General features: G+C 35.7%; 37 protein-coding genes and 1 other annotated feature (1 of these 38 only partly in view). Of the genes, 25 read left to right on the top strand and 12 right to left on the bottom strand.

Annotation, left to right across the window (positions count from 1 at the left end):
- Window positions 1-941 precede the first annotated feature (941 nt).
- Window positions 942-1,700, top strand: coding sequence for a YjbA family protein (locus ACTWP4_RS14955; protein ID WP_443129582.1), 759 nt, complete (start codon window positions 942-944; stop codon window positions 1,698-1,700).
- Between the two features lie 264 nt (window positions 1,701-1,964).
- On the opposite strand, the gene trpS is transcribed toward ACTWP4_RS14955, so the two are convergent.
- A complete protein-coding gene (trpS, locus tag ACTWP4_RS14950; protein WP_443129581.1) occupies window positions 1,965-2,963 on the bottom strand; it encodes a tryptophan--tRNA ligase in 999 nt (332 codons plus the stop codon).
- Window positions 2,964-3,375: 412 nt separating this feature from the next.
- Here trpS and ACTWP4_RS14945 point away from each other — a divergent pair, with 412 nt between their 5' ends.
- On the top strand, window positions 3,376-4,854 hold the full coding sequence (locus ACTWP4_RS14945; protein ID WP_443129580.1) for an aldehyde dehydrogenase family protein: 1,479 nt from the start codon (window positions 3,376-3,378) through the stop codon (window positions 4,852-4,854).
- A gap of 251 nt (window positions 4,855-5,105) precedes the next feature.
- Here the strand turns inward: ACTWP4_RS14945 and ACTWP4_RS14940 are convergent, their stop codons facing one another.
- Window positions 5,106-5,453 carry a DUF3899 domain-containing protein gene (locus ACTWP4_RS14940; protein WP_443129579.1) on the bottom strand — a complete coding sequence of 116 codons (348 nt, stop codon included), beginning with the start codon at window positions 5,451-5,453 and terminating at the stop codon, window positions 5,106-5,108.
- A gap of 270 nt (window positions 5,454-5,723) precedes the next feature.
- Here ACTWP4_RS14940 and ACTWP4_RS14935 point away from each other — a divergent pair, with 270 nt between their 5' ends.
- The 12 genes from ACTWP4_RS14935 to pepF all read left to right on the top strand — a co-directional run bounded on the left by ACTWP4_RS14935 (window position 5,724) and on the right by pepF (window position 20,676).
- Window positions 5,724-7,397: a peptide ABC transporter substrate-binding protein gene (locus ACTWP4_RS14935; RefSeq protein WP_443129578.1), complete on the top strand. Its 1,674-nt coding sequence runs from the start codon at window positions 5,724-5,726 to the stop codon at window positions 7,395-7,397.
- A gap of 143 nt (window positions 7,398-7,540) precedes the next feature.
- On the top strand, window positions 7,541-8,473 hold the full coding sequence (opp3b, locus tag ACTWP4_RS14930) for an oligopeptide ABC transporter permease (protein ID WP_443129577.1): 933 nt from the start codon (window positions 7,541-7,543) through the stop codon (window positions 8,471-8,473).
- A complete protein-coding gene (gene opp3C / locus ACTWP4_RS14925) occupies window positions 8,473-9,621 on the top strand; it encodes an oligopeptide ABC transporter permease (RefSeq protein ID WP_443129576.1) in 1,149 nt (382 codons plus the stop codon). The genes opp3b and opp3C overlap by 1 nt, the downstream gene beginning before the upstream one ends.
- Window positions 9,622-9,632: 11 nt before the next feature.
- Window positions 9,633-10,682, top strand: a complete 1,050-nt coding sequence (locus ACTWP4_RS14920; protein WP_443129575.1) for an ABC transporter ATP-binding protein — start codon at window positions 9,633-9,635, stop codon at window positions 10,680-10,682.
- The gene (locus ACTWP4_RS14915) at window positions 10,679-11,599 is read left to right on the top strand and encodes an ABC transporter ATP-binding protein (protein ID WP_443129574.1); all 921 of its coding nucleotides are present in this window, start codon (window positions 10,679-10,681) and stop codon (window positions 11,597-11,599) included. The genes ACTWP4_RS14920 and ACTWP4_RS14915 overlap by 4 nt, the downstream gene beginning before the upstream one ends.
- Before the next feature lie 250 nt (window positions 11,600-11,849).
- Window positions 11,850-13,070: a putative glycoside hydrolase gene (locus ACTWP4_RS14910; protein ID WP_443129573.1), complete on the top strand. Its 1,221-nt coding sequence runs from the start codon at window positions 11,850-11,852 to the stop codon at window positions 13,068-13,070.
- A gap of 125 nt (window positions 13,071-13,195) precedes the next feature.
- The gene (locus ACTWP4_RS14905) at window positions 13,196-13,801 is read left to right on the top strand and encodes a GNAT family N-acetyltransferase (protein ID WP_443129586.1); all 606 of its coding nucleotides are present in this window, start codon (window positions 13,196-13,198) and stop codon (window positions 13,799-13,801) included.
- A gap of 219 nt (window positions 13,802-14,020) precedes the next feature.
- Entirely contained in the window at window positions 14,021-14,416 is a 396-nt protein-coding gene (spxA, locus tag ACTWP4_RS14900; protein ID WP_443129572.1) for a transcriptional regulator SpxA, read from the top strand.
- A gap of 447 nt (window positions 14,417-14,863) precedes the next feature.
- The gene (mecA, locus tag ACTWP4_RS14895) at window positions 14,864-15,547 is read left to right on the top strand and encodes an adaptor protein MecA (protein WP_443129571.1); all 684 of its coding nucleotides are present in this window, start codon (window positions 14,864-14,866) and stop codon (window positions 15,545-15,547) included.
- 721 nt (window positions 15,548-16,268) lie between these two features.
- On the top strand, window positions 16,269-17,663 hold the full coding sequence (locus tag ACTWP4_RS14890; protein ID WP_443129570.1) for an MDR family MFS transporter: 1,395 nt from the start codon (window positions 16,269-16,271) through the stop codon (window positions 17,661-17,663).
- Window positions 17,664-17,717: 54 nt separating this feature from the next.
- Window positions 17,718-18,803 carry a competence protein CoiA gene (locus ACTWP4_RS14885; protein ID WP_443129569.1) on the top strand — a complete coding sequence of 362 codons (1,086 nt, stop codon included), beginning with the start codon at window positions 17,718-17,720 and terminating at the stop codon, window positions 18,801-18,803.
- A 55-nt stretch (window positions 18,804-18,858) separates the two neighbouring features.
- On the top strand, window positions 18,859-20,676 hold the full coding sequence (gene pepF, locus ACTWP4_RS14880; protein WP_443129568.1) for an oligoendopeptidase F: 1,818 nt from the start codon (window positions 18,859-18,861) through the stop codon (window positions 20,674-20,676).
- 756 nt (window positions 20,677-21,432) lie between these two features.
- Here pepF and ACTWP4_RS14875 read toward each other — a convergent pair.
- The 3 genes from ACTWP4_RS14875 to ACTWP4_RS14865 form a co-directional block, all read right to left on the bottom strand.
- The gene (locus ACTWP4_RS14875; RefSeq protein ID WP_443129567.1) at window positions 21,433-22,326 is read right to left on the bottom strand and encodes a ClpXP adapter SpxH family protein; all 894 of its coding nucleotides are present in this window, start codon (window positions 22,324-22,326) and stop codon (window positions 21,433-21,435) included.
- Complete coding sequence (locus ACTWP4_RS14870) at window positions 22,323-22,724, bottom strand: globin domain-containing protein (RefSeq protein ID WP_443129566.1); 402 nt, start codon at window positions 22,722-22,724, stop codon at window positions 22,323-22,325. The genes ACTWP4_RS14875 and ACTWP4_RS14870 overlap by 4 nt, the downstream gene beginning before the upstream one ends.
- A gap of 185 nt (window positions 22,725-22,909) precedes the next feature.
- On the bottom strand, window positions 22,910-23,491 hold the full coding sequence (locus ACTWP4_RS14865; RefSeq protein ID WP_443129565.1) for a CYTH domain-containing protein: 582 nt from the start codon (window positions 23,489-23,491) through the stop codon (window positions 22,910-22,912).
- 140 nt (window positions 23,492-23,631) lie between these two features.
- Here ACTWP4_RS14865 and ACTWP4_RS14860 point away from each other — a divergent pair, with 140 nt between their 5' ends.
- The 5 genes from ACTWP4_RS14860 to metG all read left to right on the top strand — a co-directional run bounded on the left by ACTWP4_RS14860 (window position 23,632) and on the right by metG (window position 29,381).
- Window positions 23,632-24,258 carry a GTP pyrophosphokinase gene (locus tag ACTWP4_RS14860; protein WP_443129564.1) on the top strand — a complete coding sequence of 209 codons (627 nt, stop codon included), beginning with the start codon at window positions 23,632-23,634 and terminating at the stop codon, window positions 24,256-24,258.
- Window positions 24,259-24,272: 14 nt separating this feature from the next.
- On the top strand, window positions 24,273-25,079 hold the full coding sequence (locus ACTWP4_RS14855) for an NAD kinase (protein ID WP_443129563.1): 807 nt from the start codon (window positions 24,273-24,275) through the stop codon (window positions 25,077-25,079).
- A 19-nt stretch (window positions 25,080-25,098) separates the two neighbouring features.
- Complete coding sequence (locus ACTWP4_RS14850) at window positions 25,099-26,001, top strand: RluA family pseudouridine synthase (RefSeq protein WP_443129562.1); 903 nt, start codon at window positions 25,099-25,101, stop codon at window positions 25,999-26,001.
- A 257-nt stretch (window positions 26,002-26,258) separates the two neighbouring features.
- Window positions 26,259-27,206 carry an LCP family glycopolymer transferase gene (locus ACTWP4_RS14845; protein ID WP_443129561.1) on the top strand — a complete coding sequence of 316 codons (948 nt, stop codon included), beginning with the start codon at window positions 26,259-26,261 and terminating at the stop codon, window positions 27,204-27,206.
- A 143-nt stretch (window positions 27,207-27,349) separates the two neighbouring features.
- Window positions 27,350-27,613 (top strand) — a binding site (T-box leader).
- 130 nt (window positions 27,614-27,743) lie between these two features.
- The gene (metG, locus tag ACTWP4_RS14840) at window positions 27,744-29,381 is read left to right on the top strand and encodes a methionine--tRNA ligase (protein WP_443129560.1); all 1,638 of its coding nucleotides are present in this window, start codon (window positions 27,744-27,746) and stop codon (window positions 29,379-29,381) included.
- A 187-nt stretch (window positions 29,382-29,568) separates the two neighbouring features.
- Here the strand turns inward: metG and prpE are convergent, their stop codons facing one another.
- Window positions 29,569-30,303 carry a bis(5'-nucleosyl)-tetraphosphatase PrpE gene (gene prpE / locus ACTWP4_RS14835; RefSeq protein WP_443129559.1) on the bottom strand — a complete coding sequence of 245 codons (735 nt, stop codon included), beginning with the start codon at window positions 30,301-30,303 and terminating at the stop codon, window positions 29,569-29,571.
- Window positions 30,304-30,682: 379 nt separating this feature from the next.
- The gene (locus tag ACTWP4_RS14830) at window positions 30,683-31,873 is read right to left on the bottom strand and encodes an FtsW/RodA/SpoVE family cell cycle protein (RefSeq protein ID WP_443129558.1); all 1,191 of its coding nucleotides are present in this window, start codon (window positions 31,871-31,873) and stop codon (window positions 30,683-30,685) included.
- A 215-nt stretch (window positions 31,874-32,088) separates the two neighbouring features.
- Here ACTWP4_RS14830 and mgtE point away from each other — a divergent pair, with 215 nt between their 5' ends.
- The 3 genes from mgtE (at window position 32,089) to ACTWP4_RS14815 (ending at window position 35,963) form a co-directional block, all read left to right on the top strand.
- On the top strand, window positions 32,089-33,453 hold the full coding sequence (gene mgtE, locus ACTWP4_RS14825; RefSeq protein ID WP_443129557.1) for a magnesium transporter: 1,365 nt from the start codon (window positions 32,089-32,091) through the stop codon (window positions 33,451-33,453).
- Window positions 33,454-33,474: 21 nt separating this feature from the next.
- Window positions 33,475-35,322, top strand: coding sequence for a monovalent cation:proton antiporter family protein (locus tag ACTWP4_RS14820; protein ID WP_443129556.1), 1,848 nt, complete (start codon window positions 33,475-33,477; stop codon window positions 35,320-35,322).
- A gap of 245 nt (window positions 35,323-35,567) precedes the next feature.
- Window positions 35,568-35,963, top strand: a complete 396-nt coding sequence (locus tag ACTWP4_RS14815; protein ID WP_443129555.1) for a thiol-disulfide oxidoreductase DCC family protein — start codon at window positions 35,568-35,570, stop codon at window positions 35,961-35,963.
- 34 nt (window positions 35,964-35,997) lie between these two features.
- On the opposite strand, the gene ACTWP4_RS14810 is transcribed toward ACTWP4_RS14815, so the two are convergent.
- Both ACTWP4_RS14810 and ACTWP4_RS14805 read right to left on the bottom strand, forming a co-directional pair.
- On the bottom strand, window positions 35,998-37,536 hold the full coding sequence (locus ACTWP4_RS14810) for a glycine betaine uptake BCCT transporter (protein ID WP_443129554.1): 1,539 nt from the start codon (window positions 37,534-37,536) through the stop codon (window positions 35,998-36,000).
- A 200-nt stretch (window positions 37,537-37,736) separates the two neighbouring features.
- Window positions 37,737-38,234 (bottom strand): CotY/CotZ family spore coat protein, encoded by a 498-nt coding sequence (locus ACTWP4_RS14805; RefSeq protein ID WP_443129553.1) that lies wholly within the window; start codon window positions 38,232-38,234, stop codon window positions 37,737-37,739.
- Between the two features lie 176 nt (window positions 38,235-38,410).
- Between ACTWP4_RS14805 and ACTWP4_RS14800 the strand changes: the two genes are divergently transcribed.
- The 3 genes from ACTWP4_RS14800 (at window position 38,411) to ACTWP4_RS14790 (ending at window position 40,070) form a co-directional block, all read left to right on the top strand.
- Entirely contained in the window at window positions 38,411-38,809 is a 399-nt protein-coding gene (locus ACTWP4_RS14800; RefSeq protein ID WP_443129552.1) for a CotO family spore coat protein, read from the top strand.
- 98 nt (window positions 38,810-38,907) lie between these two features.
- On the top strand, window positions 38,908-39,129 hold the full coding sequence (locus tag ACTWP4_RS14795) for a hypothetical protein (protein ID WP_443129551.1): 222 nt from the start codon (window positions 38,908-38,910) through the stop codon (window positions 39,127-39,129).
- Between the two features lie 662 nt (window positions 39,130-39,791).
- Window positions 39,792-40,070 carry a hypothetical protein gene (locus ACTWP4_RS14790; RefSeq protein WP_443129550.1) on the top strand — a complete coding sequence of 93 codons (279 nt, stop codon included), beginning with the start codon at window positions 39,792-39,794 and terminating at the stop codon, window positions 40,068-40,070.
- A 211-nt stretch (window positions 40,071-40,281) separates the two neighbouring features.
- Here the strand turns inward: ACTWP4_RS14790 and ACTWP4_RS14785 are convergent, their stop codons facing one another.
- From ACTWP4_RS14785 to ACTWP4_RS14775, 3 genes are all read right to left on the bottom strand, one after another.
- Complete coding sequence (locus tag ACTWP4_RS14785; RefSeq protein ID WP_443129549.1) at window positions 40,282-40,956, bottom strand: DUF421 domain-containing protein; 675 nt, start codon at window positions 40,954-40,956, stop codon at window positions 40,282-40,284.
- A gap of 105 nt (window positions 40,957-41,061) precedes the next feature.
- A complete protein-coding gene (locus ACTWP4_RS14780) occupies window positions 41,062-41,505 on the bottom strand; it encodes a GNAT family N-acetyltransferase (RefSeq protein WP_443129548.1) in 444 nt (147 codons plus the stop codon).
- Between the two features lie 11 nt (window positions 41,506-41,516).
- Window positions 41,517-41,659, bottom strand: partial view of an alpha/beta hydrolase gene (locus ACTWP4_RS14775; RefSeq protein ID WP_443129547.1) — the 3' end only. 574 nt of this gene lie beyond the right edge of the window; only the last 143 of its 717 coding nucleotides appear in the window; its start codon lies beyond the right edge, outside the window; the stop codon is at window positions 41,517-41,519.

Here is a 41,659-nt window from a genome sequence, read left to right as displayed (position 1 = left end):
TAATCTCTAGTCTACAGCACTATAGAAAGGTGCATGCCTAAATAAGTTGGAACCGCCGTATACGGATCCGTACGTACGGTGGTGTGAGAGGTCGGATAATCAATTAATGATTATCCTCCTACTCGATTTATGGAAAGAAAATAGAACAATTCACAAAAAACTTAAACCGCGACATAATTTTGATGTAGTTTTACTTCCTTCCACATTGCATTTTGTTGAGGGGGACCATACGCTCCGGCAGAATACTACGCTTTCCGCGGGCACGGCTTCAGCTAACTTGGTAAAGAACTTCACTTTACCAAGTGGATCTACAGCTCGCGTGAGTTCCCGCAGGAGTCTCCGTATTCTGCCTCCGCTAATCACATTATTCTATCTTTTTAAAGTACAAGTACTCGGAAACGAATTCCCGTGTATTACCTCTTTTAAAAATCATAACACTTTGCAGAGCGAAGTATCTTGCCGTAGCGTGTGCCTGTACTTTGGTTTGCAGTATTTATTTTGACATCTGATAAATATCATGTAGAGGAGGTTTTGTTTTTATTATATACACAAATTAGTCATGTAACTTGTCCTTTGATCGCTTCTACCTTTTGTCATAGATTAGGGGCTTGTACATATAATGAGTATAAAGTGTTAAGGGGCGGGTTAAGTTGATTTATGTGTTACTTTTTTTGATTGGGTTTGGATTGTCTATCTCAGGTGGAGTATCGATTATTCTTTATTTGAATTTTATACCGGCTGGCTTGTCTTTCCTTGATTACCTTGCCATTGTTCAAGCGAAAATTGAATGTTATTTTTTCCTTCTGGGTCTTATTTTTATGGGAATATCTGTTCAAAAGATGACACTATTTTCTGTTAAATAATAACAAGAAAAGAATAAATTATCTCGTATTGGTTCATACTGTTTGATAAACAGATTAGTCAAAGTGAGGGTTCGTCATATGTTGTATTTACATGATGTATGGGTCAATTGGTTTGAAGGAGAAGAAAACGGCTATAATGTATGTCCCTTCCATGAATGGAGAAAGTCAGATGGTATTGAAATTCTAGATCAGGCTCCGATACTCTTCATCGATGACAACACCTTTCAATACATTGAAAATGATTTGCAAGATATACCTCAATCTATGCTAGATCAAATTTATCAACGTGCCTATACTCGAAAAAATCAGGAACGGCAACAGCTTGATTATGCTTGTGTCATCACGAATGGTTCATCCATACTAGCATTTGATACGATGGGATATCATATTCCGATTCGAAAAAGTAGATTAATCCCCCGTCAGGAGCGGTTAGTATTTGATCTAATTGAGGGACGAACGGCTAAGACATACTCAATACCTGACCATACGGATAAAGAATTTCACATTTTATCCTTACCACCAGAATATATGGTTGGTCTAACGAGAAGAGAACGTCAATTAAAACAATTACTAATGATCGCATTGGATCAATTAGAAGTCGCTCATTGCCAGGAAGAAGTAAGATACTGGTTAACAGAATGGGTACCGGAGCAATATCACTCAATTAAAAAAATGACTTTTAGTGAAGCATGGAAAAAGCTTTACAGAGATTTAGCGAATGGCTGGAGTTCCAAACATGAACATTTTTGCAAACAAATTATTAAAGGACAAGCTTTTTATGAAGATATTTGGGAGCGGGAACACGAACCTTATTCAACTAAATCATTAAGATCGTAAATAAGAAAACCTTGGAGAATTCATTCTGAACTCCAAGGTTTTCTTAAACAAGACAAGAAAGTATAAAATTTGCACGGATGTCTACGGAAGCGCCCAAAAGCTAGGCGACTTCACGAATCGCCATTATGTCCTTGTGCGAAAGTCATCAGCGGTTCGCTTTTCTAAGTGATTCCTTTATCTCAGTTGAATAGCTCCAGTCGCTACGTTTCTATGCGGGCGCTCTGTGCTTTTCTTATAATTTGTGTATCTAAATTTTTCTAAATACTATTTTTTCTTTTTCTTAACTCGGCCAAGTCCCATTGCTTTTTTTGCTTTACGTAACATTTTATTCGCTGCAAAGTTCGCTTTATCAGCACCTAGATCAAGTAAATCATCTAATTCATCTGATTCAATTAATTCATGGTAACGCTGTTGAATCGGACGTAATGCCTCAATTACAGCATTCGCAGTGTCTTGTTTAAATTCGCCATAACCTTTGCCGTCATATTTGTGTACCAATTCTTCAATTGATTCACCTGTACAGCTTGCATAAATAGTTAATAAGTTGCTAATACCTGGCTTATTTTCTTTATCATATTTGACAATACCATCTGAATCCGTAACAGCACTTTTAATTTTTTTTTCAATTTGTTTTTCGGTATCCAGCATAAAAATAGAAGCCTTTTGGTTTTCATCCGATTTACTCATTTTTTTCGTTGGTTCTTGTAAGGACATAATCCGTGCTCCGACTTTTGGAATGCTAATCTCCGGAATGGTGAAAATATCATTAAAACGGTGATTAAACCGCTGTGCTAAATCACGTGTCAGTTCCAAGTGTTGTTTTTGATCCTCACCAACAGGTACAATATCAGTATTATAAAGTAAAATATCAGCAGCCATTAGCGGTGGGTATGTTAGCAAACCAGCTGATACTGCTTCTTTACCTTTTGATTTATCTTTGAATTGGGTCATACGCTCTAATTCACCTATGTAACTCACGGTTTGTAACATCCAACCCAGTTGTGTATGTGCAGCAACTTCTGATTGGATAAATAGCACAGATTTTTCTGGGTCAATTCCTGAAGCTATGTATAATGCTGCCAAAGACTTAATATTTTCGCGTAATTTCAATCTGTCTTGTGGAACCGTAATCGCATGCTCATCTACCACACAAAAATAACACTGATTATCCTCTTGCAATGCCACAAAATGCTTCATCGCACCTAAATAATTTCCTAATGTTAAACTACCACTTGGCTGAATACCTGAAAAAATTGTTTTCATTTTCCTTCACCTCAATAAATCCATCTATATTTTTTTCCATAATTCTTTTTCATGAATACTCATTTAATTATCAATGTATATTACATTTATTTAGGCTTATACTCATTTGATTCTATCACATGTTGTATATAATTTCTCACAATTACTTATCACGGTGCTAATCGTCCGTAAAACCCCCATTGATAGAAGTCTCATTTTATGTCATTTAGCCCTTAGATTCCTACTAAATAAGCATTTACATCATTTTCTTCTATTTATAATAACATTTGTTAGGTAAAGTTGAAAGATTGCTTTCGTTATCATTCGTAAGTTTTGCTTATGAGCTGAATGGTATTAAGCCTTATGATGAATTATCAATTGATGGGTAGGGCATAATGTTAATAGATTTTTTAAAAGAAAGGAAGAAAACCTTATGCCTGAAAACCTTATACATATAGATGCTATCATCAATGGAGAGAAGCTAAAGGCCGACAAACAAGATCCACGCGAAAATCCAGCACATCCGGATGAAATTGTAGGCTATGCACCAGTTAATACGGTTGAAGATACGATCAAGGCGATTGATGTAGCGCACGACACCTTTACTACTTGGAGAGAAACGTCTATTGATGAGCGGATTGAACGAATGAGAAGTGCGATTCAGAAAATTAACGATAACACGCCTGAGATTGCTGAATTGTTATCACGTGAGCATGGAAAACCCCTTTATGATTCGGAAGGTGAAATAGGCGTTTCACTAATGTGGATGGAATATGCATGTGATAATGTAAAGAAAGTTTTGAAAAGTGATATTCAAGAGCATGATAATGGAAAGACCATTATTGCAAAGGATGCCATTGGTGTTGTTTCTGCTATCACACCTTGGAATTATCCTATATCACTTTCCACTATAAAGATAGCTCCTGCATTGTTAGCAGGAAACACGATGGTGTTGAAACCAAGTCCGTTGGCCCCGCTTGCTGTTAGTAAAGTCATAGAAATAATTGCCAATGAATTTCCACCAGGAGTATTAAACATGGTACATGGAAAAGCAGAGGTTGGTGTGGAGTTAACATCGAACCCTAAAATAGCAAAGATTGCCTTTACAGGTGGGACGGAAACAGCGAAACATATTATGAAGGCTGCGGCTGATACAATCAAACATATGACATTGGAATTAGGGGGAAATGACGCAGCGATTATCTTAAGTGATTTTGATGTCAATGATGAAAGAGCAATGAGACGTCTAGTTATTTCTAATTTTCTTACCGCTGGCCAAATATGTATGATTGCAAAAAGAATTTATGTTGATCAATCCATTTACGATCGATTTGTTGAAAAGTATATCGAGGCAGCAAACAAGTGGATTAGGGTGGGAGATCCTTTTGATAAAAACGTTACAGTTGGTCCTGTTAATAATCAAAAGCAAGCAACATATGTACAAAGTTTAGTTGATGATGCTGAAAGTAAAGGTGCTAAGGTAGTTAAATTAGGTAAGATTCTTGACCAAAATTTATTTGAAGAAGGTTATTTCATGCAGCCAACAGTTGTTTTAGGTGCTGACCAGCAAGACCCGATCGTTGTAGAAGAACAATTTGGACCAACAGTTCCCATTTTACCGTTTGAGAATGACCAGCACGCGATTGAGCTAGCCAATGACAGTATTTTTGGTTTGACAAGTTCTGTCTGGGGAGAAGAAGAACATGCCTTAAAGATTGCAAAGCATATACAAGCTGGAACGACAATGATTAATACAGCAGCGGTTCAAGGGCTAGATGTGCGTTTCCCATTCGGTGGTGTGAAACAATCTGGGATGGGGCGTGAATATGGTAAGGAAGGGATCCTAGCTTACGCAGATACCCATGTTATTAATGTTCCTGAAAATTTAGATTTGCCTTATATTCCTGAATAATTTGGGAAAATAAAAAAATGGAGGATGCCGCATTTGCCTTCGTGGATTTGCATATTAGAGACAAATATAGGGTCTTAAGAAGAATAGATTAAAACTATCAGGATGTTGTTCATAAATATAACAAAGCCTTGGGATCCCAAGGCTTTGTTTATACTAGAATGAAAAACTCTTCTAACTAGTATTTATTCTGTTTTATCATTTCCATATATAATTATTACTAAATTACATAAAATTTATCATTTTTTAAAAGTTTAGTAATATAATAGTAATAATATAAGCATTACCCCTAACAAAGCTCCTCCTTGGATAAAAAAGAAATGAACCCAATTAGTATTTACTCTATTAGACGGTAATTCATACTCATCAAAGCTATTTTGCCATTTAGTAAACACTTTTCGGAAGCTGAAAGCAGTAATATCAAAGAATTTTTTCGATATTACGTAGAGTAAAAGTCCTGCTATTAAATATAAGGCTCCCATATAAAAAGTAGTATTGATGTATGCGAGTAATGAAACATTTTTAGTAAATAATATGATTAATAGTAGACATACTAAGCAATGTACGACTATTAGTATAAAATGATTAGTCCCTTTTCTCATGAATATCTTGTCTCCTTTTTTATTTATTATGAAATAATCTAGCAATAATATCAATTATCTGAATAATTAAAATAAACTGAAAAAACTAATAATTCAGACTAATTTAGAGAATTCGGGACTATAATACCATTTTATCGTTTGCAATCATTGAATTTAAACGATTTTGTTGAAAAATGACGAAAAATATAGTGAATTGTTTGAAAATTATATGTATAATATCTATTGTAAGTTTTGTCTTTATAAACTAAAAAAATAGGGGGTATTATTTTAATGAGACATAACAAATGGTGGTTGTTAGTATTAGCGCTTGTTCTTGGTTTAGTACTTACTGCATGCTCAGGTGCAAGCGATAGCACAGAAGACGACAATGCTGGGGAAAATGAAAGCGCTGAAGAAAAAGTATTACGTATTTCTTCTCCATCTGACATTCCGACAATGGATCCTATCCTAGCAGAGGACAATGTATCAATTCAATACACAGATACAGTGTATGAAGGTTTATATCGCTTAGCTCCAGAAGGTGAAATTGTTTCCGGGATTGCAAAGAAAGATGAAACAGAAGTAAGTGAAGATGGTTTAACATATACTTTCCATTTACGTGAAGACGCAAAGTGGGAAAACGGTGACCCTGTAACAGCACAAGATTTTGTTTATGGTTGGCAACGAGCAATTAATCCGGATAACAAGTCTTTCTACGCAAATTATTTAATGAGTGGCAAAATTAAAAATGCTGCTGAAATCTATGCAGGAGATTTAGAGCCATCTGAGTTAGGAGTAAGTGCTCCTGATGATTATACTTTTGTAGTTGAATTAGAGAAGCCAGTACCATATTTTGAATCCTATGCTGCTTTTCCAACTTTCTTACCAATGAATAAAGAATTTATAGAGGAACAAGGTGATGATTTCGCCTTAAAACCTGAGAATATGTTATCTAATGGTCCATTCAAAATGACCGAATGGAATGCAGAAGCAGGATGGAAATTAGAAAAAAATGAAACATACTGGGATGCTGAAAATGTAGCATTAGACGGTATCAATGTTAAAGTAATTAAAGAACCAGATACAGCACTTTCTAACTATGAAGTGGGCGAATTAGACCGCGTTACATTATATGGTTCACAAGTAAATGATAATCAAACAAGTCCAGAATACAACTCACTTGCTGAAACAAGTGTATTTTGGATGAAATTTAACCAAGAATCAAAAACTGCTAGCAAGTACATGCAAAATGAAAACTTCAGAAAAGCATTAGCAAAAGCATTTAACAAGCAAGCATATATTGACGTTGTTTATGGAAATGACTCTACTCCAGTTAATTATTTTGTACCAAAAGGTTTTGTGAAACACCCTGAAACAGAAGAAGATTTCCAACAAGGTAGTGATGTTCTAGCATATGACGTTGAGGCTGCTCAAGAGTTATGGGCAACAGCAAAACAAGAACTAGGATTTGAAGAAGTAACATTAACCTTCTTAAGTGGTGATAGTGATGTTGCTAAAAGTATTAGTGAGTTCATGAAGGGAGAACTTGAGAGCAATTTAGAAGGTTTAACCATTGAACCTAACAATGTTCCATGGTCACAACAATTAGAAATTATGCGTAATAAAGAATATGAATTAGCAGTTTCTGGTTGGGGACCTGACTATAAAGATGCGATTTCTTTCGTAGATCTTTGGGTAACAGGTGGAGAAAACAACGATATTGCCTATTCTAACAAAGAATATGATGCACTAGTTAATGCCGCAAAAGGTGAGCTGGCAACAAAACCTGTAGAACGTTTCGAAGCAATGCAAGAAGCAGAAAAAATTGCATTGGAAGATGCAGCAATTGCACCAATTATGCAGCGTAAAACATCTGTACTTGCAAAAGACTATGTAAAAGGAATGGATTCACTAAATCCATTTGGTAATGACTATAGCTTTAAATATGTAGATATTGTTAAGTAGTTACAATGAATATCTAATCTTATAGAATGGCAAAGAGAGTATAGCATAGATTGGATAGCTATACTCTCTTTCAACTGTTTTCAGAATTGTTAGAATTATTAACAAAAATCAAGGTGAATTTTACTATATAGGAGGTGGAAGCAATGGCCAAATATATTTTGCAACGACTCGTGTATATGATCATTACATTGTTTATTATTGCAACAGCGACGTTCTTTCTGATGAAATTACTTCCGGGTTCTCCGTTTAACGAACTAGGGGGCAAGATGACAGAAGAACAGGAACAGATTTTGTTAGAAGAATATGGTTTGAATGAACCTGTACCTGTACAATATGCCAAATACATGGTAGGTATGGTACAAGGTGATTTAGGCGTGTCGTTTCAATATAATAATCGATCGGTAACAGACATAATACTGAATCGACTTGGTCCATCTGCACAACTAGGGGCACAAGCTTTAATTATTGGCTCTATTTTAGGAATTGTTTTAGGGATGATTGCAGCTATAAGACATAACACTTGGTTAGATTACTCTTCCAATGTTTTAGCGGTTATTGGGATATCCATACCGTCATTTGTATTCGCAGGTTTGCTTCAATATTACTTTGCGGTTCAATGGAGAATTTTCCCGCCTTCGTTTTGGGAAGGACCGATTTATACCGTATTACCAACAATAGCTTTGATGATATTTCCGATGGCCATTTGTGCTCGTTTTATGAGAACCGAAATGTTAGAAGTATTAGGGTCTGATTATATTGAATTGGCACGAGCAAAAGGTGTTTCAAATAGTAGTATTATGTTTAAACACGCACTACGAAATGCATTGATTCCTGTTATTACTGTCTTAGGTCCAATGACTGTTAGCTTAATGACTGGTACATTAGTTATTGAACAAATTTTCGCAGTTCCAGGGATTGGTGAACAATTCGTTAGATCAATCAGTGTTAATGATTATCCGGTTATTATGGGGACAACCATGTTGTTCTCTGTATTATTTGTCGTGATAATCTTAGTAGTTGATTTATTATATGGAATTATAGATCCAAGAATTCGAATTACAGGAGGGAAGGACTAATGGACAAGGACACAAAGAAATATAACACGGAAAAGTTCAAACGTGTCCATTTACACGATGATGCCAGTGAAGAGCTGAATCGTCCTCAACTCTCCTATTGGAAAGATGCTTGGATACGACTTGGAAAAAATAAAGGAGCTATTTCTGGATTAATAGTCCTAGCATTCATTGTTTTAATTGCCTTTATTGGGCCACTAATGAATGATTATGAAAATGATGAAACGAATTATGATGCAGCCTATTTACCACCAAAAATTCAAGGTTTAGATTGGCTTGGTTTTGATGGGATCCAAACATATGAAGTGCAAGGAACATCAAAAGAAGATGCAATTGAAAGTGGACTTAAAGGATATGAAATTGATAAAGAATTTGTCAAAAGCACAGAAGTAGTGATTCCGAAAGAAGAAAGCGATAATGGTTACTTAACCGTTGCAATGGAAGTAGATATATATGCAGCGAGAGGTTTAGAAGATCAATATTTTTGGTTTGGCACGGACAGTATGGGGCGTGATTTATGGACCCGAATCTGGAAAGGAACACAAATTTCCTTATATATTGGTTTTCTTGCTGCGATGATTGATATGGTAATTGGTGTACTTTACGGTGGAATATCCGGGTACTATGGTGGCAGAACGGATAATATTATGCAACGTATTATTGAAATTCTCTCGGGAATTCCAAACTTAGTTGTAGTAATTTTGATGATCATATTACTTGATCCTGGATTAATTGCCATCACGATTGCCTTGACGATAACCGGTTGGATCGGCATGGCACGTATCGTTCGTGGCCAAGTTTTAAAATTAAAAGGACAAGAGTTCGTTTTAGCCGCACGAACATTAGGTGCTAATGATAAGCGGATTTTGATGAAACATTTAATTCCGAATGTGACAAGTGTGATCATTATTAATACGATGTTTACGATTCCTAGTGCGATATTCTTTGAAGCCTTTTTAAGCTTTATTGGTTTAGGTCTACAACCACCAATCGCATCACTAGGTACACTAATTGATACAGCCTTCGATGATTATAGGGTATATCCATATATGCTTTTATACCCGGCTGTGATTATTTCCTTATTAATGATTGGCTTTAATATACTAGCGGATGGTTTACGAGACGCATTAGATCCGAAGATGAGAAAGTGAGGTGTGTGAAGATGGATCCAATTTTAGATGTTCGTAATTTACATGTATCGTTTGACACTTACGGTGGTACTGTACAAGCGGTAAGAGGTGTTAATTTTGCATTGAATAAAGGAGAAACATTAGCAATTGTTGGGGAGTCCGGTTCCGGCAAGTCTGTAACAACAAAAGCGTTAATGGGACTTGTTGCAAAACCAGCGGGGCACATTCCCAAAGGAGAAATTCTTTTTGAAGGAAACGATCTAACGAAACTATCCTATAAAGAAATGCAAAAAATTCGTGGGAAAGATATGTCGATGATTTTCCAAGATCCGATGACGTCTTTAAATCCAACGATGAAAATTGGTAAGCAAATTATGGAAGGTCTCATTTTACACCAGGAATTATCAAAAACGGAGGCGCGTAAACGTGCGATTGAGTTGCTCGAATTAGTTGGGATTCCTGATCCCGCTAAACGAATCGATCAGTATCCTCATCAATTTTCTGGTGGTATGAGACAACGTGTTGTTATTGCCATAGCACTTGCATGTAATCCAAAAGTGTTAATTGCGGATGAACCGACAACAGCACTTGATGTAACTATACAAGCACAAATATTAGAATTAATGAAAGATATTCAGAAGAAAATGGATACCTCCATCATTTTTATTACACATGATTTAGGAGTAGTAGCGAACGTAGCAGATCGTGTAGCAGTTATGTACGCAGGTAAAATTGTCGAAATTGGTACAGTGGATGACATTTTCTACAATCCTAAACACCCTTATACTTGGGGATTACTTGGCTCTATGCCAACAGTAGATAGTGATGAAGAAAAATTAATTGCAATACCTGGTACTCCGCCTGATTTAATGAATCCGCCAAAAGGGGATGCATTCGCTGCACGTAATGAATATGCGATGCAAATTGACTTGGAAGAGGAACCACCATTGTTTAAGGTTTCAGATTCACATTATGCTGCAACTTGGTTGTTGCATGACGATGCACCAGATGTGGATCCCCCTGAAGCGGTCAAGAAGCGGATGAAAGGTAATATCTCTTCTGGAGAGGAGAACCCATCATGAATAAAGAAAAAATTTTAGAAGTCAAAAATCTAAAGCAACATTTCCAAACAGGTAGAAACAGTGTTGTTAAAGCAGTAGATGGTATTAGCTTTGACATTTACCGTGGTGAAACCTTTGGATTAGTTGGTGAGTCCGGTTGTGGGAAATCAACGACTGGAAGAACGATCATCCGCTTATATGATGCGACAAGTGGTGAAGTGAAGTTTAATGGTGTTGATGTTCACGGAAGTAAGTCAAAAAAAGATATAAAACAATTTAATCGTCAAATGCAAATGATTTTCCAAGATCCGTATGCATCCTTGAATCCTAGGATGACAGTAAAGGAGATCATTTTAGAAGGTATACAGATTCATGGATTAATTAAAAATGAAGCTAAAAAAACGAAACGCGTGGAAGAACTACTAGATACTGTTGGTTTAAACAAAGAGCATGCGACTCGTTATCCACATGAATTTAGTGGTGGTCAACGCCAACGTATCGGGATTGCCAGAGCGTTAGCCGTTGATCCAGAGTTTATCATTGCTGATGAACCTATTTCTGCTTTGGATGTATCGATTCAAGCACAGGTAGTCAACTTAATGAAGGAATTACAAGAAGAGCATGGTTTGACATATCTTTTTATTGCTCATGACCTTTCTATGGTTAAATATATTAGTGACCGTATTGCAGTAATGTATTTTGGAAGGATTGTAGAGCTTGCGGATAGTAATGAGTTATACGAAAATCCATTACATCCTTACACAAAGTCTCTCCTATCAGCGATTCCATTACCGGATCCTGACTTTGAACGTAATCGTGAGCGGACCATTTATGATCCAGCACAACATGATACAGCGGATGCTGAATTTAGAGAAGTAACACCAGGACACTGGGTATTATGCACAGAAAAAGAATATAAAGCATATCAAAATAAATGAAGTGAAAGCTCTTATCCAATATAGGATAGGAGCTTTTTATCACGGTACTAATCGTCCGTAAAACCCCCACTAATGGAAGTCTCACTTTAAACTCGAAATTAGTCAAATATACTCTAAACAAAACACAAAAAGTAAGTTAAAAGGACTAAATTCGCTTTTTTTATAAATTTTTTAATGAATATTAACAAAAGAGGTCAGTAATTCTATATAATAAGGTTATACATAAATTTAGTTGTAGGAGATTGATGGTATGCGTAAGTACATTAAATGGTCAGTCAGCATGATGGTTGCGATGATCCTGTTAGTAGTAATCACAACTACAGTAAGCGCAGAGGAAGAAAAAGAAGTAACACTACAGGCACATGCCCACAAAAAAATGGGCACCGAATTAATAAAACATACATTGCCTGAAGCATTAGCACGATTTTCGTTTGTATCTGATTTGAAATTTGAATATCCAGATGCTGTGCGAGGAATATATGTAACTGGTCATTCTGCTGGTGGAAGCAGATTCGAAACATTATTAGATCTTATTGAATCAACTGACTTGAATGCGATGGTAATCGATATTAAAGAGGATCATGGCTATGTTACGTTTAAACCTGATGAAAAATTACCATATGAGGGCGTTGCTCATAATTTCATGAAAGACCCTAAAAAAGTATTGAAAACCCTTGAAAAGAAAGGGATTTACCCAATAGCTCGTATTGTTGTATTTAAAGATTCTGTCTTAGCTGAAGCAAGGCCAGATTTATCTTTTACGAAAGACGGCAAAGTTTGGACAAATGGTAAAGGCGAATCATTTGTTAGCCCATTTCAAAAAGAAGTCTGGGAATATAACCTTGATATCGCCAAAAGGGCAGCAGAGCTAGGCTTTAAAGAAATTCAATTTGATTATGTTCGCTTTCCGGAAGGCTTTGAAAAACGTGATAAGGAACTAGAATATGATCAAGGGGATTACGCTGACGTTGAACTTGATGAAATTAAGAAAAGAGTAAAAGCTGTGACAGATTTTGTTGCATATGCGAGGGAAGAATTAGCATATTACAATGTAGATGTTTCTGTTGATATATTTGGTTATGCTGCAACAATTGAAGAAACACCAGGTATTGGACAAAACTTTTCAAAAATCGCAAATAATGTCGATGTAATTTCATCTATGATTTATCCTAGTCATTGGACACCATATTTCGGTATCGATTTTCCTGATAAAGAACCATATCGTTTGGTTAATGAATATGCTAAAGTGGAAAATAAAGTATTAGGTGCATTAGAAAATCCACCAGTATCAAGACCATGGATTCAAGATTTTGAGGCGCCATGGCTGTATAGTGGTCCTACTTTCCAGTATGAAGTGGAAGAAGTGGAAGCTCAGATCAAAGCTTTAAATGAGAATGGTATTGATGAATTTTTAATTTGGAATGCTGGAAACTCATATACTGAAGGAGTCGATTACACACCATTAGATTAGCCTCACAACATGTGAGGTCCTTTCTATTGAGACAATATTCTTTTTAGCGAGTAATTAAAGTAAATAAGGGTATAATGAGAGTGATTCTATACAACTGGAGCACTTTAATAAAGGGGAGATTAGTGTTGAATTGGTACGAGAAATTAAATCAATATTTCCCACTAGAGGAAATGAAATCAAAACAACATATGGAATTACTATTAAAAGAAAAAGGAGATGTTTATTACAAAGATGAAGGACCTCATCACGTATTAATGTATGCTGAGTTTCCTACATTTCTTTTTATTGACTATGTCTATGTATCGAAGGAGTCACGTGGACAAGGTATCGGTCATCAGCTTATGGACAAACTGAAGAAAAAAAATAAACCAATTATTCTAGAAGTTGAGCCGTATGACTATAAGGATAGTGACTCAACCAAAAGGTTACATTTCTATCAAAGAGAAGGCTTTAAGCATGCCGTATCGATTGGTTACACAAGAAAGTCATTAGCTACAGATGAGACAAATACCTTAGAAATTTTATATTGGTCTCCAACTGGAGAAGATGAAGAAGCAATTTATGAACAAATGAAACGGATGTATGAAGATATTCATACATACAAGGATAAAGAAATTTACGGAAAATCCTATCAGCCTGTCGATGAAGTATTAACATATAATGATGGCAGGGAAGCGGATGATATCTTTACCACATTAGATAAACAACGTAACGAAAAAAATAATAAATAAAGTTATAAAATGTGTTTAGTTATGAATTGTGAGGGTATACTCTTGATAAAGACAAAGATATGTAAAAAGTGAAGAAAAACACATAATACCCTATCATTCCATTACAAGATATAGTATACTTAGTACATAGATAATAGATTAGATTCATTTTAAAGTAATAAAAGGTGTAAGTGACAAGCATCTAAATATAAATTAATCCATTTTGAGGAGTGAAGTTACATGGTAACACTTTATACCTCGCCAAGTTGTACATCATGTCGTAAAGCGAAAGCATGGTTAGAGGAGCACGATATTCCATTTCAAGAGCGCAACATTTTCTCAGAACCATTAACGCTTGATGAGATTAAAGAAATTTTAAGAATGACTGAAGATGGAACAGATGAGATCATTTCAACTCGTTCGAAAGTATTCCAGAAATTAAATGTAAACTTGGATCAGCTTCCATTAAAAGATTTATTCCAATTGATTCAAGATAACCCTGGATTATTAAGAAGACCAATTATTTTAGATGAGAAAAGACTACAAGTTGGCTACAATGAAGATGAAATTCGTCGCTTCTTACCACGTACAGTTCGTACTTTCCAATTAAGAGAAGCACAAAGAATGGTAAACTAAAAGGAAAAGCAGATCTTATTTTTGAGATCTGCTTTTTTATTAAAAGTCAATTGCTTACAAAAGCCATACAGTGCAATGTATATTCCGTCGGTTGTACAAACGTGATCATGAAAAAACACTTGTAGTTTAAGCAGAATACGCAGACACTTGTGAGAAAATATTTCGAGCAGAATCATATGTGTATTTTTTCATGATTTAAACAATTAACTAGTGACAAATAGGGTATAATAAGCTACAATCTATAATTAATACATTGTTATAAGGTCCAATTTTATTTTTTTAGGTTTTTATGTTTTCAAATAAGCAGTAACTATCATACAATAGAGGTAACATCCTTTTTAAGTTAAGATAGGATGACCAAAAGGGTATATGTATTAATAAGGGTTTAGATAGAAGAACATTGATCCCTTCCAACCCAATCACTTATCAAGAAGGGAGAGTTACAGGATGGAAATAGAAAGAATTAACGAAAATACAATAAAATTTTACATCTCTTATATGGACATCGAAGATCGCGGCTTTGATCGGGAAGAAATCTGGTATAACCGTGAAAAGAGTGAACAACTCTTTTGGCAAGTAATGGATGAAGTCAATTATAATGAAGAAGACTTTCAAATTGATGGTCCATTATGGATTCAAGTGCAAGCTCTTGAAAAAGGTCTGGAAATTGTAGTGACGAAAGCACAAATTTCTAAAGATGGTCAAAACTTGCAACTTCCAACAGAGTCTGGAAAAACAATTGATATGCCGGTTGATGATAAGATTGAATCACTTCTAGAAGAAAAGTTCGGTCCTACAGAGAAAGAAGTGCCAGAATTGGAACAACAATATGGGCAAGATTTTGTTGTGGTGGTAAACTTCAAAGAGTTAGAAGATATTATTCAATTAAGCCACGTTTTTGAATCGTCTATAGGAATGAGAGATGAGTTATATTATTACGACAATCAATACATGCTGATTACTCGATTTGACGAAGATTATTTGACAGATGATGAGCAAGAAGATTTAATCAGTCAGATTTTAGAATTTGGTCAGGAATCAACGGTAACATGTTTTGTGGTCGAAGAATACGGAAAAATGATTTTTGAAGAAGATGCACTGGAACAAGTTAGTGAACATTTTGCACGTTAACTAAGTATCTATAATGATGCTTAGTTTTTTTCTTTTTGTTTTGACAGAAGTTTGGACCATAAGACAAAAACCTATTATGAACTGTGGAAAGAGAGTGTCTTTTCACAGTTTTATTATGGCTAATAAAATTACAAAGTCTTGATCACGAAAGCGCACAATAATAAAGAAACTTGCCGATTGGAGCTGCATAGTCGTACATATACCTTGTGGTGGGGTACCTTGCTCACCGAGATTCCGTTATCGCAGTTGATTCTGAAGCCGCTACCTTTCTAAACGAGCACCCTCTACACTTTCCTAAAAAGTTGAGGAATCCACAAACGAGATAAACGACAAATCCAATAAGCAAGAGCTAAGATTTTTAGAATAAAACAGGATAATTGACAATCCAACAAGGATGAACAAATTTATTACTATAAATAGCTTTATCACAGTGTTAAACGGTTTCAAGACCTGACTTTCAAGTTCAAGTTAATCGAGGAAATAAACGTTAGGGAAAACAATTCATTTGAAATTAGGAAGAACAGACGGGCGGATTTCCCGATTTTTTCTATGTATGTATCCAGGAATAGTTTTCATCCAACATCCAAAAATATAAATTACTATTCCGCATATAATAAAAAAATATCGTTGCTTTTAAAAAAATGTTGCATTTATTTCGTATATCGAAATAATTTATGTTATGATGTACCCTGTTATGTAAAAAATAGAGAGAAGGAAGAATATGAACAATGATATAGAGATTAAACGAACACCGTTGATGATTGTTTTAATGTCAGGTGCCTTCGTCGCAATATTAAACCAAACGTTACTAGGAACAGCATTACCTCATATTATGGAAGACTTACAAATCGATGCGGCTACTGCACAGTGGTTACAATCGATTTTTATGCTTGTAAACGGGATTATGATCCCAGTTACAGCGTTTTTGATTGAACGTTTTACAACAAGGGCATTATTTTTAACTGCAATGGGGAGTTTCGCTATTGGAACATTAATAGCAGCAGTTGCTCCAGGATTTTCAGTTTTAATGGTGGGTAGAGTATTACAAGCTGCTGGTGCAGGTATTATGATGCCTTTAATGCAGACCATTATGTTTTTAATATATCCAATTGAAAAGCGTGGGACAGCAATGGGACTATTTGGAATGGTCATTGCATTTGCCCCGGCAATTGGACCAACATTATCAGGTTGGTTAGTAGAAAATTTTCCATGGAGAAGTTTGTTCTATGTCGTGTTACCGATCGCCATCATTGACTTGTTCGTTGCTAATAAAATATTAGTCAATGTAACAAAACAAACATTCCCGAAAGTAGATGTTATCTCGATCATGTTATCAACTCTAGGTTTCGGTGGTATTCTATATGGATTCAGTATGGCTGGCGATGTTAATCATGGCTGGTTAAGTGGTATGGTACTTATTCCGTTAATTGTTGGTGCAGTTACGTTATATTTCTTTATCCGTCGTCAGTTCAAGTTGGAAAAACCGATTCTGGAATTCCGTATATTTAAGTATAGTATGTTTAGCTTGACTACTGTTATTGGCATGATATCCTTTTTAGCAATGATTGGTGGAGCAATTATTTTACCAATCATGATGCAGGATTATCTAGGGTTTACTGCTTTGGAGTCAGGTTTAGCATTGTTACCTGGTGCTGTTTTAATGGGATTAATGAACCCAATAACTGGGCGCTTATTCGACCGTTTTGGAGGAAAATGGCTAGCTGTAGTAGGGTTAGGAATACTTACGATCACTACTTTCTTATTGGCCATTCTCACAACGGAGACAACCTTTGCTTACATTGCAACAGTGAATGCAGTGCGAATGTTTAGTATTTCGATGGTGATGATGCCGGTAACAACTGCCGGATTGAATCAGTTGCCAAACGAAGTAATCCCTCATGGGACAGCAATGAATAATACAATGCGTCAAATGGCCGGCGCACTTGGTACAGCATTGCTTGTTTCCGTTATGATGAATCAAGCGATCCCTAATGATGGCTTGGCAGGAATGGTCCATGGTTCCAATGTTTCATTTATGGTTGCTGGTATCATTTCAGCAGGAGGCTTTTTCTTAGCTTTCTTTATCAAAAATTCGATACCAGGAAAAACGGAATAATAGAGAAGGAAAAAGCACCTTTTTGTAGAATTATAACTACATGGAGGTGTTTTTTTGCTACAAGCAGTTAATCAAAAAGGAGAGCTTGTACCTATTTGGAAAATGAATCGTGACGAAATAAAGCAAAAAAGAAAGCAACAATTTTTCTGTCCCGCTTGTAAAGAACCATTAATGATAAAAGCAGGATTGAAAAACACACCACACTTTGCTCATTACTCCAAAAGTAATTGCGCCCTTTCTGGTGAAGGAAGTTATCATGAGAATGGAAAAAAGGATATTTATCTGTGGCTAAGTGACCAAGGCTATCAAGTACAGTTAGAGCATTATTTTCCTGATATTAAACAAAGGGCTGATGTATTCTTAGAGATGAAGAAGAAAAGAATTGCAATAGAATATCAATGTGCTGCTATTACTATACAGGAAATTTGTCGGAGAACAGAAGGTTACCGTTCTATAGGTGTTATTCCGATTTGGATCCTTGGAGCCAACAAATTACAGCGAAAAGGCACACAATCCCTCAGGATTCCCTCTAATGATCAAACATTTCTGCATCAATTTTATCCGTCCTTACCATTAAGCATTTTCTATTATTGTTCCAATACGAAACGTTTTATCATCTATCAAGATTTGATCTTTTTATCGAAAACGAACACATTTGGAGCCATCCATATATCTTCGTTATCATCTCTTCTATGGCAAGATTTATTTCAACCAAGGTATCGCAATAAAGCATTATTTCGCAAATATTGGCAACAGCACAAGCAAAAATGGAGAAATAAGCCAAGTTCACCTTATCAGCGCCAAGAGAATGAATGGAGACAATGGCTTTATCTTCATCAATTAAATGTACAAACTTTACCATCCTTCATTTATCTTCCAATTACCACGCAATTTCAGTTGAAAACTCCACCATGGATTTGGCAATCCAGACTCTACATTGACCTCATATTAAAAAAAGAATATTTTACAACAGATCAAGCAATACATCTTCTCCGTGATCATTACCATTCTTCAGATTGTTTCCCTTTAGTTCTGCCAACAAATGACCCGGTTGGTGAATATTTACGGATACTAGTGCGTATAGGTATTTTAAAGGATGTCTCTGAAACTAAATACCAAGTAAATCGTACTACTGTATGAACAATACGTAAATAAGTTATAATAAGGGCACAGTAACAATGAAGGAGGAATTTAAATGGCAAAGGCACAGAAATCACTACCGAAACGTGAAGATATACCTGAAGAGTTGACATGGAAATTAGATGACATTTTTGCGACAGATAATGAATGGGACAAGGAATGGGAAGAAGTAAAGGCGTTATTACCTAAATTTCAAGATTTTCAAGGAACCTTGAAGGATGGAGCGGAAAATGTATATCAATTATTACAATTACAAGATGAAGTATCAGATCGTTTAAGCAAACTCTATACATACGCACATATGCGTTATGATCAGGATACAACAAACTCTTTCTATCAAGCGATGAATGGTAAAGCGGAAAATTTGATTACTCAAGCTTCCAGTACGATGAGTTTTATTACGCCTGAGATCTTGAAATTGGATGAGCAGACATTAGAACAGTATTTAAAGGAGCATGAAGGCTTACGTTTATATAAACATACATTAGATGAAATTAATCGCCAGCGTCCACATGTTCTAACCGAAAAAGAAGAAGTACTATTAGCAGAAGCATCAGAAGTAACGGACAATCCGTCCCAAACATTTAGTATGCTTAACAACGCAGATCTTACCTTTCCATCTGTAAAAGATGAGCAAGGAAATGAAGTGGATTTAACACATGGCCGTTATATTAATTTCCTCGAGTCCAAAGAGCAGCGAGTTCGTCGTGATGCATTTAAAGCGATGTATGACACATATGGCAGTTTAAAAAATACATTTGCTTCAACACTACAAGGAGTTGTCAAAAAAGATAATTTCTATGCAAAAATCCGTAACTATGATTCTGCAAGACAAGCAGCTTTAAACAAAAATAATATTCCCGAAAAAGTATATGATAATCTGATTGAAGCAATCCATGAAGGACTGCCATTACTACAACGATATGTAGCATTAAGGAAAAAGGTATTAGATATAGAAGAATTGCACATGTATGACCTGTATACACCATTAGTGAAAGATGTCGATATGTCATTCACTTATGAACAAGCACAAGAAACAGTGACAGAAGCGTTAAAACCTTTAGGAGAAGATTACTTACATGTCATGCAAAGGGCATTCAATGAACGTTGGATTGATGTCGAGGAGAACAAAGGAAAGCGGAGTGGAGCATATTCTTCTGGTGCCTATAGTACAAACCCATACATTTTAATGAATTGGCAGGACAATTTAAATAACTTATTTACATTGGCACATGAACTAGGTCACTCAATGCATAGCTATTATACACATAAGCATCAACCATACCGCTACGGAAACTATTCCATTTTTGTTGCGGAAGTAGCTTCTACTTGTAATGAAGCATTATTGAATAATTATTTAGTGAAGAAAACGGATGATAAGAAGGAAAAATTATTCTTGCTTAATCACTTTTTAGAAGGATTCCGAGGTACTGTGTTTAGACAGACTATGTTTGCTGAATTTGAGCATCAAATTCACGTATTAGCACAGGACGGAGAAGCCTTAACTGCAGATCGTCTAACTGAACTATACTATGATTTGAACAAAAAGTATTTTGGTGATGACTTGGTTGTAGATGAAGAAATCGGATTAGAATGGTCACGTATCCCACACTTTTACTACAATTATTATGTCTATCAATATGCGACAGGCTATGCAGCAGCACAATCATTAGCCGCTCAAATTTTAGAAGAAAAAGAACCTGCAGTTGAACGATATCTAGGCTACTTACAAGCAGGAAGCAGTGATTATCCTATTGAAGTGTTGAAACAAGCAGGCGTTGATATGACGGAGAAAACCCCTGTTACCAATGCATTGAAAGTATTTGAAGAAAAACTTGATGAAATGGAAAAATTATTAGATCAAGTTAACTAAGGAAAAAGGCCACCTTATCTGGTGGCCTTTTGAAATCCTTTAAATTGTTTTCTATCACGCCAAAAGTACACGGACATGTAAATCGTGACAAATAAAATAGGTATAGTAAAATACGGTGGAATCATTCGCATTAACCCAAAAATATTAAGTATAAACGCAAATACCGGAAGTATCAAAAGTAATACTTTCATTAACAGCAGCACCTCCAAAGGAGTTAATGGATAAAACAGACAAGTTATCGGGTGTTCATAGACCGAACCATCAACAGTATGCCATTATAAATAAGCAATTCCTAAAGTATCAATCAGGGTCAGACGGAAAAAATTCACTTAATTATTATTTTCGAATGAGTGTACTCCATGACAAACAATTTAATAAAAGGTTTACCACTCACATAACATGACTTTCATCACGGTGCTAATCGTCCGTAAAACCCCCACTGATGGAAGTCTTCCAAGAGACCAATATCCTTAAAAGGTGACCAATAAATACAACATTAGCAACTATACTATATCGTATGCATATTTCTGTATTCTAGAAGTGTGAAACTTTTGTGAATTTGTGCACAAACCTATTGTCAAGCGGGGTGACGCTTGGTATAGTAGAGGTAAGGTAAACAAACAACCCCTTTGTTTGACCTGAAACTTTCTCCCATCCCTTATCTAGTAATAGGTAAAGCAGAAGCGGACATGTTACGTAACATGTCCGCTTTGCTAAAGTTAAAGAGAGTGAAAAATCAGCTGCTCTCCACTTTACTTATTTTGTATATTTCCAGAAGTAACCAAACTTTACTGGTACTTTTTCAACTAGTTGCTTAAGTTGTAATTTTTTCATTTCCTTTTCTGCTTTTTCCATTGACCAATCATAGACTACTGAGATTTCTTTAGTGCCAACAAAGTCATAATGTGATATGAAATCCAGCAGTTTAGGCTTTATTGCTGGTAGAGGTTCCTTTTGCAACATTTGCTTCAGAACTTTGACATAAATTTCATAAGGGTAAATACCAGAAATTTTTAAGCCTGCATCGTCTTCTGATTCATTGAAGAAAACCATTGTTGGGATATATTCAACATCCATTTCTTTTGTAATCTTCAAATCACATTGCAAAGCTTTTTTAGACGATTTTGAATAAAGATCTTCACGAAATTCATTTATATCCAAGTGTACATTATCAGCACAATCCAATAGTACTTCTTCTCGTGAAATATCCTGTTTATCTAAAAAAGCAAGCTCTTGTAATTTACGTAAGAATCGTTTGCCAGCTTTTTTTCCTTGTAATTCTGCCGCTTTGATAGCAATGGAAGCAAGCCATGGATAATGAATTGGGTTTTCGATCCAGAGATCACCATCACAACTCATTCCAGTACGACTTGCGGTTTTTTCCCAAATATCTTTTAATTTTCGTGGCTTTTCAAATTTATCTTTATGCAAATTTGTTAGTTGTCCACTTAGAACGGTTCTTATCGTAAAAAAACGTCCATATTCAATGGAAAGCTTTTTTAAATATGGTTCCAGAGACCAGCATTCAGGACAAAGTGGGTCAATAAACACATAAATTTCAATTGGCTTCTTTAAAATATCGATAAAGTGATAATGCGCTGTTTGGTTACGATCTTGAGGTTGCCAAGATCCGGCGGAGTTCCAATTCACAATGATTCTCCTTTCTCTTCAGGCGTATTCATCATGTGATTGGCCGTAAGTATGAGCCGATCAAACATTGCACTTCGAAATGGTTCCTCAATATTTGCCTCTTCCAGTGCACCTTCCATACAGGAAAGCCATGCATCTCTTCTTGTCGGTGTAATTGGAAAGCGTAAATGCCGCTTTCTCATCATAGGATGCCCATGTTCTTGTATATATAATGGTGGACCTCCAAAAAATTGAGTCAAAAATTGTTTCTGTTTCCGAGCGACTTCGGTAAAGTCGTCTGGGAAGAGTGGAATTAGATCAGGATGTTTAGACACTCGTGCGTAAAAAGCCTCAACTAATTCTTCAATTTTTCTCTGTCCACCAATCGCTTCATAAATGGAGCCCGCTTCTTCTCTCATATTACTCCAAACCTTTCATTTCATGTTACTAAATAATTCTCTCTTTATGTTACTATATTGTAACAGTGTTTACATAGAACAAGCAACTTATGTGTTTTGGTAGTTTAATCCTTTGAACAGAACGCATTCAACTGTTATTGAACAGTAAAATAGAAAAAGTCTCATATTTAAAATGAAAGCGCTATCTACAGTTCTAGTGTATGATAAAATCGTTCAATTTTATTCGCCGTTCTTCTCTTGGGAATTTGATGAGTAGATAAAAGCTCTTGAAAAACTGCTATACCATGTTGCTCATCTTCCGCTTCTAATTCTAATTCATAGTCTGTAATACCGTTATAATGGCTCTGGTCAAGGACAACGGTTGTGCTATCATAATTACATTCCTTTCGATATGTCTCCAACATTCCACCGTATTTTAAGTCTTGAATATTAATACGTAGAGCATGTAGAGCTTCCGTTATCTCATCCTTTGAAATAATATGCCCGTTGATCCATTGTTGTGCCTCATCTGTTGTTATATCACAATGCGTTTCTAATAAACCAGCACCATTTTGATTTGGTTGTTTTAGAGTTAGTTGAAATTGGTTGTTTTTTTCTCTGATCCGAAGTGCAGCATGATGCTGTTTCAATTGAAAATCGACCGTTTCAAAATAGTGGTTTTTCTGTTCTATCTTCGTCAGTTCATATGAACTAAAATGTTTCACTAATTGTTGATACTCATCTTTAGTTAGTAGGTTTTTAAATTCAATCTCAATTTCTTGTGACATTCACTTCACCCTTTCATGCTACTATATTTTGAAGGATTTCTAACAAAAAAGCAAAAATAATGAAAATGGCAAAGATTACTTCTTTATCAAGATATATGATAAAATAAATTCAGATAATGTTAACATAGGTGGTGCAAGGCATGAATTGGAAAAACTTCTTGGCACCTTATGCACAGGTGGTTGAAGAATTAAAGGTTAAACTCAAAGGAATGCGATCTCAATTTGAATTTGAGTCCAGTCACTCACCGATTGAATTTGTGACGGCCAGAGTTAAACCTGTATCAAGTATTAAAGACAAGATGAAACGTAAAAACATACATATTGATAATATAGAAGAGGAAGTGCAAGATATTGCAGGTGTTCGTGTAGTTTGTCAATTTGTCGATGATATCTATGATATTGTGGAGCGATTGAAATCACGGAATGATTTTGAGGTAATAGAAGAGCGGGATTATATTAATCATAAAAAGGAAAGTGGTTACCGTTCCTATCACTTAATTATCTCCTATCCAGTGGAAACGATTCATGGGGAACGAAAAATTATTGCGGAGATTCAGATTCGCACTTTAGCAATGAATTTTTGGGCGACAAATGAGCATTCGCTTAATTATAAATATGAAGGCCGAATTCCTGAAAAGGTAAGGACAAGACTAAAACGTGCAGCAGAGGCAGCGTTCAAATTAGATGAAGAAATGGCAAAAGTAAAAGACGAAATCCAAGAAGCACAACGAATTTTCAAAACAAATAAAGAGAACAATGACAAGTAATGGAGGGTAATGACATGCGCTTTGCAATCCTGTCAAGAAGTGACAATAAATCAGAAGTGATTAAATCGAGGATGAAGCAGTATTTAGCAGATTTTTCACTTGTAAATGATGAAGAGGAGCCAGAGCTTGTTATTTCTGTCGGAGGAGATGGCACGTTTTTAGAAGCTTTCCATACCTATAAACACCGATTAAAGGATACCGCCTTTATAGGGGTTCACACCGGTCATTTAGGTTTTTATGCTGATTGGGTACCGGAGGAAGTGGAGAAGTTAATTATTGAAATTGCGAAGAAACCTTTTGAAGTGGTGGAATATCCACTATTAGATATAAAAATTCATCCAGTAGATAGTGATCAATATAAGCAATTTGTGGCATTAAATGAAGCTTCGGTAAAATCATCAGAAGGAACAGTTGCAATGGATGTTCATATTAAAGGAGCGCATTTTGAACGGTTTCGTGGTGATGGATTGTGTGTATCGACACCATCTGGGAGCACTGCATATAATAAGGCGTTAGGGGGAGCAATCCTCCATCCCTCGCTTAATGCTTTACAAATAACAGAAATGGCGTCGATAAATAATCGTGTCTATCGTACAATCGGTTCACCTTTAATCTTACCGAAACATCATGTATGTGAACTGTTACCCCTATATCACGACAGAAATTTTTTAATTACAGTTGACCATCATACCGAAATGTACGACAATATTGACCGCATAGAATGTCGTGTCTCCGATGAAAAAATCCGTTTTGCCAGATTTAGAGCCTTTCCGTTTTGGAAAAGGGTACACGACTCCTTCATCTCTGATGAAAGAACATAATAAACTGTAGGTGGATATATTGAAGTGGAAAGTAAATAAGCAGTACGACGGCTTATTATTAAGAGAATATTTATTACAAGTTAGAGGAATATCACGCAGAATTTTAACTGCGATTAAATTTGAGGGTGGTAAACTGTTAGTCAATAATAGTAACGTAACCGTCCGTCATCAACTTTCGGAGAGTGATGTTGTTGAGGTGGTTTTTCCACCAGAGAAAAGAAGTGAGTTATTAGTTCCAGAACCAATACCGATTGATATAGTATACGAAGATGACGATGTTTTAGTGTTGAACAAAGCACCACATATGGCAACTATTCCGTCTTATCATCATCCAAGTCACACGCTAGCCAATGGAATTATTTATCATTATAATCAGCAGCATATTCCTTATACAGTTCATGTAGTAACAAGATTGGACCGTGATACATCTGGCTTATTATTAATTGCCAAACATCGTTACAGTCATTCGATTCTTTTTCAGGATCAGCACAATGCAACAGTAAATAGACGGTATCAAGCGATCGTTGCTGGTCAGCTTACAGAGAAAAAAGGGGTGCTGGCTTATCCGATTGATAGAGCTCCAAATTCGATTATTGAAAGAATGGTATCCTCTACCGGTAAAAAAGCTGTTACGCATTATCAAGTAAAAGAAGAGCTGGAGGATACTTCGTTGGTAGAGATTAGACTAGAAACAGGAAGAACGCATCAAATCCGGGTTCATTTCTCTTCGATTGGTCATCCTTTAATTGGTGATAGTTTATACGATGGGGATACGACGAAACTGCAACGACAAGCATTACACTGTCATAAGCTTGCTTTTAATCACCCACTCACAAAGGAACGAATGGAATTTGAAATTCCGCTTGCAGATGATTTAGAAGAAGTCTGGCAGCAGTGTAAATTAGCTAAACATAAAGGATAATATTTTATAGATTAACTCTTTATTCGCCACCTGAAGTATAGGTTGTGCTCTTAAAAAGGTAAAAATTCATACCAGGGCTAGAAAAAAAAGAAAGGTTTGGGCAATACCAATCCTTTCTTTTTTATTTGTCATTATATGTTAAATCAACAAACAAATTATCAATAATTGAAACTATTAATAGGGGAAACTCGTCTATTTAAAAGGAGAATACTAATATAACTTTCAGTGAGGGCTTTAATTACAAAAGGAGTGCTACAATGTCAAAAGAAAACAGGAAAGAAAAGAATAAAAAAGGACTATGGTGGAAAATTCTATTAGGTATCGTAATGGTTGCTGTTGTATCAGCTATTGTTTATACTTTATCCATTTATAATACTGCAAAAAACACAGTGGAGACTGAAATACACAGTCCTACTAAGTCGATAGATACAGCTGTTGGAAAAGAAAAAGTAGAAGATGCCGAACGATTGAATATTCTTTTGTTAGGTGTTGATGAACGAAAAGGTGATAAAGGTAGATCTGATGCATTGCTTATGTTATCCCTTAATCCAAAAACAAAAAGTATTGATTTAGTTAGTATCCCTAGAGATACTAGAACAGAAATCATCGGTAAAGGAGTTAAAGATAAAATTAATCACGCCTATGCCTTTGGTGGAACGGATATGTCTGTTGCAACAGTAGAAAATTTTCTTGATATCGAATTAGATTACTATGTAAAGGTAAATATGGAAGGCTTGGCTGAGTTAGTTGATACTGTTGGTGGTATTACTGTTCAAAATAAAACTGATTGGTATGACGAGGGCTATTATAAAAAAGGGTATCATTACGCAAAAGGAGAACTTCAGTTAAATGGTGCGCAGACAATTGGTTATGTGAGAATGAGACACTTTGATAGTGACTTTGCTAGAACTGGACGACAGAGACAAGTAATCGAGGCAATCATTGATCAAGGTGCAAGTGTCGCATCTGTAACTAAGATTAATAGTTTTATTAATGTACTAGGTAATAATGTAACAACTAATTTGGATTTTGAAGACATGAAAAACTTGATGAAAAATTACCGTAATACTCGAAACAACATCAATAGTTATCAAATGAAAGGTGAAGGAACATATATTGAAAATTCACGAGGTCAAGATATTTACTATCTGGTTGTTCCTGATGAAGAAGTATCCAAGGTTCATGACATGCTTAAGAAATCTTAAGTTAGGTGCAGGGGAAAAGTAGGATTATGTTTAAAAATTACAATTCATGAGCAAATTATAGACATATTTAAAAATGAATATAAATGTTGTATTAATCTATAAAAGATGTAATAATAAGGTAATAAGATAACCGAGTAATAACAATAAAAGCAATGATGAGAAGAGTAAATCAACTTTATTCATTTACAGAGAGCTTCGATAGCTGAAAAGAAGCATTGAATTCTTGATTGAAAATGGTCTCTGAGCTGCATAACTGAACTCATAATGGAGTAAGGTTGTGACGAGATTTGGCACTCGTTATAAATGTCAGAGTATAAGAACATATATTGTTCCGTACTTATTGAGGCTAATTATGTAAGTAATTAGTGAATTAAGGTGGTAACACGGGTTTAAACCTCGTCCTTAGACAAACGTTTTTGTCTTAGGGCGAGGTTTTTTAATGATTAAAAAGTACAAAGTTAAAACATCTGCTTAGAAGCTAGGCGACTTCCTCTTAGAGGGCGCTCTGCACTATTTAAATTAAAAGGAGGAAGGAAAATGAATGTACTAATTGGAGGGGCTTGGCCGTATGCAAATGGATCATTGCATTTAGGTCATATTTCAAGCCTATTATCAGGAGATACTTTAGCTCGGTATTATAGAATGAAAGGAGATAACGTACTTTATGTTTCTGGAAGTGATTGTAATGGAACTCCAATTACAATTAGAGCGAAGCAAGAAGGGATAACACCTGTAGAATTAGCTAATAAATATCACAATGAGTTTAATGAATGCTTTGATAAGCTTGGTTTCACATATGATTGTTATACGCGCACGGACTCAGAATACCATCATAGGATCGTTCAAGAAATATTTTTAAGTTTATTGAATAACGACAAAATCTATAAAAAAGAAATTGAGCAGGCATATTGTATAACTTGTGAACAGTTTTTACCAGACCGTTTTGTAGAGGGTCGTTGTCCGAATTGTGGTAAGGATGCACGAGGGGATCAATGTGACCATTGTTCCAAAATTTTAGACCCATTAGACCTTCATGAGAAGCAATGTAAGATATGTGGTGATCTTCCCACTACCAGAAACACAGAACACTTCTATTTCAAATTGAGTACCTTTCAAGAAAAGTTAGAAGAATATGTAGCAAACGCAAAAAATAAGGGCTTATGGCGTGAAAATGCGATTAAATTAACAGAGCGATATTTAAAAGAAGGTTTGCATGATCGTGCAGTTTCAAGAGATTTATCAAATGGTGTTTCAGTACCTGTACTTGGTTATGAGGACAAGAAGGTTTATGTATGGATTGAAGCTGTTTCAGGATATTATTCAGCTACTAAAAAGTGGGCTGAAGCAAATAATAAAAATGATAATAGTTTTTGGAGAAAAGATACAAAGTCGTATTATATACACGGGAAGGATAATATTCCATTTCATTCAATCATTTGGCCATCAGTCTTGCTAGGGATTAAGGAACAAGGCTTACCTACTCATATCGTTTCAAATGAGTATTTAACAGTTGAGAAGAAAAAGCTCTCGACAAGTAAAAACTGGGCGGTGTGGGTGCCAGATATAATTGAACAATATCATCCTGATTCTATTCGATACTTCTTAACTATAAATGCCCCTGAAAATAGAGATTCTGATTTTTCATGGAGAGAGTTTGTTTACAGTCACAATAGTGAATTACTAGGTGCTTACGGAAATTTTGTGAATAGAACGTTAAAATTTATAGAAAAATCTTTTAAAGGAGTGAAACCAGATGGAAAAATTGATAAACAAATAAAGAAGGAAGTTCAAAAGCTTTACCCCAAAGTAGGGATACTGATCGAAGAGACACATTTTAAACAAGCTTTAGATGACCTGTTTGAATTTATAAGAAGTGCAAATAAATATTTTGATATGCAACAACCATGGATTCAAGTGAGAGAGTCACCTGAGCTTAGCAAAAATACATTGGCTACTTGCGTATATATCATTGCGAATTTAGCTCAGCTATTAAGTCCTTTTCTACCTTTTTCAAGTGGGGAAATAAAAGAAATCTTAGGAATACCAGCATTTCATTGGAAGCCAATTGAGAGATATTCAACCACTTTCAAAAACGTTAAACCCTTATTTGAAAGAATAGACGTTTCTACTATTGATAGCGAGGTAGAAAAATTAAAAGAACAATCTTCATTATAGAGAATGGTTAGAAAATACACTTCTTTCCTAAAGGCATAATTGAAAATCAGCTGTACCTTACATTCCATAGCAAAGCCTCAGCCTCTCAAAGAGCAAAAAGTGCTCATCTTGAGAGGCTGAGGCTCAAAGATAAAGAATAAAACTTAGTAGCATACACTTTTATATTTAATTTTTCGAAATTGTTTCTTTAATACCGGAACTTTTCTTCTACAAATGGCATGGTGGATTGGACACTGACTATTTCTTCTTCTGGTAAGCGGAAGGCTGTCAGTTTATTGCCAAATACACAACCAGTATCAATGTTAACTGTTTGATTCACAAACCTTGATTCTAAAACCGGTGTATGTCCGTAAACAATCCACCTGTCCCCATGATAATCCTGAGCCCAATCTCTACGTACCGGTCTGCCATCAGCATGTTTTTCCCCGGTGATATCTCCATATAGGACAAATGTTTTTACCTTCTTATCATGCCTTCCTATATATTTTTCAGGAATTCCTGCATGTGCGATCACTGCATCTAACTTATTAATGACATGATATAAAGGAGACTCTTCATAAAGTGTCATCATCATCTGTTTTACTTCCTCTTTTTCATGTTTAGACAACTGCTCATATTCTGCTACCGTTGTTTCCAATCCATGTTGTTGTTTCACATTATTACCGAGAAAATAACGGTACAATTTGTCACAGTGATTACCTGGAACATAATAGCCGATTTTCTGTGTAACAACTACTTGATAGACAAAACGAATGACATCGAGGGAACGTGGTCCTCGATCTGTTAAATCTCCTACAAAAGCGAGCTGTCTTTCTTCAGGGTGATGGATTTGGTCATTTTCCCATTGATAACCTAAATCATCAAGCAGTGTCTGCAACTCTTGATAGCATCCATGAATATCACCTATAATATCTAGTTTCATCAAAATAACTCCTATCCGCTTGGTTTAGGTAAGAAACATATACCCGATGGTATCAAAGTATTTTGGTATCCTATTCACGTTTGAAATGTGTAATAAATAAAGAGATAGTTGACTAGTCATGTTGTTTATCTGGTGTTAATCGTCCGTAAAACCCCCACTTCAAGATTCGAGTAAATCAAAGAAGATAAGTGGGGGATAACGGACGCTAACAACCTGAAGTTTTACTAGCCATCAGTAGGGGGCAATTACCCCCACTTGGGCAGCCGGAGTGGTGGTCAAACGGTCGATATATTTCATAATAGCTACTAATAGCAATCGCCACAGACCTACTTAGCATGTAGTTAAGGCGGGGCGGGTTTTGCCCAGTTTTTCTTATTTTCTATGATTCGTCAAACATATAGGTTTTTATACGATAATAGATACTGAGGACAATACCAATAGCAATCATATAGGTAAGTGTCGAACTCCCACCATAGCTGATAAACGGTAATGGTAAACCGGTAACAGGTAATAATTGAATCGACATCCCGATATTTTGAAATACTTGATAAGTAAACAAACCGATAATTCCGGTTACCATATAGCTGGCAAACGGATCATTACATCTTAATGCGATATAAATGAGCCGGTAAATAAGTAAAAAATAAATTAAAATTACTATACTGGAACCGAAAAATCCAAATTGCTCAGCGATAGCCGTAAATATATAATCAGTATGGTACTCCGGAACTTCATTTGCAGCTTGAATTCCACCAATTCCTTTTCCGGATAATTGTCCAGAACCAATAGCTAACATGGCTTTTATTGTCTGATAGGCCCCACCTTGACTGTATTGATCTGGAAATAACCATCCTTGGAAACGTTCCACTACGTGATCAAGATCATGGTCATAGAGGAATTGATTTACTTCTTCAGTATTTGTCAAATAGATGGTGATAGCAGATATAAAACAAATCAGAAATGTACCCAAAATAGTCAAAATAATGCGCCATTTAATACCGGAGACAAGAATCATACAAGAAGTAATGGAAATTAATACCAACACACCACCAAGGTCTGGTTGCTCAATCAAGAAATAAATTGGGATGAGAGTGAAGAACCCCAATTTACACAATAGCCATAGATCCATTTTTACGGTATGTTCTGGATATTTTTCGTTGTGTGCTACCATGATATGAGCCAGAAAAATGATCAGAAACACTTTCATAAATTCTGCAGGCTGTATACTTCCTATTCCCGGAAATTTAAACCAGCCCCATGCTCCGTTAACTTCATCAGCTATGCCAGGTGGAAAATGGAAATATAGCATAACAAGGGATATAATACCTATTCCATAGAGTAACCAGGAGACTTGTCTAAAGCGATCATAATCAAACATCATAATAACGGCAATGGCCATGGATCCAGCAATATACCAGATCATTTGTTTTAAGTACACATTTTCATATAAAGGGTTTTGCTCCAGATATGGATCTAATGTATATAAAGTAAAAATACTGATAATGGCAAGTAAAATAATAATTAATAGTAACGAGTAATCAAGTTTTGCATTTGAGTTTTTTTCCGACATAATATACTGAACCTTTCTTTCTTGAAAAATATAGTCTATTCCTAGTATAGTGTATAAATGGTTTTTTGAGAATAAAAACAATTGTTATTCCTTCATTATTGTAACATTTTCATTTGCTAAGAATGTGTAAAATTTGCGTTTTTTTTCACAAGATATGTTATTCTTTTAACATCCCGATTTAATGTATAAGTCAAAGTGAGATAGGGGGCGGAATAATGGAACATTTAGAGCAACATGAACGAATGGAAATGTGGGAAAAAATACAGAAAGCATTAATCGATGAAAAAATCGATCAATTTCGAGCGGAATTTCTAGAATTACATCCATATGATCAAGCAAAGATTTTCGAAGAACAAGATGACGATATCCGCTTTTTAATTTATTCCTACCTATCCCCGGAAGAAATGGCTGAAGTGATAGAACAAGTTGATCGAGACCTTGTTGCGGCATACATCATTGAGATGGTTCCAGCATTTGCAACTAAAATATTAGAACATATGTCTACGGATGATGCGGTAGATATTTTAAATGAATTAGATAAAAATAAAGTAGCAAGTTTCTTAACAATAATGGACAAGAAGTCTTCAGAGGAAATTAAAGAACTTCTTCATTATGAAGAGAAAACAGCAGGTAGTATTATGACAACAGAATTTGTCGTCATTAATACGAAGATGACTGTTAAAGATGCGATGAGGCATTTAAGAAAGGAAGCCCCTTCCGCCGAGACAATTTATTATATATATGTGGTCGATTCTTATAAAAAACTGGTCGGTGTCATTTCATTAAGGGACTTAATTATTGCAGAAGGTGATTGGCTCATCCAGGATGTAATGAGTGAACGTGTTGTTTCTGTACCAGTTGGAGAAGATCAAGAGGATATCGCACAAATGATGCGTGACTATGACTTTTTAGCTCTTCCTGTTGTCGACTTTCAAGATCATTTACTTGGAATTATTACTGTCGATGATATTATGGATGTTATGGAAGAGGAAGCAAGTGATGACTACTCCAAGTTGGCCGGTATCTCCGAGGTAGAACGAAGTGGAGACACTGCTCTTTCATCCGCTAAAAAAAGACTGCCATGGCTTGTTATTCTTTTATTCTTAGGTATGTTATCTGCCACTGTTATTGGTCGATTTGAAGCTACGCTAGAGCAAGTAGCCATTTTAGCGATTTTTATTCCATTAATTGCAGGTATGGCTGGTAACACGGGTACTCAGGCACTTGCTGTAGCTGTTAGAAGTATTTCAACCGGTGAAATGGAGAAGAAGGGTAAAGCTTCTGTCATTTGGCGAGAAGCAAAAACAGGTTTAATTACTGGATTATCTTGTGGAATTATTATTACAATATTGATTGCAATATGGCAGAGTAATATATTTTTAGGATTACTTGTAGGTATTTCGATTATGGCAACTTTATTTGTCGCAACAGTCTCAGGTGCATTCGTACCACTTGTTATGCACCGTTTTAATATTGACCCTGCTGTTGCATCTGGTCCATTTATTACAACATTAAATGACCTGATTTCAATATTTATTTATTTTGGTTTAGCAACAGCATTTATGAGCTTTTTAGTTTAGAGGGAAAGGAGTTGCTGTAATATGGAGCACGGTGAATCTGTAAGCTCACTAGTTATAGTCATTCTCGCAGCATTTTTAACGCCGATTCTATTACACCGATTCCGATTAAAAATGATTCCTGTAGTAGTGGCAGAGATCATTGTTGGTTTGATAATCGGTAATAGTGGCTTTAACCTTGTGGAAGAGAGCAATTGGCTAGAAACACTATCCACGTTAGGTTTTATCTTCCTAATGTTTTTAAGTGGATTAGAAATAGATTTCTCGATTTTTTCGAGTAAAAGACAACGCAAAAATAAAGAGACGAAAAAAATGCCCAATCCAGTCTTATTAGCAAGTCTCGTTTTTGTTGGCATTTTGATCTTGTCGTTTGTATTATCCTATCTGTTTGTACTGTTTGGATTTATTGACAATGTTTACTTAATGACGTTAATCATTTCTACGATTTCATTAGGGATTGTTGTTCCTACACTAAAAGAAGCACAGGCGATGCAGACAACCGTCGGCCAAACAATTTTATTAATTGCTGTCATTGCCGACCTTGTTACGATGATACTGTTAGCTGTATTTGTTTCCTTCTATGGTGAAGGATCGGGGAATATGTGGTTATTACTGATCCTATTTGGTGTCGGTGTATTATTGTATTTCGTTGGCAAGCATTTTCGTAATCAATCTTTTATCGAAACAATGTCTAAAGGTACGATTCAAATTGGGACAAGGGCAGTATTTACGTTAATCATTTTTCTTGTTGCCTTGTCTGAATCTGTTGGAGCAGAAAATATTCTTGGTGCCTTTTTAGCTGGTGCGTTAGTCTCGTTATTAGCGCCAAATCAAGAATTAGTACAAAAACTGGATAGCTTTGGTTATGGCTTTCTAATTCCGATTTTCTTTGTTATGGTCGGGGTGGAATTGGACTTATGGGCACTGTACGATGAACCCAAAGTATTGGCTTTGATTCCATTATTATTTATCGCCTTATTGGTTTCAAAAGTCATTCCAATAGCTATTTTAAAAAAATGGTATGATACCAAAACAGTGATTGCTGCTAGTATGCTATTGACATCTACATTATCTTTAGTGATTGCGGCTGCGACCATTGGAGAACGGTTAGAGATCATTTCAAGCGAAATGCATGGGGCTCTAATATTAGTTGCTGTTTTATCCTGTATTATTACTCCGTCATTTTTTAAAAAGTATTATGTGAATCATGAAGAAACAGATTATCAGCAATCCGTTTCTTTTATTGGTATCAATCAGGCTACCATTCCTGTAGTTAGAGAATTGGATACAAAAGAATTTGAGACACATTTATTCCATACACGGCAAGAAAAAATAGACGATAAACTAGGTCGATCCATTTTCGATATTAATGAACTTGAAAATTATGATCTGGAAACACTTAAAGATGCAGGTGTATTTGAACATGATATAGTTGTAGTAACTACTGGGGATGAATATAAAAATGAAGAAATTGCTACGTATGCGAAAGAATACGGAGTCGAAAGAGTTATTGCGCGAATTGAAATTCCAGTTATCGAAAAAAGACTTAAGGAAATTGGCGTTGATGTGTTCTCTGTATTACTGTCCTCCAAAACACTGTTGAAGGCATTAATTGAATCGCCAAATGTTGTGAACATCTTTACACAACAAGACAGTGCATTATACGAAATTAATATGAATAACGCTAATTATGATGGTACACTATTACGTGAATTTCCATTTACGGGTGATGTAATCATGGTTCGTATATTCCGTGGCAATGACTCGATTGTTCCTCATGGTGATACCGAATTGAAACTAAACGATCGCCTAGTTGTAACAGGATCAACAGAATACGTAGAAGAATTGCAACAAATATTAGAATATGTATAAAAACTCTATTGGAGCTGCTGTCATCATGAAGTGATTCCCAAAAGCTTAGAAAAAAATTCTATTAAGTAGTTTGTTGGGCAAGAATTCGATATTGTATCGGATTCTTGTCTTTTCATTTTGCTTTTAATATGTTCAGCCCAAACTATTGCCTAAAAGGATAAGATCTAAGCAATTCAAATAACTAAGTATTACCTTTTGTATCGACATGGATAATTCTGATATATTGTACAAAAGAGGTGCTATATATGAAAAGAATAATTTTATTTGATGGTATTTGTAATTTTTGTAGTAGCAGTGTTCAATTTATAATAAAACGAGATCCTAAATTCAAATTCCAATTCGCATCACTACAGAGTGAAATAGGTCAACAACTTTTAAAACAACAACAATTCTCCGAAAATATGGACAGCATAGTGCTTATTGAAAATGATCAAGTATATACAAAATCCACCGCTGCTTTACGTATTGCTAAAGAGCTTAAAGGAGCTTATCAATTCTTATCGATATTTCTCGTTATACCAAAGCCGGTTCGTGATATATTTTATAACATCCTTGCCAAAAATCGTTACCGCTGGTTCGGCAAAAAAGATCAATGTATGATCCCAAAAACAGAAGATAAACAACGTTTTTTGGACACATAAAAGGCTATCTCGTAAGGGAGATAGCCTTTTAATATTATGAATTTTCTCTTTTCTTTCTTTTCAATGTGTATAGACGTGCTTCTTCTTGGAATGCTTTAAACAGCGAGAAGATGACCATAATCATGATAATGGCAAACGGGAATGCTGCTATGATCGAGGCCGTTTGTAACGCCCCTAAGCCACCTTGCCACAATAATACAGCTGCCGTACCTGATTGAACAATCCCCCAAGCAACTTTAACCGGAACATCTGGATTCAAGTCACCATTTGTCGTTTGCATACCAAGGACAAAAGTTGCCGAGTCAGCTGATGTAATAAAGAATGTACTGATCAGTATTACAGCTAGTACCGACATAATTGTACTTAGTGGAAAGTTCTCTAAAACAGTAAATAATGCCGCTTCAGAGCCGGAATCTTTTATGATACTTAGAATATCTATATTTTGGTTCATTTCCAAGTGAATAGCTGATCCACCAAATACACTAAACCACAGTGCACCAAATAGGGTAGGCACTAACAAGACACCAACAACGAACTCTCTAACTGTACGGCCTCGGGATACACGTGCGATAAACATACCGACGAATGGTGCCCATGCAATCCACCATGCCCAGTAGAAAATAGTCCAATCTTCTAACCAGTTCGCATTATCTTCATTGAACGGTGCCATTCGGAAACTCATTTCTGGCAAATTCGAAATATAAGAACCTAAAGTTGTTGTGAAGAAATTCATAATGAAGTTCGTTGGACCAGTAAATAATAAGAAAAACATTAATAGAATCGCAACAACAATATTCGTTGTACTTAAAATTTTTATACCTTTATTCAAACCAGTTAATGCTGACAACATATATAAGACTGTTACAACTATAATAATTATGAGTTGTGTATTAAAGGTATTAGAAATATTATCTGAAATAAATTCTAAACCACTACCTATTTGTTGTGCACCAAGACCTAGTGAGGTAGCAACACCAAAAACAGTAGCAAATACTGCAATAACATTAATTAATGTTCCGTAACCACCGTTCATTCTGTCTCCGTAAAGTGGTTTCAATGTACTACTAATTAAACCGGGCTCGTCCTTCCTAAACTGAAAATAAGCTAATGCCAATGCTAAAGTGGCATAAACTGCCCATGGGTGAAAGCCCCAGTGAAAGAAACTATGCTGCATGGCAACACGTGCTGCCGCTGCCTCCGATCGTGTTGGGTATGGCGGTTCGTGTAGGTGCCATATTGGTTCTGCTGCACCCCAGAACACAAGACCGATACCCATACCAGCACTAAATAACATACCAAACCAAGTTAAGTAATTATATTCAGGCTTGTCTCCATCTTTTCCAAGTACTATATTTCCATATTTAGAGACAATTAAAAAGATCGCGAAAATTAAAAAAGCAGTTGTAACTAATAAATAAAACCAACCAAATCGTGTCACCAGAAAACCTTGAATAAGTGAGGTGACATGATCGAGGTTCCATTCAGGTAATGCTTTTTTAGGAATAATCCCCCAAACAATAAATAACAACGAAATAGCAAGAGAAATGTAAAATACCTTTGTAACCTTTTTCATCCTATCATCCTTTTCCAAAAAAATAATTTTGTGTATGAGTGCACAATATACTTTACCCTACCTTTGACAAAATATTCATCTTTTTTTACACAACGTGTCGGATTTTATCAGATATTCATGTGTAAATTCAAGTAATATGATAAATAATTAAATAAAAAAACTCTCCCAGTATTTTAACGCTGGAAGAGTATAACTGATCATTAAAGTACAGATACAGCTGGTAAACAAGTAATAGCGCAGAAACAATTTAAGTCTACTGTAATACAGATGCCAGTACGCTCTAAATCATCTACTTTCTCGTTGTCCAATTGCTCACAAGGATCGCCACAAGTTGTGTCATCGTTGTCAAATACTAATAGTTCTAATACTGCACAACAGTCATCATCCACTTCAGTTACACGGAAAATAAAACTGTTGAAGCAATCAAAACGAGCTGGCCCACCATTAGCATCAACTTCAGCTCCGAATCCTTTGAACGGTTTACCTTTTTTATCATATAAAATAAAAGGTACTGTATCTAAGCCGTTACCTCTTACAGGTGATACTAAATCTTGGATAGAACGTGAACAGCTCACATCACATTGTTGATCTAAAACGTTATCTTGTGCATCAGCAATCGCACGGACAACTTCGCAAACACAGTCCTTTCCACTTCCAATTCCTGCTACATCATCGTTACATCCTGAATTTCTTCCCATTACACTACACTCCTCTTCTGAAAAGATTTCGTTAACACTAATTAATCTATGATAGAAATGTCTATTCGTATAGACGAAAGCCTTGTTTTCTATAATTAGGTGTTGCTTTTTTTTTCACAAGTTATAGACGTTTGTCATATATATAATTATGCAATGTTATTAGGGAGGTAGTGAAGATGGACGCCATTAATGAAAAGCGCGAATTACCAAAGTTATATATTACGCAACCTGATTTGGATGAACCAAAGAGAACCATGCAGTCACATTATCATTCTGTTAGTACCTATGATGAGCCTCAGAATTCTCAAGATATACCGAATCAGTATTTCTCAAAGAAACAACTGGAAAATAAAAAGTTTAAAGAGATGACCATATTGGAAAAAGTAATCTATTTTGCTTCCATGCCTTTTCATGTTCCAAAGGTAAAATGCGAATTAATAACCGAACGAAAAAAATACATTGGACTGATTGAAGACTATCAAAACGAAATGGTAATTATAAAAGTGGCAAGTAAACCGAGACCCATATCTGTTCCTATGAATCAAATTAAAGAAATCAACATGGTCGGCTTTTAACATAGAGAGATAGGCACTATTCTTTACCTGTTGCATAAGATGTAATGATCATTTCAACCCAGTACATTTTGAGATAAAAGAATGAAGGAGTGAAGAACGTGTCAGATAAGAAGAAAGTGATTTATGTGAAAGATCTAGTTATCAAAGCAGAGAATGTTCGAATTGAACCAACTCGCCGTCATGATCCATTCTTTGGTCCACGTGGAGTGGAAGAGGAAGAAGAGGAATTGTTTGAGAAAGATGAAGTTGAAGAGGTTGCAGACGAACAAGACGATGATGACAAAGATAAAGACGAACGTCCACCATTTTCATGGCTCTAACAATAAAACAGATAGCTTTTTCGTGAGAAGCTATCTGTTTTAGTTATGTAAATTTATTTGTGCGCATAAAACATATACTACGTAGCAACTATTATGTTCCTTCCTCCCATCCTTTTGGAGATGAGTGCTACGATACGCTACGGCAAGATACTTCGCTTTCCACGGCCACAGCCTCCTCAGAAAACAAAGGGCGTTTTCTTGTGGGGTCTTCGGACACGTGCTGTTTCCGTAGGAGTCTAAGTATCTTGCCTCCGCTTAGCGTAGTCTTCTAGTTTTTGAAAAAAGTAAAACACAGGAATTGGTTTCAGAGTATTTCCACTTTAAAAAGATAGAATAATGTTATTAGCGCAGGCAGAATACGTAGACTCCAGTGGGAACAGCGCGAGCTGAAGATCCACTTGGTAAAGTGATTTTCTTTACCAAGTTAGCTGAAGCCGTGCCCATGGAAAGCGAAGTATTCTGCCGAAGCGGTATTTCAGCACTTACTATGGATAGAATGGAACAGAGCAAATCTGATTTTTCACTATTTCGCAGTTTGTATCTAGTGCGAATAAGGATCGAGCGAGTTATGCCATTTTTTTGTTTGACGGACAAAAGTAGGATTCATTTTCCGAAAATATGGGTATAGAATATTATAAAGGCATGAAAGGGGATGGGTGGTAATGGGATATATTATGCCGGTTGAGAATTATCAGTATCAACAATATCATAATCGTGTCACGCGTAAAGAACGTGACCCATTTCCAATTGAAAGGCTATACCCGATCCAATTTGGCATGCGTTATAAAGAGGAACGAACCAAGGAGGAACCTAAAAAAATAGTGATTCCTCAACAAAAGAAGAGAAATCATGAATATGTAACAGAACCAGAAAACCAAACAAAACATACGGTATATGCAGAAGTCACTGGAAAAGGTGGAAAGTTTGAAGCAACTGTATAGTGGAGCAATCCTCCTATAATGGGAGTACAAAAAAGCAGTTCAGTTTGGAGTACATTTTTAATATTATGTACTCCAAACTGAACTAGATGGTTCCCATTCCAGATATTTAGAATCCTTTTATCACGGTGCTAAGCCGCCCACTTCAAGCTTCAAGGATAACAGACGCTAACATCTTGCTTAACCATCAGGGGGTCAAAAAAACTCCACTAAATTAATATCCTTGAACATACAGATTCTTATCTTTTTCGTATTCAGCATAAAACACATCTTGCACAGAAGTAATTTCTTGTTTTTTTAGTTCCTCTTTTAACCAGCTTTCATCTTTACCGATTTCACGAAGACTATCCCAAATAATTTCACCATCATTAATAAGCATAAAGGGCAAGACAACTTGTTCCGGGGGGAGATGCAAGTCATTACGTGTAGGGGTTTGGTAGGCCGTTTTCTTCAATACGGATATGGTTCCATCTGTTTCGAGGATGGCATAATCCACTTGCCTAATGGAAAAAACATCTTTAGAGCGCAATAAGTGTAAAAGTTGATTCATATCGAGCTTTCCTTTTTTCATTTCTTCGCGTTGCAATTTCCCTTTATGAATAACAATCGATGGTCTGCCTTCTAGCATAGACCTTGTTTTCTTATACCGTTGTGTGATGATTTCAGTTAAATATAATAAAGCTCCCCACAATAGAACGGCAAAACCAATATCACTAATGCCCACTTCGTCATCATAAAGTGCATTCCCTACTAATTCCCCAAGAATAAGTGCTGAGATGAAATCAAATGCTGTGAGCTGTCTGATTTGTGTTTTTCCAAGCACTTTAGCTAAGATAAACAACATGACAAAACCAAACAATGTTTCAACAAAAATTGAGCCGTATTGCATCGTTGTTTCTCCTATCTTTATCATATTTTGTATTAGGATACACCAAAATATTAAAGTACATACATGAGAGAACCATTGTTAATAAGAAAAGCTAAAATGCATGATTCACATTTTAGCTTCCACTGTCAATATTGATTTTGTCATTGTCACATGGGGAATACCTGCATCCATAAATTTACCGGAAATCGTTTCATAACCAAGCGATTGATAAAATTTCTCTGCTTGTATTTGGGCATTTAGTTTTGATTTTTTCATTCCTTTTTCTTTTGCTTTGTCTTCCATATATAAAAGAATATCTTTGCCATAGCCTCTACCACGCTGTGATTTTAATACACAAATACGCTCCATCTTTGCATAACCGTCAACGAGCCGCATTCTGCTTGCTGCTACCGGTTCGTCATTATGATACCCAACAAAATGAAGCGCTTCTTGTTCCAAATCGTCTATTTCTAGTTCTTCAGGTACACCTTGTTCCTCCACAAAAACAATCGAACGAACTTTGTAGGCGTCTTGTAATTCTTTATCTGTCTTGACTACTTTTAATTCCATTTTCTATCTCCTTATCCTAACATCTTTATTAATATATCCTTTAAATCCTTTTGCCAAAATTTCCAAGTATGATTACCATTAAACTCATCATAATGATAAACATGTAATTTTCCTTCTAATTCATTATGTAAATGACGATTAGGTGTTAAGAAGT

Source organism: Gracilibacillus sp. D59, from assembly GCF_052246695.1.
In the GTDB taxonomy this organism is placed as follows: Bacteria; Bacillota; Bacilli; order Bacillales; family Amphibacillaceae; genus Gracilibacillus.
Note: the sequence above shows the minus strand (reverse complement) of the source record. Positions and strands in the feature narration are given on the sequence as shown.

Excerpts from the sequence above, each read along its gene's own strand:
- ACTWP4_RS14955 (WP_443129582.1), top strand. The coding sequence starts at position 942 with ATGTTGTATTTACATGATGTATGGGTCAATTGGTTTGAAGGAGAAGAA.
- trpS (WP_443129581.1), bottom strand. The coding sequence starts at position 2,963 with ATGAAAACAATTTTTTCAGGTATTCAGCCAAGTGGTAGTTTAACATTA.
- ACTWP4_RS14945 (WP_443129580.1), top strand. The coding sequence starts at position 3,376 with ATGCCTGAAAACCTTATACATATAGATGCTATCATCAATGGAGAGAAG.
- ACTWP4_RS14940 (WP_443129579.1), bottom strand. The coding sequence starts at position 5,453 with ATGAGAAAAGGGACTAATCATTTTATACTAATAGTCGTACATTGCTTA.
- ACTWP4_RS14935 (WP_443129578.1), top strand. The coding sequence starts at position 5,724 with ATGAGACATAACAAATGGTGGTTGTTAGTATTAGCGCTTGTTCTTGGT.
- opp3b (WP_443129577.1), top strand. The coding sequence starts at position 7,541 with ATGGCCAAATATATTTTGCAACGACTCGTGTATATGATCATTACATTG.
- opp3C (WP_443129576.1), top strand. The coding sequence starts at position 8,473 with ATGGACAAGGACACAAAGAAATATAACACGGAAAAGTTCAAACGTGTC.
- ACTWP4_RS14920 (WP_443129575.1), top strand. The coding sequence starts at position 9,633 with ATGGATCCAATTTTAGATGTTCGTAATTTACATGTATCGTTTGACACT.
- ACTWP4_RS14915 (WP_443129574.1), top strand. The coding sequence starts at position 10,679 with ATGAATAAAGAAAAAATTTTAGAAGTCAAAAATCTAAAGCAACATTTC.
- ACTWP4_RS14910 (WP_443129573.1), top strand. The coding sequence starts at position 11,850 with ATGCGTAAGTACATTAAATGGTCAGTCAGCATGATGGTTGCGATGATC.
- spxA (WP_443129572.1), top strand. The coding sequence starts at position 14,021 with ATGGTAACACTTTATACCTCGCCAAGTTGTACATCATGTCGTAAAGCG.
- mecA (WP_443129571.1), top strand. The coding sequence starts at position 14,864 with ATGGAAATAGAAAGAATTAACGAAAATACAATAAAATTTTACATCTCT.
- ACTWP4_RS14890 (WP_443129570.1), top strand. The coding sequence starts at position 16,269 with ATGAACAATGATATAGAGATTAAACGAACACCGTTGATGATTGTTTTA.
- pepF (WP_443129568.1), top strand. The coding sequence starts at position 18,859 with ATGGCAAAGGCACAGAAATCACTACCGAAACGTGAAGATATACCTGAA.
- ACTWP4_RS14870 (WP_443129566.1), bottom strand. The coding sequence starts at position 22,724 with ATGAGAGAAGAAGCGGGCTCCATTTATGAAGCGATTGGTGGACAGAGA.
- ACTWP4_RS14865 (WP_443129565.1), bottom strand. The coding sequence starts at position 23,491 with ATGTCACAAGAAATTGAGATTGAATTTAAAAACCTACTAACTAAAGAT.
- ACTWP4_RS14860 (WP_443129564.1), top strand. The coding sequence starts at position 23,632 with ATGAATTGGAAAAACTTCTTGGCACCTTATGCACAGGTGGTTGAAGAA.
- ACTWP4_RS14855 (WP_443129563.1), top strand. The coding sequence starts at position 24,273 with ATGCGCTTTGCAATCCTGTCAAGAAGTGACAATAAATCAGAAGTGATT.
- ACTWP4_RS14845 (WP_443129561.1), top strand. The coding sequence starts at position 26,259 with ATGTCAAAAGAAAACAGGAAAGAAAAGAATAAAAAAGGACTATGGTGG.
- metG (WP_443129560.1), top strand. The coding sequence starts at position 27,744 with ATGAATGTACTAATTGGAGGGGCTTGGCCGTATGCAAATGGATCATTG.
- prpE (WP_443129559.1), bottom strand. The coding sequence starts at position 30,303 with ATGAAACTAGATATTATAGGTGATATTCATGGATGCTATCAAGAGTTG.
- ACTWP4_RS14830 (WP_443129558.1), bottom strand. The coding sequence starts at position 31,873 with ATGTCGGAAAAAAACTCAAATGCAAAACTTGATTACTCGTTACTATTA.
- mgtE (WP_443129557.1), top strand. The coding sequence starts at position 32,089 with ATGGAACATTTAGAGCAACATGAACGAATGGAAATGTGGGAAAAAATA.
- ACTWP4_RS14820 (WP_443129556.1), top strand. The coding sequence starts at position 33,475 with ATGGAGCACGGTGAATCTGTAAGCTCACTAGTTATAGTCATTCTCGCA.
- ACTWP4_RS14815 (WP_443129555.1), top strand. The coding sequence starts at position 35,568 with ATGAAAAGAATAATTTTATTTGATGGTATTTGTAATTTTTGTAGTAGC.
- ACTWP4_RS14810 (WP_443129554.1), bottom strand. The coding sequence starts at position 37,536 with ATGAAAAAGGTTACAAAGGTATTTTACATTTCTCTTGCTATTTCGTTG.
- ACTWP4_RS14805 (WP_443129553.1), bottom strand. The coding sequence starts at position 38,234 with ATGGGAAGAAATTCAGGATGTAACGATGATGTAGCAGGAATTGGAAGT.
- ACTWP4_RS14800 (WP_443129552.1), top strand. The coding sequence starts at position 38,411 with ATGGACGCCATTAATGAAAAGCGCGAATTACCAAAGTTATATATTACG.
- ACTWP4_RS14790 (WP_443129550.1), top strand. The coding sequence starts at position 39,792 with ATGGGATATATTATGCCGGTTGAGAATTATCAGTATCAACAATATCAT.
- ACTWP4_RS14785 (WP_443129549.1), bottom strand. The coding sequence starts at position 40,956 with ATGCAATACGGCTCAATTTTTGTTGAAACATTGTTTGGTTTTGTCATG.
- ACTWP4_RS14780 (WP_443129548.1), bottom strand. The coding sequence starts at position 41,505 with ATGGAATTAAAAGTAGTCAAGACAGATAAAGAATTACAAGACGCCTAC.